We start from the raw sequence: 54,825 nt of genomic DNA on the forward strand, positions 1-54,825 counted from the left end.
CACGCCACCGCAGGAAGAGCGGTCGGACCGAACTGATACATGGTCCGCCTACACGTAACACGAGTTTCACACCAAACCCTGGGTGAAGCAATCGCGTTACCGGCTATCGCTATCGGCGATCCCACGGTCCAGAAGCGCTATCCGGCTCTACGGGCAGTCTCGAATCCGAGCCACCCCGAGCGGCCACGGCAGACACCACTGTCGACGTCATCATTTCGAGGGGTTCGACGAAACGACCGTCAGCCAATGGGATCAGTTCCGGGCCGGAGACACTCTCCCGCACATAACTGTCGCAACTGTTAACCCGACCGACGATAGGGTCGGCCCGAGACGGTTCGGCCGATGAGCGAGCGAGGACGAACGTGGCGAGGGGCCGCTCGAGCGCCGCCGGCGGAGGGACCGTGATCGAGGATCTGCGGACCGAAGCGGTTCTCGAAGGGTCCGACGGGAGCTACTACACCGGCTGGGAGGTCGCCCGCCGACTCCGATCGGGCGACTGGAGTCCCTGTCTTCGGCAGGACGACCCCGACCGACGGCTGGTCGAAACGGAGTCGGGCGAGCTACTGCTGCTCGCTCCGATCGACCCCGCGGCGCTGCCGGCTCGAGCGGCGGTTCGGCTCGAGGGCGAGGCCGCGCGCGTAGTTCGAACGCGACCGCGGTGTCGTCGGCTCCGAAGCCGACAGTACGGGTTCCCTGACGGTCAATAGTCCGAATGGAACCGTTTTAGGGTGAGCCATCGTAGTCCGTAGGGGTCGCCAAACGCGCGCCGAGATCGATTTCAGCGAACATGAACGACGAGGACGCGAGCGACGAGAGACCGGCCCTGACGCGGCGCCAGCTGCTGGTCGGGCTGGCCGGGTCGACCGCCTCGGTCGCCACCGTCGGAACGGTCGGCTACGCGAGGCGGGAGCCGACCGACCGACTCGAGGTTCGACTCTGGTTCTCCGAGCGGGCTGCGGGATACGACGGGATCGCCGACCGCGTTCGCGACTACCTCGAGGCGTTGCTGTCCGACGAGTACTGGGACCTCGAGCTGTCGGTCGGCGGAACGGTCGCGGTCTCGACGGAGGACGGCGCCCGCGTGACCAGCGGCGGCGAGTGGCCCGCGACGCTGGCGACGGGGGCGGTCGGGATCGGCGACGTCGACCCGGTTTCGGACGTCAACCTGCTCGTTACGGACGGCCAGATGACGACCGCACCGACCGGGTTCGCGCTGCCCCACGTCGCGTCCGTCGGCGGCGCCCGCTACCTCGCGACGCTACCGCCGATCACGGAACTTGGGACGGTTCGGGACGGCGAGGCGGTCCACCGGACCGTTCCCAACGAGCGCCCGACTCGGACGATCCAGATCCTGTTGCACGAACTCGGGCACGCACTCGGGCTCGAGCACGATCACGGGGTCGCCTTCCGAAGCGAGGAGACCGTCGTCGCGACGCCGATGCTCAGCAGCTACGCCTGGGATCCCGACTACGAACAGGACCGATCGCGCTGTGGAACGGTCTACCCGTCGACGGCGGGACGCGACCGCGCACTGAGTTTGACGTTCTCGGCGTGTTCGCGCCGGGAACTCGAGTCCTACAGCGGCGGCTTGACGTTGTGATCGGCCGAAAACGCGTCGAGGAGTCTACTCCTCGTCGGTCTCGTTCTCGCCGCGGGCGAAACTCCCCTGCTCGCCGGTCGACTCGTCGATCTCCGGGGATGGCCCTTCGATAAGCGACTCGAAGTCGTCGGTCTCGTCGTACTGGTCGCGGTAGACCAGCGCCGCCCGCCCGAGCGAGGTGATCTCGTAGAGCCCGGAGCGCTCGGCCGGACCGATCTTCTCGACGAGCCCGTAATCCTCGAGCACCGGCAGTCGGGTGTTGATGTTCTTGCGGCTCTTGCCGGTGTGGGCCGCCAGGTTGGTCGCGACGTTGCGTCCCTTGTCCTCGAGCTCCTCGAGGATCAGGAAGTCAGTTGGTTGTCGTAGTTTCACTCTCGGTCACGCTCGCACCTGCCACTATATTTCCAGTGGTGACTAATTCTTTCGACTCCGACCGGTCGACCCGATTCGAATGACATATTGAACGTCCCAGCGCTCCTGGAGCTACAAAAGCGGCCTCTCGGCCGTCGGCTCATCCACTGTCAGCAGTCCGAGTCGTGGGAGTGGCGGAGTCGTCCCGAACGTGTTCGACACCCGTCGTCGCGAACCACTCGAGCAGCGAGGCGACCCCCCCGGGCGAGCGGACGCGTCCCGACGCGGCCGTCGGGGCGTCGTCGCCGACGCGGACGCCGACGCCCCGGGGTTCGACGGTTCGGAACGCGGACTCGTCCGTGACGTCGTCGCCGATGTAGATCGGAACCGTCCCGTCCGAGCGGTCGGCGACGAGCATTCCGACGGCGTTTCCCTTCCCCCAGTCGATCGAGGGGCCGATCTCGAGGATCGCCTTCCCGGTCGAGAGTTCGAGCCCCTCACCCCCGAACCGGGAAACGGTCTCGCGGGTGAGTCGCTCGACCTGTGGTCTCGCGGGTTCGGGCACCGACCGGTAGTGGACCGTAGCGGTCAGGCGCTTGTTCTCGACGCGGGCGTTCGGAACCGGATCGAGGGCGATCTCGAGGGCCTCGCAGACCGCGTCGACGCGCGCGGCGCGCTTTCGGGCGATCGGGTGGACCGCGACCGAATCGCCCCGTTCGAGTTCGAGGCCGTGGTTGCCCGCGTAGATCCGCGGACCGTCGACGCGCTCGCGGACGTCGGCGAGCCCGCGCCCGCTGACGATCGCGGTCGTTACATCCGGCTGGTCGGTGAGCGTCTCGAGGACGTCGCTGACGGCTCGCGTCGGGGTTGCCTCGTCGGGGTCGTCGACGATCGGCGCCAGCGTGCCGTCGAAGTCCAGACACAACAGAAGCTCCGTCGCCGCCTCGAGTCGCGTTCGGATCCGGGGCCGTACCTCGTCGATCGGATTCGGCTTCGTTTGCTGTCGTTGCATACTATATTTGTGGGGTCCGCGCGCCGGGACCGTCGTCGTCCGACTCGTTCGGGTCGTGAAGACGGCGGATCGACGCGAACTGGCTGTCCATCCACGCCTCGAGGTCGGCCTCGAACACGTCGGTCCGCAGCGACCGCATCCGGCGTCGTCGCTCGCTGGCCGGCATCGCCAGCGCGGTCTCGAGCTGGGCGGCGAACGCGTCGGTGTCGGTCGGATCGATCGTCACCGCGTCGTCGCCGAGCCGTTCGTGAGCGCCGGTTCGCTCGCTCAACAACAGGACGCCGTCGCCGTGGGGTTCGCCCGGCGCCGTTTCGCTCGCGGGGCCCTCGCCGACGCAGGAGGCGACGTACTCCTGGGCGACGAGGTTCATCCCGTCCAGCAGCGGGCTGATGACCATGACGTCGGCCCGCCGGTAGAGCCCGCAGAGGTTCTCCTGGGGGACGTACTCCTCGGTGTAGACGATCGGCTGCCAGTCGTCGGTGCCGAACCGGCTGTTGATCCTGGTGACCTCGCTGCGGACCAGGTCGCCGAGCCGTTCGTAGGCCGGAATGCCGGTCCGGGAGGGCGTCGCCTTCTGGAGGAACGTAAACGTCCCGCGCCGATCGGGGTTGCGCTCGAAGAACCGCTCGAGGGCGGCGAGACGTTCGGGGATCCCCTTCGAGTAGTCGAGGCGGTCGACGCCGAGTCCGAGCGTGACCTCGGGAGAGACGCCGAACTCCTCGAGCAGTGCGTCCGTCTCCTCGACCGCCCGGGCACTCTCGTCGTGGCTCTCGGCGTCGATCCCCATCGCTGCAGTCGCCAGCCGCGTCGTCCCCTCGTCGTAGTCGACAAGCCACTCCTCGTGGTCGACGACCGCGCCGTCGAGGTACTGCTCGACGCACTCGAGGAACAGCCGCGCGTACCGATCGACGTGGAAGCCCAGCAGGTCGTTGCCGAGCAGCCCCTCGAGCAGCTCCTCGCGGACGGGACACTCCGCGAACGTCTCCGGCGTCGGCCACGGGATGTGCCAGAAGTGTGCGATCGTCGCGGCCTTCGGGATCCGCTCGCGGATCAACCGCGGCGCGAGCCCGAAGTGGTAGTCCTGGATCCAGACGATCGACTCGGCCGTCGCGTGCTCGGCGACGGCGTCGGCGAACCGCTCGTTGACCGTTCGGTACCACTCGAAGTCGTTCGTCCAGCCGTCTCGCTCCCTGATCAGGTCGGGAAACTCGTGACAGAGCGGCCAGAGGACCTGGTTGCTGAAGCCGTAGTAGTAGGAGTCGACGGCCTCCTCCGAGAGGCCGATCCGATGAAGGGTGTAGGCGTCCTCCCCGGGCGGCACGGAGACGCAGTCGTTCGCGTCGGTGACCGCGAAGTCGGCCTCGCCGTCGCCCCAGGCGATCCAGGTGCCGTTGGCCTCCCGGACGACCGGGTCCAGCCCGGCGGTCAGTCCGCCGGCGGGCTCGTCGACGACGATCGACCGGTCCTCGCCGTCCGATTCGGCCTCGGACTCGTACTCGTGGCGGTACGGCTGGCGGTTCGAGACGACGATCAGCGATCCCGGACAGCCCGGACCGTCGTCACCGTCGTCCGTCTCGTCGGGGCGGCTCCCCCCGTCCGCTCGTCGCCCGTCGGTCCGTCCGTCGGGCAGCCGGTGCTCCGTATTTCGCATTCGCTGAAGGGAAACAGGACCCTAGCGGGTCGGTTCGCGGCTTGCACCAGCCTGGACCTCTAATACCCCCTGGTATCGTTTCGACCGGGAGACCGGTCGCTACGCCGTCCGTTCGACGTCCCCGCGACCCGAACGCTCTTTTCGGGACGGGAGAAACGCTCGTCACATGCACCCGCCGTTCGACGCCCGCATCGAGGCCTGTCGGCGCCGACTCGAGACCGTCGGCGCGGAGCTGCTCGTCTGCTTTCCGAGCCCGAACCTGACCTACCTGTCCGGGTTCGTCGAATCACCGTCCGAACGCCACTTCCTGCTGTTCGTCCCACAGAGCGGGTCGCCCGCGATCGTCGCGCCCGCGATGTACGGGGCACAGCTCGACTCGCTCGGGCTACCCGACGTTCGGCTCTGGGACGACGAGACGGATCCACTGATCGTCGTCGAGGACGTCCTCGAGGGGATGGCGCTCGAGAAGGAAGACGGGACTACGGGGTCGACCGTCTTGCTCGACGACCGCATGTGGACGACGTTCAACCACGACCTACGCTCACTGCTCCCCGACGCCGAGTTCGGCCTCGCGAGCGCGGCCCTCGAGGAGCTTCGCATCCGCAAGGACGAGACCGAACTCGCGGCGCTTCGCCGAGCGGGCGCGATCGCCGACCGCGTCTCCCTCGAGCTCCGCTCCCGGGGCGAGGAACTCGTCGGGACGACCGAGGCCGAACTCGCGAGCGAGATCGACTCGCTGCTGTCGGCGGAAGGCGGGGGCGAGCCCGCCTTCGAGACGATCGTCGCCGCGGGGCCGAACGGCGCCCGTCCCCACCACCACCCCGGGGATCGCGAGATCGACCGGGGTGAGCCGATCGTGCTCGACTTCGGCGCGTTCGTCGAGAGCGAGCTCGAGGCGGGAACCGCGCGCTACCCCGGTGACCAGACCCGGACGATCGTCGTCGGCGAGCCCCCCGCCGAGTACGAGCGGGTCCACGAGGTCGTCCGCGAGGCCCAGGGGGCAGCCGTCGAGGCCGTCGAACCCGGCGTCGAGGCCGGCGAAATCGACCGCATCGCTCGCTCGGTGATCGAGGACGCGAGCTACGGCGACGCCTTCGTCCACCGCACCGGCCACGGCGTCGGCCTCGAGGTCCACGAGCCGCCCTACATCACCGCGGGCAACGACCGCGAACTCGAGCCCGGGATGGTCTTTTCCGTCGAGCCGGGGATCTACCTCGAGGGCGAGTTCGGGGTGCGGATCGAGGACCTCGTGGTCGTCACCGACGAGGGCTGCGAACGGCTGAACGACTCCCCTCGAGGGTGGGAGAGCGGCGAAAACGTCGGTCGGTAGCAGTAGATCGTAGCACGGTCTTCATAGTGGGTGAAGCTCGGCCGTCGTCACAACAGACGGGCAATAAGGGAAGCGGATAGAGATCGCGTTACCCGATGACGATCTTACGCTTCGAGTTCAAATCTGAACGCCCACGAGCCATGATCGCCATATTTGTAGGTTGTGCGATAGATTCCGGGCTCTGGACACCTCTCATCCAGCTCGTAGTCGGACCCCGCAATACCATACCGTTGCTCGATGGATTCACCGGGTTCGAGATCCGTCGTTATCAGCACATCGTCTCGGCCGATTCCTCGTTCCACGCGGGCACATCCGCCTCCTTCCAATAATTGCGTCTCGATCTCGCCTTCCAATCCGATCACAAGTCCGCCACCAGCTACAGATCGTCCCGGGAAAGCGAAATCGTTCCCTGCCTGCTCCCATGCAGCTGTTTCCTCACTACCGTTCTCAACAGAGATGTCGAGTGTTGGAAACGAATCGTCAGATAGCGTGTCTTCAATTACCTCTATATCGAACGAAAGGATATCCAGATCGTCGTTCGTGGAGACGAGGACGAGAGTTAACTCGGTCTGGCCGAGTGCAGTGCAACCGGTAATCGCCGGGGAGAGGCCAAGACCAGCACTGGCGAGGAGCTGACGACGATTCATGTATGGATAACGACAAGAATTGTACAAATAACTTTCCACGCTCAAACAGTGATTCGAGTTTCTCTGTACCGCGCGTTCGTCTCAGGTGCAGTTTGTCCTCGAAGGAGTGGCTGCTCTATACGTGTCACGGGGAGCAACACACCGGTTTACGACGACTACCGGAAGAAGTAATTAATTTGTGTCTGCATTAGTGATTCTGAGCGTAAATCCCCACGTGAACTCGGTACCAGCATACTCATGAGCGTTTTTGAAGCGATACTCGCCAGTCGGAAAACATCCTTCGACGGTTGGATCGTCGACGACAATGAGCCGATCCGTCCCCGTTTCGTTGGGACCGAGTGTGTGACTTAGCGGGCCTTCGTCCGTCATTTCGACGTATTCGTCCGTGGCTTTCGGGTTTTCAATACAGTCCGGAGTATAGTCTTCTTCGGGGCTATCAGGAGCTGTAAGCGAGTAGAGGAGTATGCCCGCCTCGCTATCGGCTGAGCTCGATCCCTTGTAGTACGGACTCCAAATCTGCTTTTCAGTATCGCTCGTGTTCGTAGCGGAGACCTCGATAAACCCAGTTCCGTCGGCCGTCACAGTCTCTTCAACTACTTGCACATCGAACTCGACGGGTGCGTTGCTCGGGATGTCGTCGGCGTCCGGTATCGAGATCTGTCGTTCAAACCCGTCGGTCGAAACCGCTCTGTCGCCGTTCGGGTCGTCGTCTGATCCGTTCCCGTCGTCGGTGCTACCACTCTCGCTTACGCAACCAGCGAGCGTAATTGAGAGTGCAACACCAAGACTGAGAAGCCCTTGGCGGCGGTTCATGTCAGATGATCGTCCACAGGTGCATAAAATCCTTCTCTAAGCTCAAGCGTCGATTTTACCTTCTCGCCTGTTCGGTACGCCTCCCTCTCCGACGATTCGGCCGATTCGGATTCACGATCCGGACTGAATACAGAACCCACTAAGACTGGAGGAACGATCGCAGCTCCTCGCGATAGGCCTCTGGGCGGTCCTCGGGAACCCAGTGGTTCGCCTCCTCGAGCCCGACGCAGTCGGCGCCGTCGATATCGCTCTCGAGACGCTCGGCGTACTCGATCGGCTGGAACTCGTCCTCGGCGCCCCAGAGCATGAGCGTGCGGGCAGTCACCGCGGACGGATCGATCTCGGTCGTGTGGCTCGTGTTCGTCCCGATCGCGTTTCGGGACAGCGAGACCATCCCCTCCTCGGAGGCCCACTGGTCGACCATCCCCTCGACGAAAGCGTCGTCGGCGTCGTCGCCGTACAGCGTCCCGCGAAACACCGACTCGAGCGTGTCGGTCAGGTCGTCGACACCCATTCCCTCGATCGTCGACGGAAGGCCGAGATCGACGATCGTCTCGATCGGCCAGGAGTCGTAGCAGACGGCGTTCGAGAGTACGAGCTCGTCGACCGCGTCGGGTTCGTGAACGGCGTAGCGCAGGCCGACCCCGCCCCCGAGGTCGTGACCGACGAAGGAAAGCGAGTCGAGGCCGAGCTGCTCGAGCAGGTCGGCGACCGCCCGCTCCTGGGCCCGGATCGAACGGTCGAACCGGTCGTCCATCGTCGACTCGCCGTAGCCGACCATGTCGGGGACGATCACGCGGTAGTCGTCGGTGAACTCCGGCGCGACCCGCTGCCAGAGGTACGACGACGTCGGGATCCCGTGGAGGAACACCAGGGGCTGGCCGTCGCCCTCGTCGGCGTACGCCATCTCGAGGTCGTGGCCGTCGACGGTCACCGTCGTCGACTCGAGTCGGTCGGTCCACTCGTCGTGATCCATGCGCGTCGCTCCGTCGGACGGACCGATAGTGATTCGGCCCGAACGCGACGCCGCGATCCGAGCCGACCGAGAAACGCTTAGGGGTGTCGGGGCCACACACTCGAGCGTGAGCGAAAATCGCGTCGTTCAGGGACGAATGGTCACGGCGAAGAAACTCGCGGAGCTGATCGAGGACGACTCCGTCATGGACGCCGAGGCGATCGAGGAGGCCGACAGGGAGTGTCCCGACTGCGGCGGGGACGTCCTCGAGGTCGGCTACATGCCGTCGGTCACGGAGTTCGTCACGGGACAAAAATGCCAGGACTGCGACTGGAGCGAGACGGATCGGGACTGAATCGGCTGCTTTTCAACGGACCGGGCTACCGAACGTAGCTACCCGGGTCTGTCGCGGTTGAGTCCGGCGAGCGACGGCGAACGCTGGACGGCGCAACGCCCGCTCGAGGAGGTTTCGAAAGGAACGGATCGGCGATTACGGTCCGCCCGGAGCGTTCAGAACGTTCGAGCGATGATCGGTCGTCTACGCCCTAGTGCGTCGTCTTTTTCTTCTCTTTCTCGTCCTTGTCCTTCTCGTCCTTGCCGTTCTTCTTCTCGTCTTTCTTGTCCTTGTCGTCCTTCTTCCCCTTCTTTTCGTCTTTCTCCTCGCCGTCGCCCTCGCCGACCGCGCGCGCCTCGGTCAGCTGGACGTTCTGGTTCGCCTGGTAGTTCAGCTGTTCGGCCGTCGCCTCGCCGCAGTGGGTAGCGTAGGCGATCGCGCTGAACTGCTCGTTGACGTTCACCTGCTCGACGAACTGGTACTGGTCGATCTCGGCGGCGGCCGCCTCGAGGTCGATGTCGCTGTCGCCGTTCTCGTAGGCCAGCGCCCAGGAGCCGTCGTCGTTAGCGGCGGCGCCGTTGAGCACCGTACACGCGCTGCAGCGTCCGTCGCTGACGTTCAGCCCCTCCGCGGTGGCCACCTGCGCGTTGAAGTTGCCCTGGTAGCTCACCTGTCGGGCGGTCGCGTCGCTGTCTTTCTTGGCGAGCGCGATGGCAGCGTTTTGCAGGTTGATGTTCTCCTGGCCGACGCGCTGGACCTGCGTGATATCCGCCGACGCCCCCTGTCCGTTCGACTGGTGCTTGCCGTCGTCCGTTCGCTCCACGGCGCCGTCCGGAAGCTCGCCCTCCATCTCGGCGCAGTCGAGGATATCGTCGGCCGACCGGAAGCCGAAGCTGATCGCCGTCGCGTCGGCGGTCTGCTCGTTGACGTTGAGCTGGGAGCTCAGCTGGTAGGCCTCCGCGGTACTACACTCGCCGACGGCGATCGCGATGGCGACGCCCTGCTCGCTGACGTTGAGCTGGGAGACGTCCTGGGCCTGCTCGACCGACGCTTCGGCCTCCTGTCGGTCCCCTTCGCCGATGTTCGCCGCGACGGCCTCGGCGTGCTGGTAGTTCTCGTTCGCCTGCCAGCTGCGCTGGTAGGACCGGGCGCAGCTGCCCTTCTCGGCGAGGGCCATCGAGGCGCTCTGACTGTTGTAGTTGAACTGGTCGACCGTCTGGGTCTGTTCGATCGTCGCCCGGGCCGACTGTTCGTTCCGGTAGGAGTCCTCCCTGGCGACCCAGCCCGAGAACGTCCGACAGCCGGTCTCCTCTGCGAAGACGATGTACACCCGGCTGGGGTCGTAGAACGTCTCGTCTCTCGTCTCGTGTGCGACGTCTATCGACTCCGCACTCGCGTCCTGGACGTTGACGTTGTCCTGCTCGGTCTCTTGGACGGCCGTCGCGTCACCGCCGTCGATAGCGATGCTGATGGCGTTGCCCTGCTGGAGCACGTTGAGCTGGGAGACCTCCTGGTACTGGATGACGTTCGGGAGGGACTCCCCTGAGTCGCCGTTGATCTCGTCGCGGTGCTTGTCGACCCAGCTGTCGAGATCCTTCTCGGAGGAGTCGGCGCCGAAGACCAGGTACAGATCGTCGCCGTTGATCTCGTGACTCTTCGCTTCCTCCTCCTCTTCCTTCTCATCGTCCTTCTTTTCGTCGTCCTTCCCTGCATCCGCACGCGTACGGGTACTCGCCACCGAAAGTGTTCCGACGCCGAGTCCGCCCGCCGCGAGTCCTTTGAGATACCCTCGTCGCTTCATCGTGCCGCGGTTCGTGTTCTTTTCTGCCATAGCGCGGTTGGACCGACGAGCATATCACACTCTGTAATTGACCGGCTTCCAGGAATAATTGGGCATCTAACGGGTGTTGCAGCATCGAAACCGAACGGGGGGCTGGACAGGTCGCGGATAATTATATGCGCGTATCGAGAGCCGGTTACGATCCGATCGGCGGACACCGCGTCGACGGGACGAGGGTGCTCGAGACGCCGCGTGACCCCTCGAGCGCCCTGAGCGCGGCCGATGGAGGCTCGATCGGAAACGGGAGGCGGTACGGCCGGAATCCCCAGTCGAAAGGAATAATAGCCGGTGCTAGCTGTCAACAGACATGGGATACTCCGCAGTGGTGCTCGCGGCAGGGGAGGGGAGACGACTTCGGCCCCTGACGACACACCGGCCGAAGCCGATGCTTCCGGCGGCGACGAAACCGATCCTCGAGCACGTTTTCGACGCGCTGATCGACGCCGGCGTCACCGACATCACGGTCGTCGTCGGCTACCGCCGGACCCGGGTACAGTCCGAGTTCGGCCCGAGCTACCGTGACGTGCCCCTGACGTACGTCGCTCAGGACAAACAGCTCGGCAGCGGCCACGCGCTGCTCGCGGCCGAGCCGGCGATCGAGGGCGAGGCACTCGTCGTCAACGGCGATCAGCTGATCGACAGCCGAATCATCGAGGACGTCATCGCGGCCCACGACCAGGAGTCGGCGACGGCGACGCTGGGGCTGGTCCGACGGGCCGACGTCACCCGGTACGGCGGCGTGCTCCTCGAGGACGGTGTCGTTACGGAGATCGTCGAGAACCCGCGTGACGACCGGGGCTATCAGCTCAATGCCGGTGTCTACGCCTTCGAGCCGTCGATCTTCGAGGCGATTCGCCGGAGCGAGCCTCGCGCTGGCGAGCAGTCGCTGGTCGACGGAATCACGACGCTGCTCGAGGCCGGCGACGAGGTCCGAGGGGTCGTCTCGGAGGGAACCTGGATCGACGCCACCTACCCGTGGGATCTGTTGCGGATCGCCGACGACCTGCTCGAGGAGGGTGAGGAACGGCAAATCGCCGCGAGCGCGTCGGTCCACGAGGACGCGACGGTGCTCGAGCCGGTCGTGATCGACGACGACTGCGTCGTCGGCCCCGGCGCGGTCGTCGGACCGAACGTCTGTCTCGGCGAGAACGTCACCATCGGATCGAACGCGACGGTCGAACGGTCGGTACTCGACGCCGACACTCGCGTCGACAACGGCGCCACGCTGCGAGACTGCGTAACCGGACGGGGCGTCGGGATCGGTCCGAACTCGACGGTCGTCGGCGGCCCGGGTGACGTCGAGATCGGCGACCGCGTCCACCGGGAGACGATCCTCGGCGCGGTGCTGGCCGATCACGTCCGCGACGTCGGCGGGGTGACCTACGAGCCCGGAACGGTCGTCGGCCACGGCGCGGTCTGCCACGGGGGGTCGACCGTCGGCGGAACGATCGCCGCCGACGCGGAGGTGTGGAGCTGATGTGCGGAATCATCGGCTACGTCGGCGCCGACCGCTCGAACGCGGCCGACGTTCTGCTCCACGGCCTCTCCCAGCTCGAGTACCGGGGGTACGACTCGGCGGGGATCGCGCTCGCTGACGGCAGACTCGACGTCCACAAGCGCCAGGGCGAGCTCTCGGCGCTCGAGAACGCGCTCGCGGGTGCCGAGCTCGGCAACCAGACCACGGGGATCGGCCACACCCGCTGGAGCACCCACGGACGGCCGTCGGACCGCAACGCTCACCCCCACACGGACGCCGAGAACCGGGTCGCAGTCGTCCACAACGGGATCATCGAGAACTACCAGGGGCTGCGCGACGAGCTCTCGGCCGAGGGCGTCGAGTTCCGCAGCGAGACCGACACGGAGGTCATCCCCCACCTGATCGCCGGCTACCTCGAGGACGGGCTCGACCACGAGGCCGCGTTCCGCGCGGCGATCGGTCGACTCGAGGGAAGCTACGCCGTGGCGGCCGTCTTCGCCGGCTCGGAGACGGTGTACGCAGCGCGCCACGAGTCGCCGCTGGTGCTCGGCCTCGCTGACGACGGTACCTACCTCGCCAGCGACGTCCCCGCGTTCATCGAGTTCACCGATCGAGTGATCTACCTCGAGGACGGCGAGTTCGCCCGGCTCGAGGGCGACGAGATCTCGGTCACCGACAGCGAGGGCCGGGTCGTCGAGACCTCGATCGAGACGATCGAGTGGGACCCCGAGGACGCCGGCAAGAGCGGCTACGACCACTACATGCGAAAGGAGATCAACGAGCAGCCGTCGTCGCTCCGGGAGTGTTTCCGGGGTCGGCTCGACGAGCTCAGCGGCCGGGTCACTCTCGAGGAGTTCGAGGGGTTCGAGCTGAACCCGCCCGTAACGTTCGTCGCCTGTGGCACCTCCTACCACGCGGCGCTATTCGGCGCGCAGCTGTTCCGGGAGTGGGGCGTTCCGGCCCACGCCTACCTGGCCAGCGAGTTCGAGGCCGAGTCGATGCCGATCGACACCGACTCGGTCGTCGTCGGCGTCACCCAGAGCGGCGAGACCGCGGATACCCTGCGCGCGCTCCGAGAGGCGAACGCCGCCGGCGCGACGACGGTCGCCGTGACGAACGTCGTCGGCAGCTCGGCCGCCCGCGAGACCGATCGCGTGCTGTACATCCGCGCCGGACCGGAGATCAGCGTCGCCGCGACGAAGACCTTCGCTTCCCAGCAGGCCGCACTGACGATGCTCGCGGCCTCACTGAGCGACCACCGCTCCCGGGAGCTCGTCCGCGAGCTGCGGTCGGTTCCCGACCGAATCCAGTCCGTCCTCGACGAGGACGCCGCCCGCGAGGTCGCCTCGACGTACGCCGACGCGAGCGCCTACTTCTTTATTGGGCGGGGGTATCACTACCCCGTCGCCCTCGAGGGCGCGCTGAAGATGAAGGAGATCACGTACAAACACGCCGAGGGGTTCGCGGCCGGCGAGCTCAAACACGGGCCGCTCGCGCTCGTCACGGAGCAGACGCCGGTGTTCGCCATCGTCACCGGCGACGGCCGCCGCGCCGAGAAGACCATCGGGAACGTCAAGGAAGTCGAGGCCCGGGGGACGCCGGTCGTCGCCGTCACCGACGGCCGATCGGAGGTCGGCCGTTACGCCGACCACGTCCTCGAGGTGCCGCCGGCTGGCGAGATCACGAGCTCGATGGTCGCGAACGTCCAGCTCCAGCGAGTCGCCTACTGGACGGCCCACGAGCTGGGTCGGTCGATCGACAAACCCCGGAACCTCGCCAAGAGCGTCACGGTCGAGTAACGGCGGTCGGCATCCTCCACAAAGCATATACTTTCGATCTATCGAGTAGCGGTAAGGAATCGAGATGGACGCTCGAGTACAGCGCGGCACCGCGGATCGGTTCGAGGTTCGACGACGATCCGGAACGCGGAGTCGGACCGAGAGCATTCCCGATCGCATCGGACCCGAATACCGTCCGAGGGAGACCGAATGACCGTTGTCGTCGAGTTCGTCGACGGCACCAGCAAGGAGTTCGAGACCGCCGAAGCGCTCGAGTCGGGGTGGCTCAAGTGTACGCGCCCGCGAAGCGAGCCGCGATCGGATCTACCGGGTGAGACGACGACGAAGTACTATCGGCTCGAAACGGTCGACGCCGTCGAGCGGGACTCGACGTGAGCGTCGAGACGGCCCGTTGGAGTCGAACACCGATCACGCCGACGGCCGGTCCCCGCCGGCCGGTGCCGGGACCGCTCGTGCCCTAACGGTCAGTCTCCGGCAATCGTATTCCCCGCAGTCACGTCGATCACCTACGTCGAAATAGTTCTGTCGGCCAATTGAATATCTTGAGAACGCGAGAGGAATCGACGTTCGGCTCGGCGAGCGGTCAGTTCGAGTCGTGCGTCGAACGACCGGGGAGAACCCGCTCGAGCAGCGTTCGGATCGCCGCGAGTCCGGGATAGCCGTCGCGTCGCCAGACGACGAGTGCGACGGCGGCGAGAGCGAACTCCGAGAGGAAGTAGGGGTCGCCCAGCGACTCGAGGAAGAGGGCGGTCACCGTCGGTGCGCCCGACTCGTAGCCCTCGACGGGAAGCACGGGCCACAGCAGGAAGCTCGGGTCGGTACCGCCCCACAGCGCCGGCAGAGCGTCGACCAGCGTGTGCGAGATCGCGCCGAGTCCGAACGCGAACCCGTACTCGGGGCGGCCGTACCGCCGCGCGAGGAGGTAGACGCCGACCGAGACCGGAACCAGAAACAGCAGGGAGTGCGCCAGCGTTCGGCCGGTCGGGATCACGCCCAGGTACCACGCCAGGGGTTTATCGATCAGATCGGGGAACTGGGTGCCGACCAGCAGGACGAGGAGGGCAAACTCGCCAGGCGGTCGATCGAATCGGGTCCGTGTCGCGAGCGCGTAACAGAGATAGCCGATAGCTGCGTGTCCGAGCGGCCACATACGGTTCGACCGACGGGGGCGCCACCTATAATGGGCCTGATTCGACTCAGGACTCGAGCACTGCCACCGTCGCCGATCGGCTCGCGTGCCAGCCCGTGATGAGCGCGACGAGGACCCCGACGACGACGGCGACCGCGAACCCGAGGGCGAACACCTCGAGGGGCGTCCGAACCAGCCGTTCGAAGCCGATGACGGTCGTCGAGAGGCGGTTCAGTCCCGTCGCGAGGACCGGCGTCGCGGCGACGCCGATCGCGCCGCCGAGGAGGCCGACGACCGCACCCTGGACGCCGATCGTCCCGGCCAGCAGCCGCCGCGAGAGGCCGATCGCCCGCAGCGCCGCCAGCGTCTCGCGTTGCTGGTAGGCGACCAGCACGAACAGGTTCGTCGTCAGCGCGACGCCGCCGACGATCGCCAGTCCGACGAGCGCGACCCCGCTTGCGACGACGAGGTGCCGGTCGCTCACCATCGCGGCGAACTGGTCGTCGGCGGTGCGGACGTCGTACGTCGGGTACTCCGCCCGAACGTCGTCGGCGAACGCCTCGCGGTCGGCGCCGTCCTCGAGGTTGACCGTGACGAACGAGGCCCGACTCGAGCCGGCGGTGCCGGTCATCGACTGGAGTTCCGGCAGGCGGAGGGTCGCGGCCTCGGTCCCCAGAAACTGCGAGTAGTACGAGCCGACGCCGACGACCGTGTAGGCGTCGACGGCCTGGCGTCCGGCGCCGACGTAGACGGTGTCGCCGACCCCGACGTCGAACCGGTCGGCAGTGGCGGGATCGAGCACGACGACGCTCGAGCGGATCTCCTCGTCTCCGTCGGCGGTCATCGCGCCGTCGAACCCGTCGCCGTCCTCGAACTCGAAGTGGCCGTGGGTGCCCTCGACGCCGACGGCGGCGATCGGCTCGACGGCGTCGGGGTCGGTGCCGAGGTAGACGTCGTGCATCGCGACCGTCGAGACGTCGCCGACGCCCTCGCGCTCGCGGAGGTCGGCCGCGACGGCCGAAGCGTCGACGACCTCGTTCTCGCCGCCGGCCGCGGGGCCGCCGGTGATCCAGATATCCCGGCCGGCGTCGTCGAACTGCTCCTGGCCGGTCTCGACGACGCCGACACCGAGGCTGGCGAGCAGCGTCACGGAGAGCACCGCGAGCACGACCCCGCCGACCGCGAGCGCGGTCCGACCCGGGGAGTGACGAAGCTGGGCGAGTCCGAGGCCGACGACGGCGCGAACCCGAGCGAGCGAGGCGCGGCTCACCGACCCACCTCCGCGAGGGCGTCGGTTCGGGCCGCGAGTGCGAGCGGGTACGGCAGGGCGACCAGCGTCGAGACGACGGCGACCGCTAACGCGTACGGAACTACCAGCGGGTGCAGGGTCGCAACCGCCTCGGGGGCAACCGTCGCGGTCGCGACCGCGTTCGTCACCCGAATGCCGACGACTCCGAGGGCCACGCCCAGCAGAGCGCCGGCAGTCGCGGTCGCGAGCGTCGTCGTCGCGACGACGGCCAGCCGGCTTCCGGTCGGGAACCCGACCGCGCCCAGCGTCGCGAGCGTCCGGCGATCGGCCTCGACTCGCATTCCCGCGGTGGTCGCCACCAGTAGCGAACAGACGCCGAGCGCGACGACCAGCGCGAGAACACTCGTCGCGAGCGCGAGGCCGTCACCGAACAGCGCTCGAACGTCAGTTGTCCCATCGTTCTCGAGCGCGGCGTCGGGGTACGCCTCGGTCGCCCCCTCCCGGATCGCGTCGTCCTCGCCCCAGATCAACACCTCGTCGGCCAGTCCGTTCCCCTCGGTACCCGACAGCGACTGGAGCACCGCGAACTCGACGAGTGCGACGGGCGGCTCGCCGTCGGGCCCCTCCTCGACGACGCTAACCGTCGCCGAGTGACGCTCGACGCCCTCGAGGAAGAGTCCCTCGCCCGGTTCGACGCCGAGCTCGGCGGCGGCAGCCCTCGAGAGGACGAGTTCGGTGTCGTCAGCGGCGGCCGGTTCGTCCTCGAGACCCGCCGTCGGGAGCTCCGCCACCGTCGACGGCTCGTCGCCGGGAACGACGCCGACGAGCAGGAGGTACGCCGAGTCGTCGGCCTCGGGGTGGTCGACTCGAATCGGCTCCCGGAGCACGGGCGAGGCGTGGGCGACGCCGTCACGGTCGGCGATCAGTTCGACCCGGTCGGGGCTCTCGCCCAGCCGCGGCGGTTCGACGCCGGTGACCGAGCCGTGAATATCGGCGTCGTCGGCCACGATCCGGGCGTCGGCGTCGTGCTCTACCTCCCCGTCGTCGGCCAGCGCGAGCGCGACGCCCGTGACGAGCACGAGGTTCGCGACCGTCAGCGCGACGACGAGGATCGTCGCGAGCGTGCGGCCCCGCGCAGTCGTCAGCTGCGTTCGAACGAGCGTCACCGCGACCGCGAGCAGCCCCCACCATCGGCTCGAGCGCCGCGAGCCCTCCCCGGAGTCGAGATCCCGTCCTGACATCGGTGGCGGTCGAGGGAGCCGTCATCGCGTCGCGCGATCCGAACGACCATCGGCTCCCGGTCACGCCGAGACAGTCCGACGAGTCCTATTGTTTGTCTCTCGTTACTTTCCGGCCGCTCGAACCGACGGTTCAGTTCGACTCGCGGAACGGCGGTGGGTTCGCTCCCTGATGGGGCTCTCGGTTCCTCCACTTCCGGTTCGTTCGAACCGACGGCCCCGGAACGCCCGATACACTTATCGTGTCAACCGTTGACAACCATGGCGATGGTCGGAAAGCTCATCGCCCTCCTGACGTTCGCCCTCCTGTTGCTCTTTCTGGCCGGCGCGCCCGCGATCGCCGAGTTCACGGCCGCTCAGCTGTGCGGTCCGCTCGAGTCGATCGAGTGTTGAGCGATCGGGGCGGCGACCGCGGCTAGGAGGCGAGAGCCGTCAGTCGGTCGGCGCCGACCGCGCGAGCGGGACGTCCTCGGTTTCGCCGAGGCTGCGCTCGAAAAACGCCCGGTTCTCGCGAATACGCCGGTCGCTCCACTCCCACCACTCGAGTTCGAGCAGCCGGGATCTAACCTCCGGTGGGAACCGCCAGCCGATCCGATCAGCCGGTACGCCCCCGACGATCGCGTAGGGCTCGACGTCTCTCGTGACGACCGCTCCCGCACCGACGACGGCGCCGTCCCCGATCGACACACCCGAGAGGACCGTCGCCCCCGTCCCGATCCAGACGTCGCTGCCGACAGAGATGGGACCGTCGGCCGTCGGCGGGAGTTCGCTGTCGAGGACCTCCTCGTAGAGGCGGATCTGCATCGACGGCTGGTCGATCCGGTGGTTCGTCTGCTGAAAGGTGCTCTCGCGGGCGATCGCACAGAAGTTGCCGATCTCGACCTCCCCGACGAGATCGCAGTCGGGCTCGAGGTTCGTCCGTCGCCCGATCCTGACGTCGCCGTCGAGGATACAGCCCCGGCTCAGCCTGGCGTACGGCCCGATATCGACCCGGCGACGGAGCAGACAGCCGACCGAGATCCGGGCCGAAGGAGCGATCTCGAGCTCGGCGGAGTCGAAGTACCGATTGAGAAGCCCGTGGGTTGCCGGCGGATAGCCGAGAACGGAGGCCGACCGTTCGACGATGGTATCGAGACTCATGCGCGTAGACACCGACCCAACGCGGTTCGGGATATAGTTTGTTCGAGTATTTCGTAGAGTCAGCGATCGAGACCGTTCGCAGCCCTCGACTACCGAGGGTAGGTAGCACCTGTCGACGTTCCGATTCGGAAACCGAGTCGGTGAAACCGGACAGACGGCGGCTACCACGGTTCGACGTCGATTCCGCCGTCCACAGGAGATTTCGGAACTCCGTTACCGGTGGATCGCCCGCCTCGAGTACGGATCGTCGACCGAACGACCGAAACGAATCGGTCGAACGGTCAGGTTACCGTTACTATCGTCACAGTAACACTGGTCGGACAGCTGGGAGGTCGGTCCATAACAAACCGTGGTTCGAGGTTGGTCTCGGGTGGACCAATGGACCGACGAACCTATCTCGTGACCGCGACGGGAGCAGTCGTGGCGCTTGCCGGCTGTTCGGAAATGGGCGGCCCGGGCGAGACCGACGACGAGGACCACGACGACGACGCGGCCAACGGCGACGACGATCACGACGAGCCGGAAACGGACGACGAGGAACCGGAGGAAGAGGACGAAGAGGAGGAGGACGGCGACCACAGCGATCTGGTCGGCACGTACGACGACTTCGAGGACCTCGAGCCCTGGCAGGCGTTCCAGGATATCGGCGAGATCGAGGCCGACACGGAGCAGTACTACGACGGCTCGCAGTCGGCGCGACTCCTGCCGGACTCCGAGGACGGCCAGGTGCGGGTGCGCCGCGAGACCGACGAGCCGATCGATATCCGGGACGTGGCACCGGGGCTGGCCATGACCGCCTCCGATAGCGGAATGGTGTTGATCCAGCTGCAAGACGAGAACGGCGACTACGTCGAGTACAGCCAGCAGGTGATGGGGGACATGCCGCTGGCGCGGCACAACTTCGGGCTCACCCGCGTTCGGGGCGATCCGAATCTGGAGGAGATCATCGTCCTCCAGATCATCCGCTGGTTCGGCGAGACCGAGGACGGCGAAGACGAGGACGAGGGCGCCGGCGAGGAGATGTGGGTCGACGACTTCCACTTCGTGCCAAAGCCCGACACCCCGACGGTGATGCTACAGTTCCACGGCGGCTACGAGACCCACTACGAGGAGGCCCTGCCACGGGTCGCCCAGTACGACTTCCCGGCGACGACGTTCGTGCCGACCGACCGACTTCGGGCCGACCCCGCCGTCGAGGGCGACCGACTGACCGAGAGCCAGGTCGAGGAGCTCGCGGCGAACGGGTGGACGATCGGTTGCCAGACCGCGAACGGAGCACAGGCGGGCTCGATCGACGAGGTCGGAGCCGAGGACGTTATCGTCGAACCCGCGGAGTGGCTCGAGGAGGAGGGGTACGACGACGACGGCCGGTTCTTCGCGTTCCCCGGCTCGCAGTACAACGAGGAGACGTACGAACTCGTCCAGGAGAACTACGACCTGGCGTTCGCGGGTCAGACCCAGTCCCAGGGGTACGCCGGCAACCCCCACCTCTGTTCGGTGGTCTCGAACCCGAGCGGCGACGAGGGTGCAAGCCTCGTCGAGTGGACCGCCGAGATGGGCGGGATCACCTCGATCGGGTTCTACCAGCTCGAGGAGAGCGAGGCGATCGAGGGGCTCGAGTCGACGCTGGCCGCGCTCGACGAGTACTCCGGCGAGGTCGACGTGATCACGCCCGGCCAGATGGCCGACGACTACGTCTACTGAGCGTCTCGGGCTCGGCCTCGAGAAGAGATCCGTCCTGTTCGTTCGTACTCGTCTCGATCGTGCGCGTTCACTCCGGAGTTCGGTGAGAGCCGAGAGCTGACGCCACCGCGACGCCGACCGCGATCGCGTACCCGCCGAGCTCGAGACTCCAGTGGACCCCCCGCGTCGTCGACAGCAGCCGAACGGCGACCATCGCGAGCGCCGCGAGACCGAACGCCGCGTGGCTGCCCTCGAGCCGGCTCGGACGGCGCTCGAGGATGTACCACGCACCGACGGCACCCAGTGCTGCGCCGACAGTCGCCGGCATGAACGCGCGGGCCGGCGTCGCGTACGAGGCGACGGCGAGCGCGCCCGCAAGCGCGAACAGGCGACCGGGATCGATCGCCGGGAGCCACAGCACGCCGACGGCGATGCCGATCCCGATCGCCGTGCCGGCGACGATGTCGCCGACGTAGTGGACGCCGAGGACGAGTCGGGAGAGCGCGACCAGGACGATCAGGACGCCGGCGACCGCGTAGCGCCGACGCGGTCTGACCCACTCGGCGGCGATCGCGACCGCACCGTAGACCGCCGCCGCCCCGAGTGCGTGCCCGCTCGGAAACGCGTAGCCGCCGTAGTCGTCCGCGGCGACGGCGAGCTGTTCGACGGGACGCTCGAGGACGAACAGTCCCTTCAGCCCGTTCGTAACTGCGAACGCGACGAGCGCGACCGCGAGCACGCGGGCGCCGCGCTCGCGGCTCGAGCCGATCCAGGCGAACCCGAGCGCGACGACGAGCACCGTCGCCGGATCGCCGAGGTGGGTCGCGACCTCGACGATCGGGCGCAGCGGGTCGGGGACGGCCGCCCGAATCGTCTCGTTGACCGAGGGATCGAACAGCGGCGTCTCGAGCATGCGACGGATCACGGACCGGTATCGACGGAAACGCGCTGCAAAATCCTATCGGCGATTTTCTGGTTACGACGCGGCTGCCGTCGGTCGACCCCAGCGTGAACCAAAGCGACGCGAACGTCGAGCTGTGGTTTTCCAGCGGGCGAGCATCGGCTGCGGGGCTACTCCCGTGGCATCCGCAGCGTCAGCAGCGTTCCGAGCGCGATGATCAGCGCCAGCAGGAGGTAGCCGGCGTCGAAGTACCCCCGCTCGGCGATCACGCCGAAGACGAGCGGTCCCGACGCACCCAGCACCGAGGCGCTCGAGCGGATTACACCCAGCCCTGTTCCCTGGATCTCCGGCGGGATAATCTCGGCGAGGTACGACTGCGTGATCGCGCCGGAGCCGAGCATCGTACTCGAGAGGACGGTGACGAAGACGAGTCCGACGAGTCCGTCGACGAACGGCAACAGCGCGAGGCCGACGATCGATCCCAGCAGGACAAGCGGAAGCGAGCCCCGAAGCCCGATGCGGTCGTAGGCCATTCCGGCGACCGGTTTGACGACGACGCCGACCGCGAAGAAGAGACCGAACAGCCCCCCGGCCATCGTCGAGGACAGCCCCTTCTGTTCGACGAGGTAGGTCGGGTAGAACGCCGAGAACGTCTGCCAGACGAAGATAAAAAGAAAGAGGATCACGCCCATGACCGCGAGGACGGGACTGCGGAGTTCCCGGACCACGTACCGTAGGCTCTCGCTCGAGCCGTCGTCACCCTCCTCGAGGTCGGGATCGGGCGCCGGCAGCGTCAGCCAGATGACGACCGCGGTGATACAGAGCAGCGGCAGGACGAAGCCCAGGCCGAGTCGCCAGGCGACCGCGACCGCCAGCACGCTCGCGATCGGCGGTAACACGGTCTGGCCGATGTCGCCGGCCGCCATCGTGACGCCGAGCGCTCGTCCGATCCGATCGGGGTAGAGATCCGACAGCGCGGTGATCCGGGCGATCGGGTACTGCGAGAGTCCCAGGCCGACCAGCGCCGTCGCTCCGAACAGGGTCGCGGCGGTCGGCGAGAGGAGGACGACGGTTACCCCGACGACGACCATCGAGACGCTCGCGGTCAGCACGGAGCGCTCGCCGTGACGATCGGCGAGCATTCCACCGGGAACCTGCCCGACAGCGTAGCCGAGCCAGATCAGCGTGACGAGCAGGCCGGCCGTCGAGAGCGTGAGATCGAACTCGGCGCTGAAGTAGGGCAACAGGACGGGGTAGATCATCCGAGTGCCGTTCAGCAACCCCCAGCCGAGCGCGATGGCCAGCAGCGTCTTTCCGGTGCCGCCGGCCCACAACCCGACCAGTTCGCGTCGAATCGAATCCAGGCGACTCATTCGGCGTGTGCGTGGCAAGGCCGGTCCCGTTGAAACCGTTTTACTTCGAGGCGGCGGTTGCTGATTCCGGATTTCGCTTCCCGTAGCCGGAGCGACGAAGGCGGATCGATCGGCCCGCTCGAGCCGATGCTCCCCGTGTGCGAAGTGAAACGTTCCCACGGCCGACTCCGGACACCCCCCGTGTGCGAGATGAATTTTCCGTGTCGAGCGCCGGCTCGATCGGCCGAAACCGACTCGAGTGTCGACCGAAACCTCCGACACCCCGTGTGCGAAATGAATTGGCGGGAACGATGAGCCGACTCACGCCGGTATCGGCGTTTCGGCTCGCCCTCCCCGTGTGCGAGATGAAATCTGCTTCGGTGTCGTCGTCTGCTTCGGTGTCATAGGCTGGCGCCTCGAGTTCCAACGACGAGAGGCTCGAACTCAGGCTTCGTCGAAGAACTCGTCGATCTGTGCGTTGACGACGGACTGGATCAGCTCGTCCGCTTCGTCGATCTCCTCGAGGCGGAAGTCAGTCTGTAACGTCTCGGCGACGACGGCCGGATCGTCGACGAACGTGTACTCCTTGTGGACGCCGCTGCCGTAGCCGCGGCCGCGTTTCTCCGAGGTGATGAAGTTGTACGTCTCGGCCTCGGTCATGTATCGGAGGTAGGAGTCGCGGGACTTCTTGTCGGCGTCGAGTCGCTCGGTCAGGTACTGGTAGACCCGATAGGCGACGGTGCTGGGAATCGCGTTCAGGCTCCGCTCGGCGTGGACGGGCACGATCGCGGTGGCGTACAGGGAGAGTTTCTTCTGGGTCGAGAGTCCCTGCATCTGGGTCAGGGTTCGATCGCGCTCGGCCTCCCGCTGGGCGTCGCGAACGTGGTCCTCGAGGACCGTCTCCTCGCCCCGGCGGTTCGCGATCTCGCCGGCCTTCCGAAAGAGATCGATCGCCTTCCGCGCGTCGCCGTGATCCTGGGCGGCGAAGGCGGCGCTCAGCGGGATGATCCCGGCCTCGAGCACCCCGTCCTGGTAGGCGTCCCGTCTGCGATCGAGGATCGCCTGGAGCTGGTTGGCGTCGTAATCCGAGAAGACGACGTCCTGGGGATTGAACGAGCTCTCGGCGCGGCCGTCGAGATCCTCCATGAACCGGGGATCGTTGGTGAGCGCGGCGACCGAGACGTGGCCGTCGATCCGACCGAGCTGTGAGGCCCGCGAGAGCTGGTACAGCAGCTTCGAGTAGGCGGGTTCGTCGTTCGGATCGCGCTGGCGGCCGACCAGGAGGTCGACCTCGTCGAGGATGATGATGACGGAGTCGAACTCCTCGCTCAACAGCTGATACAGCCGGTTCAGTTTTCGGTCCGTCGACACCCCGCTCTCGGGGACGCCGACCTCGACGCCGGCCGTCGTCGCGGTGTTCTCGACGAGGCGGTACACCGCCCGATCGTGGGACTTGATCGTCTGGCAGTTGATCTGGATGACGCCGAAGCGATCGCCCTGAGCCTCCGCGAGCTCGACGACCTGCTCGCAGACGGCGTTGATGATCAGGGACTTCCCGGTCCCCGAGGGGCCGTACAGCAACATGTTCGGCGGTCGGTTTCCCTGGAGCGCAGGCCGGAGATAGGTGATGATGTCCTCGAGCTGTTGATCCCGGCCGACGATGCGGTCCTCGTCGATGACGGCGTCGGGGTCGAGCAGACCCCTCTCCCTGAACACCGACTGCTGGACGCCGTCCTGCAGCCGCCCCTTGATCGATTCCGAGAGGGAGTGGCGATCGTCGCCGTCGGTCATACCCTGTCACTCGCACCGACATCATAAATACGTGACGAGTACCGCGTGCGAGAGCAACAGCCCCACGATCGTGATTGGGAGCGACTCTACGGCACGAATACGTCTCGAGGCTGGAAACCGTGGGCGAGATCAAATACCCGAATCGAACGGGAAGCCTCGCGACCGATCGGGAGCACGGCTACGATGCGGACGCGGCGATGCGTTCGACCCTGTCGGTGCGGTCCCAGCCGTGGACGCAACTGCTCTACGGATGCAACAGATGGCACGTGCGGCTACGGCCAGCGGTACGTGCGATCGCAGCCGACGGTGTGTGTGATTGCGGCCAGCGGTGCGTACGGTCGCGGTCGCCGGTACGTACGATCGGAGTCGGTCCGCTGCAACCGCGGTCAGTGCACACCCCGTGTGCGAGATGAAATCTTCCGGGAAACGAGTGCGCAGACTCGAGGGAGGCCCCGCGTGCCGAATGAATTTGCTGTGACTCCTCCCATACTTCGTTCCGCTCGTCTCCTACCGAACCCGAGTACGGATTCCTTGCACCGAGAGGTCGCGAACGATAGTCGTCGCTGAACGCCAGAGCGTACCCGACCGTGCGACGGAGATCAGTAAAGGACCCGGATAAGACGGCCAGTCGGACGGTGAGGATAGCGCGGGCGACAGACGGAGCGGACGATCGGATGGTGTGGACAGCCGGGCGGACGAGGCGAGAGGAGATTGTTCCGCCAACCCCCTCCCCCCGTGTGCGAAATGAATTGGGATCGCGAACGGGGAGGGGGAGGGAGGGGAGGAAGGGCTGGTAACCGGGCGGTAGCATAGAACGGAGAAACGGCGAACCGAGCGGACGAGCGGGGAGATTGCGGTGGTCGCCGGCGGCCCCTCGAGCGTGGCGATCGCCTCCCAGACGGCGTACTTCAGCTTGCAAACTGGATGACGCACTTCGGCTCGCGAAGGGTTCTAGTACCGGTAGTTTTATGTTGTTTCTATAGCAACAAAATCCGTACTGGGTCCCGATCGGTCCGAGAAGGTAACTACGCTTCGAGGCCGATCGGAAGAGCCCACGGACTCGTCGAATTTATCCGTTCTCGCACGGCGATCCCGTCCACACTGCTCCCGACAGGTATCGATCACACCGTCTTCCCTCCCCCACCCCCGGTTTCGCACCGGATTTCATTTCGCACACGGGGGGAGGGACGGGGGAAAGGGACCGCTCACTCCTCACGCACCCCCACTCCTCACTGCTTTCGCTCCTCACGTACTGACGGCTCCCGGCTAACGGATCGAAGAAACCCACGTAACGAGCGATCGACTCGCTCAGTCCGAACTGATGACGATCCTGTCGTCGATGTTCTCGACGCGCTCGAGGGGCAGCCGGAATCGGCCGTCGGCGTCGAGTTCGATCCGCCCGGGAACGTGGTCCTGCGGTTCGACGACCAGTTCCTCGATCGTTCCGGGCTCCGCGCCCATCGTGATGTTCTCGAGCGTCCCGAAATCGGTGCCGTCGATACCGACGATCGTCTTCCCCTGAAGCTGTCGTGCCAAACGGGTTGCCATACTCGTCGTTTCGCGGACTCCTACTAAACACCGTGGGATCGATCACAGTTTCCGAGAGCGGCCGCGTTTCGGAGATCGACGAACTGACCGCTTTCGGAGTATCGAAAGGAAGGAAGGCCCCCGACATCGGTCGGGGGGCACCACTGAACCACGATTGCGAACCAGCAACGGAATGTCGTCCAACGCGGGAGACACCTGGGATGCGCTGCTGGTCACGATATCTTACACTCGAGTACAAAAGTACCTCTCGGTTCGCGTCGACGGAGGCCCATCGTTGTGAACGGACCCACGAACCGCCTCTGTCTCGGAATCTGTACGTCTCGCTGTCGCGACGAACCGATCGAACCGATTCGGTCGGTTTCCCGTATATAACTGTTGGGGGCCGTGTGGCGACTCGCCAACCTCGCCTTAGTTTACAGGTGGATGGCGCCCGTTGACTCGAGTATGACAGTAAACCACACCCGACGACGACTGCTCGGCGGGCTGTCCGCCGCGGGGGCGGCGGCGCTGGCCGGCTGTACCGGTTCGACGCCGTTCGTCGGCCGACGCCTCGAGGACGAGGAGACGATCGCTCCCGACGACGCCGAATCGATCGCGATCACCGGCTCGGTCGGCGATCTGACGGTCACCGGCGCCGACCGCGAGACGATCGGGCTGAATCTCGAGAAGCAGGCCAGCTCCGTTCGGACTGACCTCGAGGCGCTCCGCCTCGACTCCGCTCGGAGCGAGCAACTCCTCGAGCTCCGGGCCGAGTACGACGGCGAGACGGGTTGGTTCGAGAGCGAGCCCGCGATGGATATCGACGTCGCCCTCCCCGACGAGCTGTCGGTCGATCGCCTGGTCACGGGAACTGGTCGAGTCGCCGTTACCGACGTCGGCGGAGATCTGGAGGCTCGGTCGAGTACCGGTAGCGTTGAGATCAGAAACGTCGACGGAACGGTCGTCGCCGAAACGAGCACGGGGAGCATCGACGTCGCGGACGTCGACGCCGTCGGGAACCTGACTGCGAGCACCGGGAGTATCGAGGCGGCGGTCCCGGCGATCGACGGGGACACTACGTTCTCCGCGAGCACGGGCAGCGTCGAGATCGCGCTCTCGCCGACTATCGACGCCGACCTCGAGGCCCGAACCAGCACCGGCAGCCTCGAGATCGACGACGAGGGGCTGGGACTCGAGGAGTACCGTCGCGACAACGACCGCGTCAGCGCCGTTCTCGGCGAGGGCGGCCCGCGGCTCCGGATCGAGACGAGCACGGGAAGTGTCGAGATATCGACGCTCGAGGAGTAGGGAACGACGTGGGGATTGCGCCGTTACAGTGGTTCAAGGAGAAAGCCACCGACTTCAGTCGTGGGAGGAAGTCAGGGCGACGTAACAGTTCTCGTATGTATCGACACGAAATCGTACATATCAACGCTCAATACCCCGGAAAACGGGAAGAAATGTATTTATAATTATTTATCGTATACTATCTAATGGCCTACATCGAAACCACAGACGGTGTCCCACTGTATTACAGGGAACGCGGCGACGGAGAGACGATCGTCCTCGTGCACGGCTGGACGTGTGACTCGGAGTACTGGTGGCGGAAAAACGTCGACGCGCTCGCCGAGGAGTACCACGTTCTGACGTACGATCTCCGAGGACACGGGCTCTCGGGGAAGACCGACGATGGACACACGCTCTCGGAGTACGCTGCAGATCTCGAGTTCCTCATGGAGTCACTCGACGTCTCGGCTGCCGTCCTCGTCGGGTGGTCGATGGGCGCCGCGATCACGCTGACCTACCTCGAGGAAATCGGCGACGAGCGGGTCCGGGCGATCGCCATGATCGATCAGACGCCGAAGTTCTACTCCGACGACGACTGGAGTTCGCCCTCATGGGTGAGTTCTCGGAGGAGGGGCTCGCCGAAATCGTCGGCGGACTCGAGGCGAGTCGCGCCGAAGCGGCGAAGCCGATCATCCAGGCGTTCTTCGCCGACCCCCGCTCGGAAGAGCGACTCAACGAGATGTACGCCCGAACGACGCTGACGCCGACTTCGGTCGCGACCGCCATGCTCGAGGACATGGTTCCTCGAGACTTCCGGGGCCACCTCCCGACGATAGACGTTCCGACACTGCTACTCTACGGCGAACAGAGTAAGATCTTCCCGGGACCGCTCGGCGAGTGGATGCACGAACGGATCCCGGACTCCGAGCTCGTGACGTTCGACGGGAGTGGACACAACCCCTTCTGGGAGGAACCCGAGACGTTCAACACGGAACTGCTGGAGTTCGTGAGCCGACTCGCGGAGAGAGAAGAGCCGGCGACCAGTCACTAGCGTCGATCCCGCTTTCGGCCTCGAGGAGCTCGTCGGCGTCGAACCCGTCCTCGAGCGTGAACCCGTCCTCGAGCGTCGAGATCTCGACACTTCCCTCTGCCTCTCACGTCTCGCCACGGCCCTCGAGCAGCGACGCGGCGACGACGGCCGAGACGCGACCGAGGAGGTTCGCGAGGTACAGCGTCCCGAGGCCGACGAGGAGCCCGCCGGTCGCGGCGCCCAGCGCTCGCGGAAGCGTCCCGATCGTGACCGGATCGCCGACGCCGGCGTACACCACGAGGTCGGTTCCGTAGACGAAGGGCGTGACCAGCAGGCTCGTCGCGAGCGAGACGCCGACGACGAGCGCGACGAAGCCGACGATCCCGAGCAGGATCTTCCAGCCGAGGTACACCGCGCCGAGCCAGGTTTCGCGCCCGAGCACGAGCCGTTTCAGGAACGCGCCGACCCCGTCGTCGGTCGGCGGAAGGGACGGGGTGACGTCGACGGCGAGCAGTCCTCGAGTGAGGGCGCCGTCGAGCCAGGCGAGCGCGACGATCGACAGCAGCGTGGCGACCAGCGCGATCGGCCCGAGCAGCGTGAGGTTCAGGCCGACGGTCATCGAGAAGCCGACGGTGATCGCGACCAGGTAGGCGATCCCGAGCGGGAACGCGAGCAGGACGTAGGCGAGCGATCGGTACGTCCAGGGGTCGATCGGTGCGGCGTGAAACGGTCGTTCGCTACCGTTCCGCGACGAGTCGGTCGGTGCGAGGTCGCCGGAACTGGCAGCGAGTTGGTTCGGTGGCATACGAACGGATCGACGGCTCCTACGGCGGTAAAACGGAGTCTCGGGCTGTCGGCTCGACCACCGTGCGAAACAATTTTGTACTAGGTCCCCTCGAGCGAGTAGAGGATCGCCACCAGCCCGGCGATGGTCACCCAGAGCACCCCGAGCAGGCTGGCGGCGTCCGACAGCGAAAGCAGCGGCGCGAGCCCGTAGCTGACCGCGACCGGACCGACGGCGATCAGTGCGATCCCGATCGAGAGGTAGAACATCGCGGGGCTGTCGTTGCGACGGTATCCCCGGTAGGCGTAGCCGGCGACGACGAGCCCGACGACCGCGGTCGCCAGCGCCGTCGCGAACAGCACCGTCGCGGGCTCAACGGCGACCATGGATCACCCCCAGGATGACCACCAGCCCGACCAGCTGACAGGCGGTGACGATCGTCTCCTGCCAGACGACCGCCACGCTCCCGACGTTCGACAGCGCGAGGCGCAACAGCAACGGGACGGTCGTCAGCAAGACGAGTCCGACGCCGAGCAGGAGCATCGCTCGTCCGCCGCCGGCGCGGTAGCCGCGGTAGAGCCGCAGCGCCAAGTACACCGACAGCAGCGTCGCGAGTACGAGCGAGAGAAACACCAGCGCGATTACGGTCGGCGAGCCTCCGACCGTCGACAGCGGAACGCTCTCGAGTATCGACGCGGGGGTCATTCCGACCGTCGACTCGAGGGGAGACGGTACCGCCATCCACGCTGTCGAACTCGAGTCGAATCCCACGAGGATCGATCGAGAGTTTCGGGGGATCATTTGAACCCCTCGTAGAGCCTGGTGAAGCGGTCGGCGGCCGATTCCTCCCGTTCGATCTCGACGTCGTACCCCTCCTCGGCGAGGCGGATCCGAACTTCCCGAAGCCGGGCCGCGTACACCTTGTGGTGGTGGCCGTCCGGATCGAGCTGCTGGTGGGCCTCGAGCAGGTCGGCCTCCGTGAGTCGCTCGACCCGGCGGTAGATCGTCGAGGGATCGGCGTCGCAGGCGTCGCTCAGGGCCCGGACCGACTGGGGCTCGGCGCGGGTGCGGACGAGGATCGTCTTGGCGTAGTCGTCGCCGAGGATCTCGACGACGTCCACCTCGCCGTCGTCGGCCATCGGCAGGTGGTACTCGGGCCAGAACAAAAGGTTGTCTCCCGACTCCGGGACGGAGGATCGGGAGTCGCTCGAGCGCTCGCGGATCGTGACCGATCCGTTCGGACCTCAGCGCTCGCGAGTCGGGAGCGGTCCGTTCGGATCGGCTTCTACCGGCGACCGAGACCCGACCGAGCCGAACGTTTATTTTCCCACACCGGGGAGTCATCCTCGAGATGGCGTCCCCGACGGCCGAGCGACTCGACCTCGGCGCCGACCGACTCCGGGGCGGACTCCGGTGGTTCGTCTCGGTTCCCGTCCGGCGGGAGACGTACCGCCGTCTGGGCTACCTGCTGCTGGCCTTTCCGCTCGGACTCGCGTACTTCGTCTTCCTCGTCGTCGGCCTCTCGGTCGGCGTCAGCCTCTCGATACTGGTCGTCGGGCTCCCGATCCTGGCGGTCGTACTGGGGGCGACGCTGCTTGCGGCCCAGTTCGAACGCTGGCTCGTCACGCGCTTGCTCCCGGTCGAGATCGACGGCAGCCGTCGACTCGAGGGAGACCGGCGCCGGGATCGAGCGCTCGACCTGCTCACCGACCTCCGGACGTGGACGCCGTTCGTCTACCTTCCGTCGGTGTTCGTCCTGGGTCTCGTCTCGTTCGTCGTCCTCACGACCGGGCTGTCGACGGCCCTGGCGATGCTCCTCGTACCGCTGTACTACGACCAGCCGGGGCTGTACGTGGGGGTCGTGACCGATCGAGCGCCCGAGTTCCACCAGACCGTCTATCTGGCGTGGAATCAGCTGCTGGTCGGATTCGAGGCGGTCCTCACGGTCGGCTACTGGGAGATCACAACGCTTCCGCAGGCGCTCGTCGTCGCCGGCGGCGGCTTTCTGCTCGGCTTGCTCACCCTCCACGCGCTCAACGGACTGGCGTGGCTGTTCGGCCGATACGCCACACTGCTGCTCGAGGGAGGGTACGACGTGACCGCGTTGATCGACTCCTCCTGACTGCACCGACCGCGTCCGTTCGAATCGGATCTCGCCCGCTCGAGGGATCGCAGCGTGGGTCGGCTCTCGAAGCGAGTACTCCTCCTGACGCCGCTCTCCCACGGTAGTCAAAACGCTTTCAATAGGTGCCTCAGCTGAGGTAGCTGAGCTACAATAGGTGGATGCCGTACTAACCGGTACTACCGGAGTACACTGACCCCGCGAGGCGGAGGTGAGTTCCCGCCCGAGACTCGGATCGGTCGCCGACCGACGGTTCGACGAACCGAGTCGTTCGCGAACGCGACCGGGCCGTAATACCGGTTCCGTCCGCGACGGTCGGAGCCCCGTTGCTGTGCAAGCCTCAAACTCATCGGTCGGCTCGTTGATGGTTCGGTATGGCATCACTCGAGACGACACAGGAGCGGACCCGTTCCGAAATCGCCGCGTACCTCCGACAGTTCGCCGACGAACTCGATCCGCAAACCCGACCCGACGCCGCCGGCCGTGGCGAAAACACCACCGAGACGGTTGGAACCGGATCGACGGAAACGACCGGGACGGAAACCGGTATCGGAGACGAAACGAACCGCCGTGACGACGCTACGACCGGTGACCGCGACCGCGCCGAAAGCGTCGGGGACAAGGTTACGGTGATTACCGGCAACGAGAGCGCGACGATCAACCCACCACAGACGTGTGCGTTCGACGTCGCAGTCGACACCGACTCAGATCTGCTCGACACCGGTGCCGAACGGAGTACGACGTTCACGATCCGCTGGGACGCCGACCACGTCGAAGCCGACGACGAACTGCGCGTCGAGTAGTCACCGAAACGCCGGTAGCCGCTCTTCTCGCGACGATCGACTCCGCCCGAGAGGCAACGCGGTCTCGAGCGACAGCCGGCGGACGCCGTAGCGTTCGTAGGACCGGTGAACGCCGTCAGCAGACGCCGTGTCGCTCGTAGAATCGACGAACGCGGTCGTCGGTCAGCAGCGGCCCGTGGACCTGCATCGCCTTGAGCCCGGAGTGATCGTTCGCCTCGATGATCTTGAACGGGCCCTCGTCGTCGGTAAGCACGAGATCCCAGCCGACGTAGGGGAGCATCGGATGGCTCGAGGCCAGCTCGAGGATTCGCTCCCGGATCGTCTCCCAGGCCGGGATCTCGGCGCCCTGGATCCGCGTTCCGGTTTCGGGATGGTGGCCGTACCACTCGAGGCGGTCGCTCTCGGCGGGAAGCTGTGCGCCCGGGCCCAGCTCGCCGGTGTCGACGTCGATCTCGGCGCTGAGACCGCCCTGCGAGAAGTTGTCCATCGAGCCGGAGCGGTCGGTTCCGATCCGCTGGACCGCGGCCGCGATGAACGCCTCCTCGGCCTCGTCGTCGTACATCGTGAGTACGCGGATCGTGTTCGGCGTCTCGGGGTAGAGGGCGGCCGCGTACGGACCCTGCTCGACGTGCTCGCAGACGAGGTAGTTCTCGAGATCGTCGATCCGGGCGACGAGGGCGTCGCGGTCGTAGCGCTCGCCGTTGATCTCGTAGCCGTTCTCGGTCCGCGAACAGAGCAAGACGTTCTCGCCGCCGCCGCCACGGACCCATTTGAGAACCAGTTTCCCGTCCGTCTCGAGCCGGTCGGCGACCCACGCACCGGCCTCGCGGCGAGTGGCAGTCCTCGAGTCGAGCGCCGGCTCGAGTGCTGTCGTTCCGTCGCCGGCGACCGCCGCGGGTGCCGGCTCGCGGGAGTCGTCGAACTCGTGGAAGATGCCGTCGCGGACGAGGCCGTAGACGACCATTCGGTGGTCGCCGTAGGCCCGCATCAGCCAGTCGAAAAACAGCTTGTTCGAGAGCGCGACCGACCACGTACCGTTGAGGTTCTTCGCCCGAACGAACCGCTGGTAGTCGCTGACGAACGATTCCGGATCGTAGCGATCGAAGTCGTAGATCGGGCCGGCCCTGCTCAGAAAGCCGCGTCGCCAGAGTGCGAGTCGGTGCGGGAGCGACTGCGAGTACGATGGGGTGTCCCGTTCGGTGTCGACGAGGTTCTGGACCCCCTTCGCCGTGAAGTAGTAGTCGCGGACGTTCATATCGTCCCGTGTCGATCGCTCGCTGTGAACGTTGCGTTTCACACCGTCGAGGACGAGCGGCCGGCGGGAGCAACGTTTTTTCCCGCGGTGTCCGGAGAAGGGATATGAACCGCCGTCGAGTCCTGGCAACCGCCGGCACCGCGCTCTCGCTGTCGCTCCCGCTCGCGGGCTGTTCGGCCGACGACGCCGATGACGGCGACCCCGGACGTATCGACCCCCGCGGTCACGCACGCGGGAGCGAATCTCCGATGTACACGTTCGGCCACGCGAGCGACGACGGTCGGTGGGGCGTCCTCGGGAGCTTCCCGACGGCCGAAAGCGACGTCGCCAGTACGCTGCTCGATCTCTCGGAACTCGAGTCGCCGACGGTGGCACACGAACTCGAGAGCGCGAACCCAGAAACGCGGTCGAACGACGTCAAGTTCGATGCGCTTCGAGAAGGAATCTACTACCGGTCACAGGAGGCCGACGGCGCGGACGGACGGGAAGGACTCGAGGTGATCGACTTCGGCTGGGCCGAGGGAACCCCGTCGGAACCCGAGCGGATCGCCCGCCTCGAGACGCCGAACACGGGCGTCCACAAGCTGACGACCCACCCCGAAGAACCCGTGCTCTACCTCGTCGACCTCGATCCGACCGTCGAGACCGGCGTTGTAACGGTCGACGTCGGCGACCCCGCGGCACCGGAGCTCGTCGACGCAGTCGGCCCCGCAGGCGGGTGTCACGACCTCGAGTACGATCCAGTCCGGGAGGTCCTGCACGCGGCGTACATCATGGGGCCCGGCGAGGGGTACGTCGTCTACGACGTCGACGACCCGCTGCGGCCGACGGTGCGGAGCCACTTCGAGTACGCCGATCGACCCGACTACGAGACGGTCGGCGAGCCGGGGTTCGAGCTGTGTCACCAGGCCCATCCCGATCCCGAACGCGACCTCGTGATCGTCGGCGACGAGGTCGAAACCGGCATCCCCGGTGGAAAACACGTCCTCGATATCGGGTGGGACGAGGGCTCGCTCGAGGATCCGGAGCCGATCGGGTTCACGCACGCGCCGGACGCACGGGAGATGGATTCCTCGGAAGCGTTCTGGTGGACGACCCACTTTCACGACCTCGTCCACGCCGACGACGAGGCGCTGCTCGTCGACGGCGGCTACCGCCAGGGCGCGTGGGTCGCGAACCTGACGGATCCGACGAACCCGGTGCCGACTGAGCGACTCGCGACCGTCGGCGAACTCGACGAGGTCGAGGCGCTCGAGGAGACGGTCGCCCCGTCGACGCCCCCGTTCGCCTGGAGCGCCGTCTACAACGACGAGCGCGAGTTCGTCTTCGTCAGCGACAGCGTCAGTGGCGCCCACGTCCTCGAGCTGTCGGCCGAGCCGGCCCGAGGATCCGACGGCGGCGGCCCCGGGGACCACTACGATCTCGAGGCGGTTCGGTCGGACGATGCGGAGGCGATCGACGGCGCTCACGATCGGTGACGCGCTCGATGGGAGGAGCGTTCGGTTCCACTCGATCGAATTTCCCAATCGTCGGGAACGCGCTCCACCTTTGAACATAAGTCGAAGATTACACCGAAGCGAAGACGATGACCAACCACACACGCCGAACGGTACTGAAGGCTGCGGGAGCATCGACGATCGCCATCGCGCTCGCCGGCTGTGCTGGCGACGACGATAACGGCGAGGACGGAGACGGCGAGGAGAACGGCGACGACAACGGGGAGGACGCCGCCGACGGCTACGAAATCGAGGCCGGCACCGAGATCGTCCTCGACGGCTACGCCTCCCACTGGGAGGGCGTCGAGCCCGGCGAGATCGACGGCGAAGAGAATCCGACGCTCGTCCTCGAGGAGGGTGAGGAGTACACGATGGAGTGGATCAACGCCGATGGCGTCACCCACGACCTCCAGATCTGGGACGAGGGCGACGAGCTCGTGGACGATCTGGCGACCGACAGCATCGACGCCGAAGACGAGAGCGACTCGCTCGAGTTCACGGCCGAGCCCGAGATGGTCACGTACGTCTGCGAGTACCACGAGGCGAACCAGGTCGGCGACCTGGTCGTCGAGTAACGACGACGCCTCTTTTCCGGCTTCGATCCTCGTCCGATCCCCCCTCGAGGGGTCTCGTTTCGAGTCCGTGACGGGTCTCCCTGTCGCTCGATTTCGTGAGGGTACTGCGGGCGAGGGGGACGGTCCAGATCCCGTCGTCGGCTCCGATCGATTCGATCGGCCGAAAACCCGCGGCTCGCGGTTCGACGAACGATCTCACTAGTTGTATTCGCTCGAGACACACCCTCGAGACGGCGGCTCACTAGTTGGCCGTCGGCCGCTCTTTCGCCTGGTATCGGGACTCTTCAGTTGCAATCGTACAACGATCTCACACGCTAAAGACGGGTCGAGAACCGAACGCTGGTACGATGCGTAGAACGACACGACGCCGAGTGCTGGCCGTCACGGGAGCAACGACCGCGGGGCTTGCGGGTCTGGCCACCGCCGACGATCACGGCGACGACGAGAACCACGACCACGACGGTGAAACGGACGACCACGAACATCACGACGACGATCACGAACATCACGACGACGATCACGAACATCACAACGACGATCACGAATATCACGACGACGGGGAGTTCAACGACGCCGACGTCGCGTTCATGCAGGGAATGATCCCACACCACGAGCAGGCGATCGAGATGGCCGAGCTCGTTCCCGATCGGACCGATAGCCGGCGGCTGTGCGATCTCGCCCCGGAGATCATCGAGGTGCAAGAGGCGGAGATCGAACAGCTCCAGGAGTGGCTCGAGGAGGCCGGTGCCGACGCTGGCGGCGACCACGACCACGACGAGATGGAGGGGATGCTCTCCGACGAGGAGCTAACCGAACTCCGCGAGGCCGAGGGCCAAGAGTTCGACTGTCTGTTCGCCGAACAGATGATTTTCCACCACGAGGGTGCGATCGAGATGGCCGAGGACGTCCTCGAGGGCGGACGGGCGGAGCGCGTGGCCGATCTGGCCGAGGAGATCATCGCGGTCCAACGCGAGGAAATCGAGATGATGGAGTGCTGGCGGGACGACTGGGGCTGTTAAGCCAGCTCCGTCCGCCGAGCGGACGTCGAGCCGATCTCGAACGGCCGAATTTCGGGACTCGTTTTCAGTCCTCGAGGTCGACTCTGCCCTGGAGGTAACGTTCGCCGAGTTCGGTCAGCCGATACTTCCCCCGTTCGACGCGTTCTACGAGGCCCGCCTCCTCGAGTCTCGTCAGTCGACGGTTCACCTCCTCGCGGCTATAGTCGATGTTGTACGCGATGATCGTGGGGGTGAGCACCAGCTCCGAGGAGTGGAACAGCCCGAGAACGGCGTCGTCGATCGGCACCATCCACTCGGCCGGCTTCCGGATCTGGGTCGGGTCGGTCAGGAGCAGGGACGCCCACTCCTCCCGTCGGAGGTCGTTCTGGACGGGACTGTACAGCCCGAACAACACCAGAAGCGCGGCGACGCCATGGATCCAGTGGACGGCCGACGGGGCCAGTAGCTCCGTGAGCGGACCACCGATGGTAAACAGGAACAGCCCGGCGACGGTGAGCAGCACGAACGAGTCGTACTCGACCGCGTCGAACTCGGTGTAGAGCAACACCAGCAGTCCCAGCCCGGCCACCACGCCCATCAGGAGGACGTATCCCGTAAAGAGGTCGAGTTCGCTCATCAGTGTCACTCGAGGGTCGCCCCTCGCTGTATCGCTCGGTGTCTGTACACGACGAGCCAGATCGAGACCGCGAGCAGGGTGTAGACGCTTCCGCGAAGGATGCGAAGCGCCGTCGATTCCGTCCCGACGACGAGCAACACGGTGTGATAGATCGTCGTTCCCGACATCACGATCGCGACCATCGCCACGGCCGTTCCGAACGGCGATTCGCGGAACACCTCCCACGACAGCAGCGCGAGCAGGCCCGCACCGGTTCCGGTGACGATCGCGAACGGAACGCTCACTGTGTGCATTGTTTTGGTTCCGTGTTAGCGGTGGGGGTCGATAAGTGTGGTTTCGGAGCGAGAACCGGTCCCGTGATCGATCGTGGGCCCGATCGGCCGTTCGATGGTTGCACTCCTCCCGACGAGTGGGACTCTCGCCGCTGATTCCGTTCGCCGAAGTTGCCGCTTTCGGTGCCGCTGACCCGTTATTCGAGTCACCCGGACCTGCAGGCACAACGCACTTCCGTAATCCGATGATGTGCTTTGCTACCACGAAAACCACACGTACTATGATCCACAACTCGCCGCACCGATGCGTTCAGTACAGCCTCACCTCTCTCACCACCGATGTCGATTGAAATCGATATCGAGTCCGCCAGCTTCGACGAAAAGCTCGAGAAATCCCTCGAGGTACTCGACGAGGCCTGGGACAGGTTCGACGATCCGACGTTCACCTGCAGCTTCGGGAAGGACTCGAACGCCGTCCTCGACCTCCTCGCGCGATCGGACGCCGACCTCGAGAGCGACGTTGCCCTCTCCTTTCTCGACCACGGCAACCACTTCGAGTCGACCTGGGAGATGAAAGCCACCCTCGAGGACCGCTACGGCGTCGAGTTCGAAACGTACGAACCCGACTCGAGCTACGAGGAACTCGTCGCCGAACACGGTCCGCGCGTGAACCAGCGCAAGCCGGAGCTCTGCTGTCAGACGCTCAAGTCGGCGCCGATGGAGCGGATGGTCGACGGCTACGACGGCTGGATCACCGGTTACCGGATGGACGAGGGGCTCGACGACGGCGAGGGCGAGGGGAGCTACGAGTGGCGAAAGCACCTCGACTTCTTCGAGGAGAAAGAAGCGGTAACTCGGATCAACCCGATCGTCCACTGGACGACCGAGGACGTCTGGGAGTACCACGAGCGGCGTGATATCCCGTACAACGAACTCTACGACGAGGGGTTCGAGTGTCTCGGCTGCAAGCAGTGTACGCTGGACGGCGACCCGCTGTTCGCCTACGACAGCATTCGCCGGGTCGGCGACGGAACGGAACCCGAGGAGGCCGGCGACTGACGATGACGGTCGACAGACAGTCTCCGGACGAGATCGTGGATCACCTGCTCAGGAGAACTGACGACGACGAACTCGTCCTCTACCTGGACGAGGAGACCGAACTGCCCGTCTCGATCAGGCGCCCGCTCCACCTCCCCAGCTCCGTCCAGGGTGGCGTCGAGGGCGGGAGCATCCGCTACTCGGTGCTGGCGGACGACCAAGCGGTCGAGGAGCTAGAGCTGCCGGCTCGAGAGGGCGTTATCGCCGCCGAGGAGCTCGAGCCCGACTCCTGGACGCGCTCCCGCCTCGAGTTCCACGACCAGCACGCCGAGGACGAGTTCGGCGACCTCGAGCGCTCCGACGAGGTCGTCGCGGTCGCCGACGCACCGTAACCTCCCCCTAATTCTTGACCGCGGTCACGACCAGCGAGAGTGCGATGAGTGCGAGCAGGCCGACCGCGATAGAGCTGTTGAACAGGAACGCGGTGGCGCTCTCTCCGGTCAGCAGCCAGCCGGTGACGAATCCGGACTCGGCGATGTCGCCGAGGATCACCCCCAGGACGAGACTGACCAGCGGGTAGTCGTAGACGACGAACAGCACGCCGAGCAGCCCGAACAGGAGCACGATGTAGAGGTCGACGGGCGCGTTCCGGACCGCGAAACCGCCGACGACCGCCAGCACCGCAACCGACGGAATGATATAGCGGATAGGAATGTATGCCAGCTTCCCGAAGTACTGCGAGCCGGCGAGCCCGTAGATCAGAATCAGGACGTTACCGACGAACAGCGAGAGGATCATCGCGTACACGATGTCGCCCGAGGCGTCGAACAGGCCGGGACCGGGGTTGAGTCCGTGGAGCGCGATCGCACCCAGTAGCGCCGCCGTCGCGCCGCTGCCGGGGATGCCGAGGGTGAGCGTCGGGATCAGGGCGCTACCCTGGGTCGCGTTGTTACTCGAGTCCGCCGCGATGACGCCCTCGATGATCCCGCTGCCGAATCGGTCGGCGAGTTCGTCGTTGGCCCAGCGCTTGGCCTCGTTGTAGGAGACGAAGTTCGCCACGTCGGCGCCGGCGCCGGGCAGCGAGCCGATGAACGTCCCGATGAGCGCGCCGCGGACGAACCCGACCGGCCGCGAGACGACCGCTCGAGCCGCGTCGTACACCTCGGAAGCCCCGCGCTGGACGGTGTTATCGCCGGTGACGACGGTCCCGCGGTAGGCCAGCCAGAACACCTCCGCAAGCACGAACAGCCCGATGAGGACGACGACGAAGTCGACGCCCTCGAGCAGCGCCGTCTGCCCGAACGTGGCGCGGGGCTGTGCGAGCTGCGGGTCGTTCCCGATCGTCCCGATCAGCAGCCCGAACGCCCCGGCGAGCAGGGCCTTCGAGAGCGACGACCCCTTCGCCGCGGGGATGATCGTCAGGGCGAACACCGCAAGCAGGAACATCTCCGGGTTGCCGAAGTTGAGCGCGAAATCGGAGATCGGCGGGGCGAACACGAGCAGGAACGTCGCCGCGATCAGGCCCGCGAGCCCCGAGACGATCGCCGAAACCGCGAGCGCGTAGATCGCCCGGCCCTGTTTGGTGAGTTCGTACCCGTCCCAGCAGGTGACGATCGACCCCGGCGCGCCGGGGGTGTTGATGAGGATCGCCGGGATCGAGCCGCCGTAGACGGCCCCGCCGTAGGCCGAGACCAGAAAGATCAGCGCGACGGTCGGCTCGAACGGGATCGTCACCGGGGTGAAGAGAATGATCGTCATCGTCGCGGAGAACCCGGGGATCGCCCCGAAGACGATGCCGACCGCCGTCCCCAGCAGGATTGCGAACAGCACGTACGGGCTCGAGAGAATGCCGAGCGCGCCGTCGATCGCTGCGGGAAAGAGGAGTCCGAGCATGGTCACAGGGGGATCATCAGCCACTGGACGAACACGAGCCAGACGCCGATCGCGAAGCCGAGCGAGTACCCAGCGAGCGCGAGCGGGTTCCGCTCGCCGAACAGGTACAGCGTGGCCGCGAGGAAGGCGACCGTCGCGGCGAGAAAGCCGATCGGCTCGAGCGCGACGATGTAGCCGGCAGTCAGCACGATCAGCACCGCTGCGCTTCGAACGGTGAAGACGGCCTCCTCGTCGGCCTCGGGGTCGCTGTCGGGGTCGAACGCGGCCGCCGCGCTCTCGACGCCGCCGTCACCGCCACCGCGGGGATCGTCGCCGCCGCCGACGGAGACGGCCTGGACCGCCACGGTCACGACCGCGAGCGCGATAGTCGTGTACAACAGCGGTCCCGCGTACAGCATCGAGAGCTCCGGGAGGGCGCGCGTATCCCAGTAGTAAAACAGGCAGAACGCCAGGACGAGCCCCGGAAACAGGAGCTCGCCCGTGTCGATCTCGAGCGTTCGCGAGCCGGTACTCATCGTCACCGTCGGCGGCGTAATTCTCGTCATCGTCGTTATCGATCGTAGATGAAGTTCTCGACCACGTCGGCGTACGTTTCCATGAACTGTGAGGTCTCTTCGACTTCCGCTTCGGTCTCGTCGGGGCCGCGGTACTCGAGGATCTCGTCGAGCCCGCCCTGGTTTTCGGCCTCGGCGAGGAACGTCTCGTCCTCGAGAGCCGCGGCGTAGGTATCGGCGAGGCGCTCGAAGCGCTCGGGGTCGTTTTCCCGGAGCCCGCCGGGAACCACCACGAGTTTCCACTGCCCGAGCCCCTCCTCGACGAGCGGGACGTCCTCGAGTCCGAGATCGGCGAACGATGGCGTATCGGGCCAGAGCTCCTGTGGCTCGGCGGTGTGCGAGCCCAGGGCAAGCACGTCGCCGACGTGGTCGGGGTTGAACGCCCACGGCTGGTTGACGCCCGCGTCGACGTCGCCCGCGAGGACGGCCTGGCGGACCTCCGATCCGCCCTCCATGTTGACGACCGTCAGGTCGAGATCGTAGGTGTCCTCGACCAGCAGCGCCGACAGCGCCGTGTTCCCGATGGCGGAGGTGATTCCGACGGTCGCGCCGTCCTCGCGGGCGTAGTCGACGAACTCGGCGAGGTCGTCGTACGGCCGATCGAGCGGGGCGAACCACATCGTCGGGTCCCAGTGGTGCGTGCCGAGGTAGTCGAACGACTCCATCCGGTAGGGCGCGTTCTGGAACAGCCACGTCGCCTGCATCTGTGGCATGTTCCACATCGCGACCGTCGTACCGTCCGGATCGGCGTTGTATAGCTCCTCGCCGCCGACCTGGGTCGAGCCGCCGGGGTAGTTCTCGACGACGAACTCGATACCGAGCCGATCGGACCACGCCGGCGTCGTGATTCGCATCGCCCGGTCGGTTCCCCCGCCCTGGGCCCAGGGAACGACCGCCGTAACTCTCGCGTCGTCGAACCGTTCGGTGACGCCGAACGCTTCGGCGCCGTACGCCGCCGTTACCGAGAGTCCCGTAACGCCGGCCGCGAGAAACTCCCGTCTACCGAGGTCTGTGAGTGTCATTGGTTGCTATGTTCGTCCCCCGAAACCGTTGCACCGACCCGACCGAGGACACGTTTCGGATCGGCTCTCCTCCGGTGGCCGTCGACCGACCGTCACGTTCGACGACGCCGACGACCGCGACGGATCGGCGCCGGCCGCCGGTACGGTCGCTCACTGCTCTAAATGTTACTTCGTGTATATGTACAGTAATCCGCTTTCGGGGTTGGGGGTTCTGCCTGCGTGTGCAGCGAAAGATCATGAAGGATTCTCGGTGACGGATCTCGCGGAGAGTCCGATCGGTGCCTCGAGAATCGTTTCGAGCGTTCACGATCCGTCGACCGGTGAACCCGACGGAGTATCGTGACCCGTGATACCTTCCAACAAGGGTTTGGCGATCGGCGGCCATACCGTTTCGCATGGGATCCGGTTCACCGGCGACGACGCCGAACGCGCGCTCACTTCCGCCCGAGACCCTCGAAGCGCGGGTCGACGACCTCTGGGAGCGCTACGCCGACTGCGACCTCTGTGCGTACGACTGCGGGGTCGACCGCACTGCCGGCCGCGTCGGCACCTGCCAGGTCGACGACACCGCGTACGTCTCGACGTACTTCCCACATTTCGGCGAGGAGGACTGCCTGCGCGGTCACAACGGGAGCGGAACGATCTTCCTCGCGAACTGTAACATGAAGTGCGTCTTCTGCCAGAACTTCGAGACCAGCCACGAGGCGCGCGGCGAGCCGGCGACGCCCGCGGAGATCGCCGAGATGGCCCTCGAGCTCGAGGCGAGGGGCTGTCACAACGTCAACTTCGTCTCCCCGACCCACCACTCCCCGCACCTGGTCGAGGCCGTCCGGATCGCCACCGAGGCCGGACTGGATCTGCCGATCGTCTGGAACTGCGGGGGGTACGAGCGACCGGAGATCCTCGAGCGACTCGAGGGGATCGTCGATATCTACATGCCCGACGTGAAGTGGGGCGAGGACGCCGCTGCGGCGACGTACTCGAAGGCGCCGAACTACTGGTCGAACGTCACCGACTCGCTGCGTGAGATGCACCGACAGGTCGGCGATCTCCGGCTCGACGACACCGGGCTCGCGACGGGCGGGCTCCTCGTGCGCCACCTCGTCATGCCCAACCACGTCGAGAGCGCACAACGGGTGCTCGAGTTTCTCGCCGACGAGATTTCGACGAAGACGTTCGTCGACGTGATGGCGCAGTACCAACCCTACTACAAGGCGGCCGAAGCGGAGTTCTACGAGGAGATCAATCGTCCGATCACCGCCGACGAGTACGCTGCGGTGGTCGACCACGCCCGCGACGTCGGCCTCGAACGACTCTATCTCGACCGTTCGATGCTGGCCGAGCGCTAATCGATCAGCTCTTCGGCCCGCTCGACGTCCTCGGGCGCGTTGATATTGATCCGTTCGCCCGGCAACTCGACGGCGTCGACGTGTCGACCCGCCCGCGCCAACAGGCCGACGGCCTCGCTGAGTTCGTACTCGCCGCGGTCTGACGGCTGCGCGAGCGCGAGCGCGTGGAATATTTCGGGTGGCAGGACGTAACAGCCGGTCGTCACCAGCCGGGACGGCGGGTCGTCGGGCTTCTCGACGATCTCCCTGACCTGGCCGTCCTCGACGTCGACGACGCCGGTTTCACGGGCCGTCTCGCGGTCGACCTTCTCGAGGAGCAATGCACCCTCCGCGTCGGTGGATTCGACGCGCTCGAGGGCTGGTCCGATCCCGCCGTTGAAGACGTTGTCGCCGTTGAGGACGACGAACGGGCCGTCGACGTGTGGCTCCGCCAGCGAGACCGCGTGACCGAGCCCTCGTTGCTCGCGTTGGTGGAGGTAGCTGATCGGGATACCGGCGTAGGCGTCGCCGTAGCGGTCGACGATCGCCTCCTTGCGGTAGCCGACGACGACGAGGAGTTCGTCGACGCCGGCCTCGAGCAGCGTCTCGAAGACGTGGGTGAGGATCGGTCGCCCGTCGACCTCGACGAGCCCCTTCGGTTTCTCGTCGGTCAGCGGACGCAGCCTCGTCCCTTCCCCGGCCGCGGGAACGACTCCCTTCATGCGAACTCGTATCGCACTCGCGGGGCTAAAGCCGTGGGCTTTCGTCCAGCAGATTAGTAAGAAAAGAAGAAAGTATTTATTTCAATAGTTTTCAGTTTGAATTGCAGCCGGCGGAGTCACCGACGCCGCACCCCATGCATCTCGGTCGGCTGCAACTCCCCCACCGTTTTACTGCGCAGTCGGCTCCGCAAGGGCTCGAGACGCCGAGCGAACGGCCTGTGCCTCGAGCCACGCCTCGGCGTCGAGGGCGGCCATGCTCCCGGTACCCGCCGAGGTCACCGCCTGGCGGTAGTCGGGATCCATCACGTCTCCCGCGCCGAAGACGCCCTCGAGCGCGGTCTCGGTCGTCATCCCCTCGCGGGTCTCCAGGTGGCCGGAGTCGTCGAGTTCGATCGCGGTGTCCTCGAGGAAGTCGGTGTTTGGAACGTGGCCGACGCCGTAGAAGATCCCGCCGACGTCGACGGTCTCTCGCTTGACCTCGGTCGTGGCCTCCGGCGCCGCGCTCCCCTCGAGCTTCTCCATCGGGTGACCGTCGGGATGGGAAACGAGCGTCGCGCCGGTGACGCCGTCATCCCGGGAGCCGTGGATCTCGAGGAGCTCCGCGTTCCAGCGGAAGGCGATCTTCTCGTGATCGCGAGCCCGCTGAGCCATCACCTCGGAAGCGCGCAGCTCGTCGCGTCGGTGGACGACCGTCACCGAGTCGGCGAACTTCGCGAGGAACAGCGCCTCCTCCATCGCCGAGTCGCCCCCGCCGATCACGAGGACGTCGTCGCCGCGGTGGAAGGCGCCGTCGCAGGTCGCACACGTCGAGACGCCGTACCCCATCAGCTCGTCCTCGCCGTCGGCGCCGACCCAGCGGGCGCTGGCGCCGGTCGCGACGATCAGCGCTCGCGTTCGGACGAGGTCGCCGTTCGCGAGCTCGAGTTCGAACGGGCGGTCCTCGAGCTCTGCGTCCTCGACGGTGCCGTGGCGAAAGTCGGCGCCGAACCGTTCGGCCTGTTCCTTCCCGCGCTGGATCAGCTCCATCCCGCCGACGCCCTCGGGAAAGCCGAGGTAGTTCTCGACGTCGGTGGTCAGGGTGAGCTGGCCGCCCGGTTCGGGTCCCTCGAGGACGAGGGGGTCGAGATCGGCCCGCGCGGCGTAGACGGCGGCCGAGAGACCGGCGACGCCGGAGCCGACGATTACGACGTCGCGAACGGTTGCGTTCGAGTCCCCGCTCATTCGGTGTAGCGCTCGATCAGGCTGCGGAGGCGGTCGGCCGGCAGGGCGCCGGTGTGCTGTTCGACCTGCTCGCCGTCGGCGAACATCAGCAGCGTGGGGACGCCGCGGACGCCGTAAGCGGCGGCGAGTTGCTGGTTGCTGTCGACGTCGACTTTCGCGATCGTCGCGTCCGTTTCGGCAGCCAGCCCGTCGAGGACGGGCTCGAGCATCTGACAGGGGCCACACCAGTCGGCGTAGAAGTCCACGAGTACGACGTCGCGGTCGCTCACGATCGTCTCGAGGTCGTCCTCGCCGTCGACGTAGAGCGGTTCGTTCGTCGGCCGGTCCGCCGAGGGACTGGTTGCATCGGTTGTCATCACGTTCACGTACGGGCCGGAGACGCTTAAAGGTTTTGCAGGTCGTGTACAATACAGTACACCGCGGTCGCAGTTGAACACCTCCTGCTTCGAGGTTTTGACCACGTTCTGGCCACTATACAGCGAAATGTGCTATGGTTCGGGACCGTGTCCCGGTCGATAGCTCCTTCGAAATTGCACGTACTATGCAAAGAATTACGGGCGTCGAACTCGTCTCACGAACTATGAGTGAACGATCCGAGACGGTTCGCGTCTGGCTGGTCGAGCGAACCTATTCCGACGACGAACAGAATCTTATTATCCTGGTGTACGCGACGCCCGACGGCGAGCGGTACTTCCGGAAGGAGCGGGCGCTCACGAGTTCGACCGACGACCGACCGACGACGGCCGCGGTGACCGTCGCCCCGTCGAACCTCGGCGCCGTCGACGATCCGGAGCTCCGGGAGCAGTACGCGACGGAAGCGAGCCGGATGGCCGAGGTCCACGAGCCGGACGACGCGATCTAGCGGTCTTCGCTCCTGCCGATCAGTCGTGTGGATGGAACCGCTTGACCGCGCGGTCGACCGCCTCCGTCCGCCCAAGGAAGGTGACCCGGTCGCCGTCGCGCAGCACGTGGTCGCCAGTCGGCACCTCGGTCTGCCCGTCGCCGTGGGTCACCAGCCCGACGAGACAGCCGTCGGGGATCTCGGCGTTGAGCTCGGCGATCGTCTTCCCGACGAGATCCGTCGCCGTCACCTCGATCTCCTGGACGTCACCCGTTCGGCCGAGTTCGTTCATCCACGCCGACAGCGACGGACGCTCGAGGACGTTCTCGAGCGACCACGCGGTCGCCATCGAGAGGTCGATCGCGCGGACGCCCAGCGATTCGAACGCCTCGACGTTGCCGGGCTGGTTGACCCGCGAGGCGACCGTCTCGACGTCGAAGCTGGTCCGTGCGAGCTGGCAGGCCAGCAGGTTTGCGTCGTCGTCAGGCGTCGTTGCGATAACGTTTTTCGCCTCGTCGATCCCCGCCCGCTCGAGGACGTCGGCGTCGGTGCCGTCGCCCTCGAGGGCGCGCAGTCCCCGTTCGCGGATCCGTTCGACCGCGTCCGGGTCCTCGTCGACGACGAGGACGTTCTCTCCGTCCCGTTCGAGCCGTTCTGCGAGGGAGAGGCCGACTCGTCCCCCGCCGATGATTATCGTACGCATTGGTGAGACTCCGAGGTAGGTCGCGATCTGTCGTGCGAGGCCGGCCTGGAGGACGACCGTCGCGAAGATGATCAAGAAGACGGTACCAGCCAGCAGCTGGGCCTCCTGTGGCTGCCCGAGCGTCTGGAGTTCGACCGCAAACAGCGTCGCGACGCTCGCGGGGATGATCCCGCGGGGACCGACGGCGCTGAGAAAGAGCCGCTCGTCCCGCGTGAACCGCTCGCCGGTCGTCGCCAGATAGATCACCGCCGGCCGGAGCACGAGCGTGATCGCGACGACGACGGCGATCCCGGCGACCCCGAGGGTCGCGATGTCGCCGAAGTCGATCAGTGCCGCCAGCGCGACGAAGATAAACGAGAGGACGACGACCGAGAGATCGTCCAGGAAGTCGACGACGTCCTCGTGGTGGGGGAGGTCGACGTTGCCGAGCGCGAAGCCGGCCATCGCCGCGGCGGCGATCCCGGTCTCGCTCGCGAGCAGCTCCGCGCCGCCGTAGGCGACGACGATTCCCGCGAGGACGACCAGTCGAGCGTGCAGCGGCGCGGTCCCGGGCGAGAGGTTGCCCCGGCTGAGAAACAGCCAGACGGCGCCGGCGACGGCGGCGCCGACGGCCAGTCCGATCGCCAGCCGACCCCCGAACTCGCCGAGGAGCCGCAGTGGACCGCCGTCGCTGGCGATCAACACCTCGAAGACGACGACGACCAGGATCGCGGCGGTGACGTCGTTGAGCACGCCCTCGCCCTCGAGGACGGCCGCGACGTGATCCCGGACGGTGACGACCTGGAGGATGGGGCCGATCACCGTCGGCCCGGTCGCGATCAGCAGGGCGCCGACCAGCAGGCCGACCTCGAGGCTCGTGTCGAGGAAGACGACGACGGCGGCCGCGGTTCCCAGCCAGGTGATCGCCGCGCCGACTGTCGTGAGCCGCAGTAGGGCCGTCGGGCTCTCCCTGAGCTTCTCGAGGCGGAGGTGGTAGCCCCCCTCGAAGAGGATGATCGCGACGCTGACGCCGACCATCACGGGGAGTCCCTCGCCGAAGGTCGCCTGCGAGACGAGGCCGAGCCCCTCCGGACCGATCGCGACGCCCGCGAGGATCAGAAACAGGACGCTCGGGATCCGAAGCCGATCCGCGAACACGCGGGAGGCGACCCCGAGCGCCAACACGACGGCGACGACGCCGATCAGCGTCACGGGTGGGTACCCGGACGTGGGTCGATCGGAACGGCGCGACGATCGGTCGCTCGCGCGAAGGCCATCGTTATCCCTTACTATCGGTCGCCGACTGTGTATCCGTTTCGGCTCCCTCGGCCGATACGAGCACCTGATAGAGGATGATCGAGGCGACGGCGAACGACGAGCCGACGAGCAGGACGACGCTGAGCACGTCGAGCGCGCCCGTTCCCAGCCAGTTGGCGAGCTCACTGAGTCCGATCCCGGCGCTGGCCAGCACCATCATGATCCCGAAGTAGACGATCACGTCGTCTTCCTCGACGATCGCGGTCGCCGCCGAACCGATGCGTGCGCCCAGCGCGCTGCCGACCAGCAGCAGGGAGACGACCGCGAGGTCGACGCCCCCGGACATCCCGTAGGTGAAGGTGCCGAACGCGCCCGAGAACAGTCCGGCGAACAGGCTCGTCCCGACGGCCGCGGTCAGGGGCGTCCCGATCAGATAGTAGATCGCGGGCATCCGGATGAACCCGCCGCCGACGCCGATCAGCCCCGAGATGAGACCGACGCCGCCGCCGGAGCCGAGGATCGTCCACAGCGAGGCCCGCCCGCCGGAGGTCAGCGAGAGCATCGGCGGCACCTCGTAGGACTGGATTTTCCGGGCGACCGGGGGGATCTCCTCGTCGCTGACTTCGTCGTCATCGTCCTCGGCGTCCTCGAGCCTGTAGGCCCGTCGCAGAAACAGGAGTCCGATCCCCGCCAGCAGGACGACGTACGCGACGCCGGTGACGAGTCCGGCGATCCCCAGGGCCTCGAGACCGAAGACGAGTCGACTCCCGAGTTCGATCCCGATCGAGAGGACGACGAAGAGGAGGGCTCCGAGCCTGTAGTCGACCTGTCCGACGTCGTAGTGTTTCAACACGGCGATGACGGACGTGCCGAAGTAAAACGCCAGGCCGCTACCGATCGCGACGGGCGCGGGGTAGCCCAGTATCAGCAGCGTCGGGGTGATCAGGAACGACCCGCCCATCCCGAAGAAGCCAAACAGCACGCCGACCGCGAAGCCGAAGCTCACGAACAGCGCCAGCAGGGCCGGGGAGAGGCCGAGTAGCTCCATCGGTTACGCGCTCGCGCTCGTAACTCGATCGATCAGCGGCGATGCAACTCGCTCGAGGATTCCGTAGCCGACGTAGAGGGCGACCGCTTGCAGGAAGACGACGCCGACGAGCGCCGTCGCCTGTGCGAGCGGCGGGAGACCGGCGAACTCGATCATTCGTTTCGACCTCCGTTCGCTATGGGTTGTGTGCGCGTCATGGATTTCTACTCACTACTCACTACCCGGGACGAGTGTATAACGCTTTTGGGATTGTAGAACAATATTACTGCAGAGAATCGCACGGATATCCAACGAGAATATTCCGGTACGTTACGGGAATATAGGGGTTCGGAGCGGATGGTTCGACGTCGCTTGAGCGGCGCAACCGAACGCGCTCTCGCGGAAGTCGGTACCCGGTAGTTTCGATTCGTCGCGTTCGTCCTCCTCGATTCGGTTCGTTCGTCATTCGTCGTTTTGACGAACGGTTGGTATTGGATTACCCAAACAATATTATAGCGCCGGCCCCGTACCACTGATATGAAAGCGGTACTCGCAACGGATCTCTCGGCGGCCAGCGAGGCGACGATCCGGAACGAAACCTGTCTCGACTGTCTCGGACGGATCGGTATCGAGGAGTTTCACCTCGTGACGGTCGTCCCGTCGAACGTCCACGCGGGAATGCCCGGTATCGACTTCGAGAAACGTCGAACGAAAGCGATCCGACGGTACAGTCGGGTGATCGAGGACGCCGGGTTCGACGTCGAAACCCACGTCGTTCGCGGCACGCCTCACCGACGGATCATCGGTATCGCCAACACCATCGGCGCGGGTCTCACGGTCGTCGGCTCTCGCGGGAAGAGCCCACTCGAGAACCGCGTCGTCGGGTCGACCGCGCGCAACCTCGCCCGGACGACCGAGACGCCGCTGCTGGTCAACCGGATCGAGCGCGGCGTCGACGACCCCGAGGTCGTCCGACAGCACCTCTTCCAGCGGATGCTGTACGCGACCGACTTCTCCGAGAACGCCGACCGCGCGTTCGAGACGTTCTCCTACCTGCGACACGCCACGCAGGAGGCGACGCTCGTCCACGTCGCTACCCCGAAGGATCCCGATCTCCCCGAGGGGGGCGACCCCGAGCCGCGACTGGGGGAGCTGGCAGCAGAGCTCGAGGACTGGGGGATCGACACCGAGACCGTCGTCAGGCAGGGCGACCCCGCCGAGGAGATCCTCGCTACGGAGGCCGCGGTGAACCCGACGACGGTGCTGGTCGGCTCGCGGGGACACAGCCGCCTCCGTCGACTGCTGCTGGGCAGCGTCTCCGAGGAGCTCGTCGCTCGAGCGACCGGGAACGTGATGCTCGTTCCGCCGGCGTAAGCGGGGACTTCGTCCGCTCGACGGGGTCCGAGCGAGATCCCTTCGGAGGAGCGTGCTTGCAATAGAAGGGTGTGAGGTCCTGTAACGGTCGATCCATGTCGGAACCTTGAACTTGCCGTTGACGCAAAACGGGGTAGGACACGCGTTGCGATCCGCCGACGGGCGGTCCCCTCCGACACCATGCTCGAACTCACGCTCCTGGCCGTCCTCGTCGTCTCCGCTCTCCTGTTGGTCCACTCGTATCTCCTCTATCTCCCCGCGCTGGCGCTGCTGTCTCGACTCACTTCGAACCCGGCGTCATCGACTCCGAACACCCTCCCCTCGGTCGCACTCGTCGTCGCCGCGTACAACGAGGAGGAGATCATCGCCGAGAAGATCGAGAACAGCCTGGAACTCGACTACCCCGAGGACCGACTCTCGATCGTCGTCTTCTCGGACGCCTCCTCGGATCGAACCGACGAGATCGTTCGCTCCTACGCCGACGAGGGGGTCGACCTCGTCCGCATCGAGGGGCGGGTCGGCAAGACCGGGTGCCAGAACCGGGTCGCCGACGCCGTCGACGAGGAGATCATCGTCTTCTCGGACGCGAACAGTATGTACGAACCCGAGGCGATCCGCAAGCTGGTGGCGTCGTTCGGACCCGACGTAGGGTGTGTCGTCGGCGAGCTCAAGTACCGCGACTCGAGCGACGTCGATGGCGAGTCGATCTACTGGCGCTACGAGTCGCTGATCAAACGCCTCGAGTCGGCGGTCGGCTCGTCGGTGACCGGAAACGGCGCTATTTATGCGGTCCGCAACTCCTCGTACGTCCCCCTTCGACGGGGTGCGATCAGCGACTTCGCGGAGCCGCTGGCGATCGTCGCGAACGGCGAGCGGGTCGCGTACACCCCCGACGCGGTCGCCTGGGAGAACACCGAGGAGACGGTCGACGACGAACTCGACCGTCGGAGCCGGATCGTCACACGATCGTGGCACACCGTCGCGAACAACGCCGAGCTGCTCAACCCCGTTCGGTACCCGGTGTTTTCGTTCCAGCTCCTCTCTCACAAGGTGCTCCGGTGGCTCTCGCCGATCCTTCTCGCCGTCGCCCTCCTCTCGAACCTCGCGCTCGTCCTCGTCTCGGCGAGCCCCATCTACCTGGCGCTGTTCGGGGCCCAGCTGGCGTTCTACGCGCTCGCGCTCGTCGGCGCCGCCCTCGACCGAACCTCGCTCTCGCCGCCGACGCTCGTCCACGTCCCCCATTTCTTCCTCGTCGCGAACTACGGCATGCTCGTCGGCCTGTGGAACTTCCTCCGGCGGGAGAACATCGTCACCTGGAACACGACCGCTCGAGACTCGACCCAGAACGAGGAGACCGAACCATGACCCACGTCGTCCACCTCTCGTCCGTCCACTACCCGTTCGATCCGCGCATCTTCCACAAGCAACTACAGACCCTGTCGGCCGCGGGCTACCGGACGACCCTGCTCGTCCACCACGACGAGTCGATCGTCCGCGAGAACGTCGACGTACGCTCGGTCGGCGACGTCGAGACGCGACTCGAGCGCTGGCGCAACCTGCCGACGCTGTTCCGGGCGGCGCGGGCCGAGGACGCCGACGTCTACCACGTCCACGATCCGGAGCTGTTGCCGATCGGGCTGGCGCTCTCGCTGACCACGGACGCGAAGGTCGTCTACGACGTCCACGAGGACTACGCGGATGCGATTCGCGTTCGCGAGTGGATTCCCGACGCGGTCAAGCCCATCCTGCAGCGGGCGTTCCCGGCCGTCCAGGCGGCGCTGACCCGACCGCTGGATCTCGTCGTCACGGCCGACGACTCGACTCGAGAGAAGCTCGCCTCGCGGACGAGTACGCCCGTCGAGACGATTCGGAACCTGCCGAAAGTCGCGGGGATCGAGACCGACCGGGCCGATCTCGAGCGCTCCCACGAGCACGTGCTGGCCTACGTCGGTGGGCTCGACCGCGAGCGGGGACTGCTGGACATGCTGACGGTCACCGCCCGGCTACGGGAGGCGGGTCTCGACGTCGGGCTCTGGCTGCTCGGGTCGTTCCAGAACGAGGAGATCGAGCGCGAGGCCCGACGGTACATGGACGAGACGGGGATCTCGGAGCACGTCCGGCTGTTCGGCTACGTCGACTACGACGAGATCTTCTCCTCTCTCTCGGCGGCCGATATCGGCCTGTTGCTCGTCGACGAGGAGCGCTTCGAGCGCAACGTCCCGACGAAGTTCTTCGAGTACCTCTACTGTGGCCTCCCCGTCGTGCTGACCGAAGTGCCGTCGCTCGAGCCCTACGCCGATTCGGACTACTGCGTCTCCGTTCCCGAAGGCGACCTCGAGCGGGCGACGACGGAGATCGAACGCCTGCTCGAGGACGCCGATACCCGGCGGGCGATGAGCGACGCGGGGCGCGAGGCGGTCGTCTCGGAGTACAGCTGGGAGGTCGAACGGGACCGGCTGCTCGCCGCGTACGCACAGCTGGTGGGGACTCCAGGAACCGACGACGTCGTCGGACCGACCGACGAAACCGCACGGAGCGACGATACATGACTACCGTTTCAGTTATCACGCCGACGTACAACCGGGCGGAGACCCTTCCGCGAGCGATCGAGAGCGTCCTCGCACAGAGCTACGGGGGGTTCGAACACGTGATCGTCGACGACGGCTCGACCGACGACACCGCGGCCGTCGTCGAGCGCTACGACGACGACCGCATCGAGTATATCCGACTCGAGGGGAACAACGGGGCGAACGTCGCCCGAAACGAGGGGATTCGGGCGGCCTCCGGAGAGTACGTCGCCTTCCTCGACTCCGACGACGAGTACTACCCGCGCAAGCTCGAGAGCTGCGTCGCCGCCCTCGAGTCGCTGCCCGAGACCTACGGCGGCGTCTTCCACGGCTACGACATCTATCGGGGTGAGGAGTACCTCGGCCCGGAAGCCACCCGCGAGGGCCGCGTGACGCGGTCGGCTCTCGGCGAGGCGAACGTCCCCGGCAGCTTCATCACGACGACGTTTCGCGCGTCCGTCTTCGACGCCGTCGGCGACCTCGACGAGGCGATGGCCTCCTCACAGGACTACGAGTTCTACCTGCGGGTCGGCCGGGAGTACGACCTCTACGGACTGGGCACGATCCTGGCGAAACACTACCGTCGGGCGGACTCGATCTCACTCGACGTCGCGGCGAGACGCGAGGGGAAGGCCCAGCTCGTCGAGCGCCACGGCGACGTGTTGACCGACCGCCGACACGCCCACCACCACTACCTGCTCGGGCTGACCCACGCGAGACGCGGCGAGATGGCGACGGCGCGACGGGAGCTCGCCAGGGCGATCCGGCTCCACCCGACGAACCCGTTCCCCTACGTCCACCTCGCGACCTGCGTGACGCCGCGAACGTTCGCCGCCGGGATGGACGTGAAACGACTGGTGAAGCGCCTCATCGGCCGATGACGGGCCACCCACCCGTTTCGAATTGGCAAGGCACATCAACGGAACTCAAATACTATCTATAGATGCGTCTCCACGATGATGATCTCGATGCTGCCGTCGCCGTCTGCTACGTCGCGTTCGTCTTCTCCGGCGTGTACAAAAGCGCCTGGTACCTCGAGTGGTCGCCGATCGATCTGACGGTGTTGCTCGGCGGGGCAACCGTCGGGCTCTCCGCGCTGCTGATCGCCGTCGGGCGGCTCGAGCTCACGCTCCCGTCGGTCGTCATCCCCGCGCTGTTCGGCCTCTTCTCCGGCTACGCCGTCCTCTCCGGGCTCTGGACTCCGAGCACCGAGTACTACCTCTCCAAGTCGTTGCGGCTGGTCGGGGTGACCGGCCTGGCGCTCGGCGCGGGTTCGGTGGTCGTCGCGACGTCGTTCCGGCGGCTCCGGTACGCCGGGTTCGCCACGGCGGGGGTCGGCTTCGTCACCGCCCTCGAGATGCTGTATCGGTACCTGTTAGCCGGCGGCGGCGAGCTCTCCCCGTTCGGGACGAACTACCTGATTACGGGGCGGGCGATCGGGCTGGGGCTGTTGCTCGCGGTCGGCTACCTCGTCCTCTCGCGAGAGGATCGAACGCTCACGGTCGCGGCGCTTTTCGGCGCCGTCGCGATGAGCTACGCCCTGCTCGTGAGCGGGGCTCGCGGACCGACAGTCGCCGTCGCCGGGTCGATCGGGCTGCTCGTTCTTGCGGGAATCGTCCTCGGAACGCTGCCGAACGGTCGGATCGCGCTGGCAGGGTACGGCGTCGCGGGGGTCGTTTCGCTGATCGGATTCGTCACCGTCGCCCGACAACTGCGGGGCATCCAGCGACTCCTCACGCTGGCCGACGGCCCGGGGCGCTCGCTCGGTCTTCGCTTCGGCTACTGGACGAACACGTTCGACGCCCTACACCCAGTCATGCTCCTCTTCGGCGAGGGATTGGGTGCCTGGCCGGTACTGATCGATCCGGGCTACGACACCCGCTACTACCCACACAATATCGTACTCGAGGTGCTGTTCGAACTCGGCATCGTCGGACTCGTGCTCCTCGGTGCGCTGTTCGGCTACGCGCTGTTGAACGCCGCCCGGGACTGGATCGACCACGGGGAGGCGACTCACGTCGTTCTCGGAGTCCTCTTCGCTTACATGCTCGTGAACGCGATGGTAACCGGTGACCTGAACGATAACCGGTTCCTGTTCGCGATCGTCGGCGTGATGGCCTACGCCGTCGGGAGTCGCCGAATCAGCTCCCTTCGACTGGGATCGACTCCCTGAGAGCGCAGCGGCACGCTCGAGGACGAGACGAGACGTGGCTCGAGTTCG

Annotated in this window: 57 protein-coding genes; 26 read left to right on the top strand and 31 right to left on the bottom strand. The window is 66.2% G+C overall.

All coding sequences use genetic code 11. From position 1 onward, the window contains the following. Nucleotides 1–362 precede the first annotated feature (362 nt). Both QA609_RS06845 and QA609_RS06850 read left to right on the top strand, forming a co-directional pair. Nucleotides 363–707, top strand: a complete 345-nt coding sequence (locus tag QA609_RS06845) for a hypothetical protein (protein WP_278301846.1) — start codon at nt 363–365, stop codon at nt 705–707. Between the two features lie 80 nt (nt 708–787). Then, complete coding sequence (locus tag QA609_RS06850) at nt 788–1,600, top strand: hypothetical protein (protein ID WP_278301847.1); 813 nt, start codon at nt 788–790, stop codon at nt 1,598–1,600. Nucleotides 1,601–1,624: 24 nt separating this feature from the next. On the opposite strand, the gene QA609_RS06855 is transcribed toward QA609_RS06850, so the two are convergent. The 3 genes from QA609_RS06855 to QA609_RS06865 form a co-directional block, all read right to left on the bottom strand. Next, on the bottom strand, nt 1,625–1,972 hold the full coding sequence (locus QA609_RS06855) for a winged helix-turn-helix domain-containing protein (protein WP_278301848.1): 348 nt from the start codon (nt 1,970–1,972) through the stop codon (nt 1,625–1,627). A gap of 139 nt (nt 1,973–2,111) precedes the next feature. Continuing rightward, the gene (gene otsB, locus QA609_RS06860) at nt 2,112–2,963 is read right to left on the bottom strand and encodes a trehalose-phosphatase (protein ID WP_278301849.1); all 852 of its coding nucleotides are present in this window, start codon (nt 2,961–2,963) and stop codon (nt 2,112–2,114) included. 1 nt (nt 2,964) lies between these two features. Then, a complete protein-coding gene (locus QA609_RS06865) occupies nt 2,965–4,614 on the bottom strand; it encodes a trehalose-6-phosphate synthase (protein ID WP_278301850.1) in 1,650 nt (549 codons plus the stop codon). Between the two features lie 166 nt (nt 4,615–4,780). Between QA609_RS06865 and QA609_RS06870 the strand changes: the two genes are divergently transcribed. Beyond that, complete coding sequence (locus QA609_RS06870) at nt 4,781–5,944, top strand: Xaa-Pro peptidase family protein (protein ID WP_278301851.1); 1,164 nt, start codon at nt 4,781–4,783, stop codon at nt 5,942–5,944. Between the two features lie 104 nt (nt 5,945–6,048). Here the strand turns inward: QA609_RS06870 and QA609_RS06875 are convergent, their stop codons facing one another. From QA609_RS06875 to QA609_RS06885, 3 genes are all read right to left on the bottom strand, one after another. After that, entirely contained in the window at nt 6,049–6,591 is a 543-nt protein-coding gene (locus QA609_RS06875; RefSeq protein ID WP_278301852.1) for a hypothetical protein, read from the bottom strand. Nucleotides 6,592–6,762: 171 nt separating this feature from the next. Continuing rightward, complete coding sequence (locus tag QA609_RS06880; RefSeq protein ID WP_278301853.1) at nt 6,763–7,404, bottom strand: hypothetical protein; 642 nt, start codon at nt 7,402–7,404, stop codon at nt 6,763–6,765. A 139-nt stretch (nt 7,405–7,543) separates the two neighbouring features. Next, complete coding sequence (locus QA609_RS06885; RefSeq protein WP_278301854.1) at nt 7,544–8,380, bottom strand: alpha/beta hydrolase; 837 nt, start codon at nt 8,378–8,380, stop codon at nt 7,544–7,546. A 106-nt stretch (nt 8,381–8,486) separates the two neighbouring features. Between QA609_RS06885 and QA609_RS06890 the strand changes: the two genes are divergently transcribed. Then, entirely contained in the window at nt 8,487–8,714 is a 228-nt protein-coding gene (locus QA609_RS06890; protein WP_005558915.1) for a DUF5795 family protein, read from the top strand. A 190-nt stretch (nt 8,715–8,904) separates the two neighbouring features. Here the strand turns inward: QA609_RS06890 and QA609_RS06895 are convergent, their stop codons facing one another. Further along, nucleotides 8,905–10,524, bottom strand: a complete 1,620-nt coding sequence (locus QA609_RS06895) for a hypothetical protein (RefSeq protein ID WP_278301855.1) — start codon at nt 10,522–10,524, stop codon at nt 8,905–8,907. 316 nt (nt 10,525–10,840) lie between these two features. Between QA609_RS06895 and QA609_RS06900 the strand changes: the two genes are divergently transcribed. From QA609_RS06900 to QA609_RS06910, 3 genes are all read left to right on the top strand, one after another. Then, nucleotides 10,841–12,010, top strand: a complete 1,170-nt coding sequence (locus QA609_RS06900; protein ID WP_278301856.1) for a sugar phosphate nucleotidyltransferase — start codon at nt 10,841–10,843, stop codon at nt 12,008–12,010. Continuing rightward, entirely contained in the window at nt 12,010–13,809 is a 1,800-nt protein-coding gene (gene glmS / locus QA609_RS06905; RefSeq protein ID WP_278301857.1) for a glutamine--fructose-6-phosphate transaminase (isomerizing), read from the top strand. The genes QA609_RS06900 and glmS overlap by 1 nt, the downstream gene beginning before the upstream one ends. 189 nt (nt 13,810–13,998) lie before the next feature. Continuing rightward, the gene (locus tag QA609_RS06910) at nt 13,999–14,184 is read left to right on the top strand and encodes a hypothetical protein (RefSeq protein ID WP_278301858.1); all 186 of its coding nucleotides are present in this window, start codon (nt 13,999–14,001) and stop codon (nt 14,182–14,184) included. Between the two features lie 208 nt (nt 14,185–14,392). Here QA609_RS06910 and QA609_RS06915 read toward each other — a convergent pair whose 3' ends face one another. From QA609_RS06915 to QA609_RS06925, 3 genes are read right to left on the bottom strand one after another with little or no spacing between them, the layout of a single operon-like run. Further along, nucleotides 14,393–14,959, bottom strand: a complete 567-nt coding sequence (locus QA609_RS06915) for a metal-dependent hydrolase (protein WP_278301859.1) — start codon at nt 14,957–14,959, stop codon at nt 14,393–14,395. Between the two features lie 46 nt (nt 14,960–15,005). Further along, complete coding sequence (locus QA609_RS06920) at nt 15,006–16,208, bottom strand: ABC transporter permease (protein WP_278301860.1); 1,203 nt, start codon at nt 16,206–16,208, stop codon at nt 15,006–15,008. Continuing rightward, a complete protein-coding gene (locus tag QA609_RS06925; RefSeq protein ID WP_278301861.1) occupies nt 16,205–17,428 on the bottom strand; it encodes an FtsX-like permease family protein in 1,224 nt (407 codons plus the stop codon). Before QA609_RS06925 ends, QA609_RS06920 begins: the two co-directional genes overlap by 4 nt. Before the next feature lie 264 nt (nt 17,429–17,692). Between QA609_RS06925 and QA609_RS06930 the strand changes: the two genes are divergently transcribed. Next, nucleotides 17,693–17,818, top strand: a complete 126-nt coding sequence (locus QA609_RS06930; RefSeq protein ID WP_278301862.1) for a hypothetical protein — start codon at nt 17,693–17,695, stop codon at nt 17,816–17,818. A 39-nt stretch (nt 17,819–17,857) separates the two neighbouring features. Here the strand turns inward: QA609_RS06930 and QA609_RS06935 are convergent, their stop codons facing one another. Beyond that, entirely contained in the window at nt 17,858–18,565 is a 708-nt protein-coding gene (locus tag QA609_RS06935; protein ID WP_278301863.1) for a DapH/DapD/GlmU-related protein, read from the bottom strand. Nucleotides 18,566–18,943: 378 nt separating this feature from the next. Here QA609_RS06935 and QA609_RS06940 point away from each other — a divergent pair, with 378 nt between their 5' ends. Then, nucleotides 18,944–20,269, top strand: a complete 1,326-nt coding sequence (locus QA609_RS06940; protein WP_278301864.1) for a polysaccharide deacetylase family protein — start codon at nt 18,944–18,946, stop codon at nt 20,267–20,269. A 67-nt stretch (nt 20,270–20,336) separates the two neighbouring features. On the opposite strand, the gene QA609_RS06945 is transcribed toward QA609_RS06940, so the two are convergent. The 4 genes from QA609_RS06945 to QA609_RS06960 all read right to left on the bottom strand — a co-directional run bounded on the left by QA609_RS06945 (nt 20,337) and on the right by QA609_RS06960 (nt 25,840). Then, nucleotides 20,337–21,173 carry a phosphatase PAP2 family protein gene (locus QA609_RS06945; protein ID WP_278301865.1) on the bottom strand — a complete coding sequence of 279 codons (837 nt, stop codon included), beginning with the start codon at nt 21,171–21,173 and terminating at the stop codon, nt 20,337–20,339. Between the two features lie 146 nt (nt 21,174–21,319). Further along, nucleotides 21,320–22,522 (bottom strand): MFS transporter, encoded by a 1,203-nt coding sequence (locus QA609_RS06950; protein WP_278301866.1) that lies wholly within the window; start codon nt 22,520–22,522, stop codon nt 21,320–21,322. A 423-nt stretch (nt 22,523–22,945) separates the two neighbouring features. After that, on the bottom strand, nt 22,946–24,292 hold the full coding sequence (locus QA609_RS06955; RefSeq protein ID WP_278301867.1) for an orc1/cdc6 family replication initiation protein: 1,347 nt from the start codon (nt 24,290–24,292) through the stop codon (nt 22,946–22,948). A 1,308-nt stretch (nt 24,293–25,600) separates the two neighbouring features. Then, on the bottom strand, nt 25,601–25,840 hold the full coding sequence (locus tag QA609_RS06960) for a PRC-barrel domain-containing protein (protein ID WP_278301868.1): 240 nt from the start codon (nt 25,838–25,840) through the stop codon (nt 25,601–25,603). Between the two features lie 444 nt (nt 25,841–26,284). On the opposite strand from QA609_RS06960, the gene QA609_RS06965 reads away from it, so the two are divergent. From QA609_RS06965 to QA609_RS06975, 3 genes are all read left to right on the top strand, one after another. After that, on the top strand, nt 26,285–27,127 hold the full coding sequence (locus QA609_RS06965) for a DUF4097 family beta strand repeat-containing protein (RefSeq protein WP_278301869.1): 843 nt from the start codon (nt 26,285–26,287) through the stop codon (nt 27,125–27,127). A 185-nt stretch (nt 27,128–27,312) separates the two neighbouring features. After that, nucleotides 27,313–27,867 (top strand): alpha/beta hydrolase, encoded by a 555-nt coding sequence (locus tag QA609_RS06970; RefSeq protein WP_278301870.1) that lies wholly within the window; start codon nt 27,313–27,315, stop codon nt 27,865–27,867. Beyond that, nucleotides 27,846–28,157 (top strand): alpha/beta hydrolase, encoded by a 312-nt coding sequence (locus QA609_RS06975; protein ID WP_278301871.1) that lies wholly within the window; start codon nt 27,846–27,848, stop codon nt 28,155–28,157. The genes QA609_RS06970 and QA609_RS06975 overlap by 22 nt, the downstream gene beginning before the upstream one ends. A 103-nt stretch (nt 28,158–28,260) precedes the next feature. Here the strand turns inward: QA609_RS06975 and QA609_RS06980 are convergent, their stop codons facing one another. From QA609_RS06980 to QA609_RS06995, 4 genes are all read right to left on the bottom strand, one after another. Then, nucleotides 28,261–28,941 carry a sensor domain-containing protein gene (locus tag QA609_RS06980; protein ID WP_278301872.1) on the bottom strand — a complete coding sequence of 227 codons (681 nt, stop codon included), beginning with the start codon at nt 28,939–28,941 and terminating at the stop codon, nt 28,261–28,263. 80 nt (nt 28,942–29,021) lie between these two features. Beyond that, nucleotides 29,022–29,306: a hypothetical protein gene (locus QA609_RS06985; protein ID WP_278301873.1), complete on the bottom strand. Its 285-nt coding sequence runs from the start codon at nt 29,304–29,306 to the stop codon at nt 29,022–29,024. Continuing rightward, a complete protein-coding gene (locus tag QA609_RS06990; RefSeq protein WP_278301874.1) occupies nt 29,293–29,661 on the bottom strand; it encodes a hypothetical protein in 369 nt (122 codons plus the stop codon). The genes QA609_RS06985 and QA609_RS06990 overlap by 14 nt, the downstream gene beginning before the upstream one ends. Before the next feature lie 56 nt (nt 29,662–29,717). Next, nucleotides 29,718–30,059, bottom strand: coding sequence for an ArsR family transcriptional regulator (locus QA609_RS06995; RefSeq protein WP_278301876.1), 342 nt, complete (start codon nt 30,057–30,059; stop codon nt 29,718–29,720). Between the two features lie 212 nt (nt 30,060–30,271). On the opposite strand from QA609_RS06995, the gene QA609_RS07000 reads away from it, so the two are divergent. Continuing rightward, nucleotides 30,272–31,042 (top strand): sensor domain-containing protein, encoded by a 771-nt coding sequence (locus QA609_RS07000; RefSeq protein ID WP_278301877.1) that lies wholly within the window; start codon nt 30,272–30,274, stop codon nt 31,040–31,042. A gap of 374 nt (nt 31,043–31,416) precedes the next feature. Continuing rightward, nucleotides 31,417–31,845, top strand: a complete 429-nt coding sequence (locus QA609_RS07005) for a hypothetical protein (protein ID WP_278301878.1) — start codon at nt 31,417–31,419, stop codon at nt 31,843–31,845. Between the two features lie 115 nt (nt 31,846–31,960). On the opposite strand, the gene QA609_RS07010 is transcribed toward QA609_RS07005, so the two are convergent. Beyond that, nucleotides 31,961–33,100 carry a sugar-transfer associated ATP-grasp domain-containing protein gene (locus QA609_RS07010; protein ID WP_278301880.1) on the bottom strand — a complete coding sequence of 380 codons (1,140 nt, stop codon included), beginning with the start codon at nt 33,098–33,100 and terminating at the stop codon, nt 31,961–31,963. 104 nt (nt 33,101–33,204) lie between these two features. Here QA609_RS07010 and QA609_RS07015 point away from each other — a divergent pair, with 104 nt between their 5' ends. The 3 genes from QA609_RS07015 to QA609_RS07025 all read left to right on the top strand — a co-directional run bounded on the left by QA609_RS07015 (nt 33,205) and on the right by QA609_RS07025 (nt 36,190). Then, a complete protein-coding gene (locus QA609_RS07015; RefSeq protein WP_278301881.1) occupies nt 33,205–34,578 on the top strand; it encodes a regulatory P domain-containing protein in 1,374 nt (457 codons plus the stop codon). A gap of 107 nt (nt 34,579–34,685) precedes the next feature. Further along, nucleotides 34,686–35,171 (top strand): twin-arginine translocation signal domain-containing protein, encoded by a 486-nt coding sequence (locus tag QA609_RS07020; RefSeq protein WP_278301882.1) that lies wholly within the window; start codon nt 34,686–34,688, stop codon nt 35,169–35,171. A 347-nt stretch (nt 35,172–35,518) separates the two neighbouring features. After that, nucleotides 35,519–36,190, top strand: coding sequence for a DUF305 domain-containing protein (locus tag QA609_RS07025; protein ID WP_278301883.1), 672 nt, complete (start codon nt 35,519–35,521; stop codon nt 36,188–36,190). 64 nt (nt 36,191–36,254) lie between these two features. Here QA609_RS07025 and QA609_RS07030 read toward each other — a convergent pair whose 3' ends face one another. Together QA609_RS07030 and QA609_RS07035 are read right to left on the bottom strand one after the other, a co-directional pair. Further along, nucleotides 36,255–36,806 (bottom strand): winged-helix domain-containing protein, encoded by a 552-nt coding sequence (locus tag QA609_RS07030; protein ID WP_278301884.1) that lies wholly within the window; start codon nt 36,804–36,806, stop codon nt 36,255–36,257. Between the two features lie 5 nt (nt 36,807–36,811). Next, nucleotides 36,812–37,099: a hypothetical protein gene (locus QA609_RS07035; protein ID WP_278301885.1), complete on the bottom strand. Its 288-nt coding sequence runs from the start codon at nt 37,097–37,099 to the stop codon at nt 36,812–36,814. A gap of 318 nt (nt 37,100–37,417) precedes the next feature. Between QA609_RS07035 and QA609_RS07040 the strand changes: the two genes are divergently transcribed. After that, nucleotides 37,418–38,137, top strand: coding sequence for a phosphoadenosine phosphosulfate reductase family protein (locus tag QA609_RS07040; RefSeq protein WP_278301886.1), 720 nt, complete (start codon nt 37,418–37,420; stop codon nt 38,135–38,137). A 2-nt stretch (nt 38,138–38,139) separates the two neighbouring features. After that, a complete protein-coding gene (locus QA609_RS07045) occupies nt 38,140–38,508 on the top strand; it encodes a hypothetical protein (RefSeq protein WP_278301887.1) in 369 nt (122 codons plus the stop codon). A 7-nt stretch (nt 38,509–38,515) separates the two neighbouring features. On the opposite strand, the gene QA609_RS07050 is transcribed toward QA609_RS07045, so the two are convergent. From QA609_RS07050 to QA609_RS07060, 3 genes are read right to left on the bottom strand one after another with little or no spacing between them, the layout of a single operon-like run. Beyond that, nucleotides 38,516–40,033 (bottom strand): tripartite tricarboxylate transporter permease, encoded by a 1,518-nt coding sequence (locus tag QA609_RS07050; protein WP_278301888.1) that lies wholly within the window; start codon nt 40,031–40,033, stop codon nt 38,516–38,518. Further along, a complete protein-coding gene (locus QA609_RS07055) occupies nt 40,012–40,554 on the bottom strand; it encodes a tripartite tricarboxylate transporter TctB family protein (protein ID WP_278301889.1) in 543 nt (180 codons plus the stop codon). Before QA609_RS07055 ends, QA609_RS07050 begins: the two co-directional genes overlap by 22 nt. Before the next feature lie 5 nt (nt 40,555–40,559). Then, nucleotides 40,560–41,585 carry a tripartite tricarboxylate transporter substrate binding protein gene (locus QA609_RS07060; RefSeq protein ID WP_278301890.1) on the bottom strand — a complete coding sequence of 342 codons (1,026 nt, stop codon included), beginning with the start codon at nt 41,583–41,585 and terminating at the stop codon, nt 40,560–40,562. A 395-nt stretch (nt 41,586–41,980) separates the two neighbouring features. On the opposite strand from QA609_RS07060, the gene QA609_RS07065 reads away from it, so the two are divergent. Then, entirely contained in the window at nt 41,981–42,934 is a 954-nt protein-coding gene (locus QA609_RS07065; RefSeq protein ID WP_278301891.1) for a radical SAM protein, read from the top strand. Here the strand turns inward: QA609_RS07065 and QA609_RS07070 are convergent. From QA609_RS07070 to trxA, 3 genes are all read right to left on the bottom strand, one after another. After that, a complete protein-coding gene (locus tag QA609_RS07070) occupies nt 42,931–43,635 on the bottom strand; it encodes a sugar phosphate nucleotidyltransferase (protein WP_278301892.1) in 705 nt (234 codons plus the stop codon). The two genes, QA609_RS07065 and QA609_RS07070, sit on opposite strands and share 4 nt — an antisense overlap. 168 nt (nt 43,636–43,803) lie before the next feature. After that, nucleotides 43,804–44,856, bottom strand: a complete 1,053-nt coding sequence (locus QA609_RS07075) for an FAD-dependent oxidoreductase (RefSeq protein WP_278301893.1) — start codon at nt 44,854–44,856, stop codon at nt 43,804–43,806. Continuing rightward, a complete protein-coding gene (trxA, locus tag QA609_RS07080) occupies nt 44,853–45,212 on the bottom strand; it encodes a thioredoxin (RefSeq protein ID WP_278301894.1) in 360 nt (119 codons plus the stop codon). The genes QA609_RS07075 and trxA overlap by 4 nt, the downstream gene beginning before the upstream one ends. Nucleotides 45,213–45,436: 224 nt before the next feature. Between trxA and QA609_RS07085 the strand changes: the two genes are divergently transcribed. Then, nucleotides 45,437–45,718 carry a hypothetical protein gene (locus QA609_RS07085; RefSeq protein ID WP_278301895.1) on the top strand — a complete coding sequence of 94 codons (282 nt, stop codon included), beginning with the start codon at nt 45,437–45,439 and terminating at the stop codon, nt 45,716–45,718. A 19-nt stretch (nt 45,719–45,737) separates the two neighbouring features. Here QA609_RS07085 and QA609_RS07090 read toward each other — a convergent pair whose 3' ends face one another. The 3 genes from QA609_RS07090 to QA609_RS07100 form a co-directional block, all read right to left on the bottom strand. Beyond that, complete coding sequence (locus tag QA609_RS07090; RefSeq protein ID WP_278301896.1) at nt 45,738–47,591, bottom strand: cation:proton antiporter; 1,854 nt, start codon at nt 47,589–47,591, stop codon at nt 45,738–45,740. Between the two features lie 67 nt (nt 47,592–47,658). Beyond that, nucleotides 47,659–48,684, bottom strand: a complete 1,026-nt coding sequence (locus QA609_RS07095) for a sulfite exporter TauE/SafE family protein (protein ID WP_278301897.1) — start codon at nt 48,682–48,684, stop codon at nt 47,659–47,661. Between the two features lie 3 nt (nt 48,685–48,687). Beyond that, nucleotides 48,688–48,840: a hypothetical protein gene (locus tag QA609_RS07100; protein ID WP_278301898.1), complete on the bottom strand. Its 153-nt coding sequence runs from the start codon at nt 48,838–48,840 to the stop codon at nt 48,688–48,690. A gap of 360 nt (nt 48,841–49,200) precedes the next feature. Between QA609_RS07100 and QA609_RS07105 the strand changes: the two genes are divergently transcribed. The 5 genes from QA609_RS07105 to QA609_RS07125 all read left to right on the top strand — a co-directional run bounded on the left by QA609_RS07105 (nt 49,201) and on the right by QA609_RS07125 (nt 54,777). Further along, nucleotides 49,201–50,037, top strand: a complete 837-nt coding sequence (locus QA609_RS07105) for a universal stress protein (RefSeq protein WP_278301899.1) — start codon at nt 49,201–49,203, stop codon at nt 50,035–50,037. A 180-nt stretch (nt 50,038–50,217) separates the two neighbouring features. Further along, nucleotides 50,218–51,402 carry a glycosyltransferase gene (locus tag QA609_RS07110; RefSeq protein ID WP_278301900.1) on the top strand — a complete coding sequence of 395 codons (1,185 nt, stop codon included), beginning with the start codon at nt 50,218–50,220 and terminating at the stop codon, nt 51,400–51,402. Then, nucleotides 51,399–52,586 carry a glycosyltransferase gene (locus QA609_RS07115; RefSeq protein WP_278301901.1) on the top strand — a complete coding sequence of 396 codons (1,188 nt, stop codon included), beginning with the start codon at nt 51,399–51,401 and terminating at the stop codon, nt 52,584–52,586. The genes QA609_RS07110 and QA609_RS07115 overlap by 4 nt, the downstream gene beginning before the upstream one ends. Continuing rightward, nucleotides 52,583–53,485 (top strand): glycosyltransferase family 2 protein, encoded by a 903-nt coding sequence (locus QA609_RS07120; protein ID WP_278301902.1) that lies wholly within the window; start codon nt 52,583–52,585, stop codon nt 53,483–53,485. Before QA609_RS07115 ends, QA609_RS07120 begins: the two co-directional genes overlap by 4 nt. Nucleotides 53,486–53,547: 62 nt before the next feature. Further along, entirely contained in the window at nt 53,548–54,777 is a 1,230-nt protein-coding gene (locus QA609_RS07125; protein ID WP_278301903.1) for an O-antigen ligase family protein, read from the top strand. Nucleotides 54,778–54,825: the final 48 nt, after the last annotated feature.

Origin of the sequence: Natronococcus sp. A-GB7, from assembly GCF_029688865.1 — an archaeon.
Taxonomy (GTDB): Archaea; Halobacteriota; Halobacteria; order Halobacteriales; family Natrialbaceae; genus Natronococcus.

Bases quoted from the DNA above. Each gene is read 5' to 3' on its own strand.
- QA609_RS06850 (WP_278301847.1), top strand. From the start codon at position 788: ATGAACGACGAGGACGCGAGCGACGAGAGACCGGCCCTGACGCGGCGC.
- otsB (WP_278301849.1), bottom strand. From the start codon at position 2,963: ATGCAACGACAGCAAACGAAGCCGAATCCGATCGACGAGGTACGGCCC.
- QA609_RS06865 (WP_278301850.1), bottom strand. From the start codon at position 4,614: ATGCGAAATACGGAGCACCGGCTGCCCGACGGACGGACCGACGGGCGA.
- QA609_RS06870 (WP_278301851.1), top strand. From the start codon at position 4,781: ATGCACCCGCCGTTCGACGCCCGCATCGAGGCCTGTCGGCGCCGACTC.
- QA609_RS06875 (WP_278301852.1), bottom strand. From the start codon at position 6,591: ATGAATCGTCGTCAGCTCCTCGCCAGTGCTGGTCTTGGCCTCTCCCCG.
- QA609_RS06880 (WP_278301853.1), bottom strand. From the start codon at position 7,404: ATGAACCGCCGCCAAGGGCTTCTCAGTCTTGGTGTTGCACTCTCAATT.
- QA609_RS06885 (WP_278301854.1), bottom strand. From the start codon at position 8,380: ATGGATCACGACGAGTGGACCGACCGACTCGAGTCGACGACGGTGACC.
- QA609_RS06895 (WP_278301855.1), bottom strand. From the start codon at position 10,524: ATGGCAGAAAAGAACACGAACCGCGGCACGATGAAGCGACGAGGGTAT.
- QA609_RS06900 (WP_278301856.1), top strand. From the start codon at position 10,841: ATGGGATACTCCGCAGTGGTGCTCGCGGCAGGGGAGGGGAGACGACTT.
- glmS (WP_278301857.1), top strand. From the start codon at position 12,010: ATGTGCGGAATCATCGGCTACGTCGGCGCCGACCGCTCGAACGCGGCC.
- QA609_RS06910 (WP_278301858.1), top strand. From the start codon at position 13,999: ATGACCGTTGTCGTCGAGTTCGTCGACGGCACCAGCAAGGAGTTCGAG.
- QA609_RS06915 (WP_278301859.1), bottom strand. From the start codon at position 14,959: ATGTGGCCGCTCGGACACGCAGCTATCGGCTATCTCTGTTACGCGCTC.
- QA609_RS06925 (WP_278301861.1), bottom strand. From the start codon at position 17,428: ATGTCAGGACGGGATCTCGACTCCGGGGAGGGCTCGCGGCGCTCGAGC.
- QA609_RS06930 (WP_278301862.1), top strand. From the start codon at position 17,693: ATGGTCGGAAAGCTCATCGCCCTCCTGACGTTCGCCCTCCTGTTGCTC.
- QA609_RS06935 (WP_278301863.1), bottom strand. From the start codon at position 18,565: ATGAGTCTCGATACCATCGTCGAACGGTCGGCCTCCGTTCTCGGCTAT.
- QA609_RS06940 (WP_278301864.1), top strand. From the start codon at position 18,944: ATGGACCGACGAACCTATCTCGTGACCGCGACGGGAGCAGTCGTGGCG.
- QA609_RS06950 (WP_278301866.1), bottom strand. From the start codon at position 22,522: ATGAGTCGCCTGGATTCGATTCGACGCGAACTGGTCGGGTTGTGGGCC.
- QA609_RS06955 (WP_278301867.1), bottom strand. From the start codon at position 24,292: ATGACCGACGGCGACGATCGCCACTCCCTCTCGGAATCGATCAAGGGG.
- QA609_RS06960 (WP_278301868.1), bottom strand. From the start codon at position 25,840: ATGGCAACCCGTTTGGCACGACAGCTTCAGGGGAAGACGATCGTCGGT.
- QA609_RS06965 (WP_278301869.1), top strand. From the start codon at position 26,285: ATGACAGTAAACCACACCCGACGACGACTGCTCGGCGGGCTGTCCGCC.
- QA609_RS06970 (WP_278301870.1), top strand. From the start codon at position 27,313: ATGGCCTACATCGAAACCACAGACGGTGTCCCACTGTATTACAGGGAA.
- QA609_RS06975 (WP_278301871.1), top strand. From the start codon at position 27,846: ATGTACGCCCGAACGACGCTGACGCCGACTTCGGTCGCGACCGCCATG.
- QA609_RS06980 (WP_278301872.1), bottom strand. From the start codon at position 28,941: ATGCCACCGAACCAACTCGCTGCCAGTTCCGGCGACCTCGCACCGACC.
- QA609_RS06985 (WP_278301873.1), bottom strand. From the start codon at position 29,306: ATGGTCGCCGTTGAGCCCGCGACGGTGCTGTTCGCGACGGCGCTGGCG.
- QA609_RS06990 (WP_278301874.1), bottom strand. From the start codon at position 29,661: ATGGCGGTACCGTCTCCCCTCGAGTCGACGGTCGGAATGACCCCCGCG.
- QA609_RS06995 (WP_278301876.1), bottom strand. From the start codon at position 30,059: ATGGCCGACGACGGCGAGGTGGACGTCGTCGAGATCCTCGGCGACGAC.
- QA609_RS07000 (WP_278301877.1), top strand. From the start codon at position 30,272: ATGGCGTCCCCGACGGCCGAGCGACTCGACCTCGGCGCCGACCGACTC.
- QA609_RS07005 (WP_278301878.1), top strand. From the start codon at position 31,417: ATGGCATCACTCGAGACGACACAGGAGCGGACCCGTTCCGAAATCGCC.
- QA609_RS07010 (WP_278301880.1), bottom strand. From the start codon at position 33,100: ATGAACGTCCGCGACTACTACTTCACGGCGAAGGGGGTCCAGAACCTC.
- QA609_RS07015 (WP_278301881.1), top strand. From the start codon at position 33,205: ATGAACCGCCGTCGAGTCCTGGCAACCGCCGGCACCGCGCTCTCGCTG.
- QA609_RS07020 (WP_278301882.1), top strand. From the start codon at position 34,686: ATGACCAACCACACACGCCGAACGGTACTGAAGGCTGCGGGAGCATCG.
- QA609_RS07025 (WP_278301883.1), top strand. From the start codon at position 35,519: ATGCGTAGAACGACACGACGCCGAGTGCTGGCCGTCACGGGAGCAACG.
- QA609_RS07030 (WP_278301884.1), bottom strand. From the start codon at position 36,806: ATGAGCGAACTCGACCTCTTTACGGGATACGTCCTCCTGATGGGCGTG.
- QA609_RS07035 (WP_278301885.1), bottom strand. From the start codon at position 37,099: ATGCACACAGTGAGCGTTCCGTTCGCGATCGTCACCGGAACCGGTGCG.
- QA609_RS07040 (WP_278301886.1), top strand. From the start codon at position 37,418: ATGTCGATTGAAATCGATATCGAGTCCGCCAGCTTCGACGAAAAGCTC.
- QA609_RS07045 (WP_278301887.1), top strand. From the start codon at position 38,140: ATGACGGTCGACAGACAGTCTCCGGACGAGATCGTGGATCACCTGCTC.
- QA609_RS07055 (WP_278301889.1), bottom strand. From the start codon at position 40,554: ATGACGAGAATTACGCCGCCGACGGTGACGATGAGTACCGGCTCGCGA.
- QA609_RS07060 (WP_278301890.1), bottom strand. From the start codon at position 41,585: ATGACACTCACAGACCTCGGTAGACGGGAGTTTCTCGCGGCCGGCGTT.
- QA609_RS07065 (WP_278301891.1), top strand. From the start codon at position 41,981: ATGGGATCCGGTTCACCGGCGACGACGCCGAACGCGCGCTCACTTCCG.
- QA609_RS07070 (WP_278301892.1), bottom strand. From the start codon at position 43,635: ATGAAGGGAGTCGTTCCCGCGGCCGGGGAAGGGACGAGGCTGCGTCCG.
- QA609_RS07075 (WP_278301893.1), bottom strand. From the start codon at position 44,856: ATGAGCGGGGACTCGAACGCAACCGTTCGCGACGTCGTAATCGTCGGC.
- trxA (WP_278301894.1), bottom strand. From the start codon at position 45,212: ATGACAACCGATGCAACCAGTCCCTCGGCGGACCGGCCGACGAACGAA.
- QA609_RS07085 (WP_278301895.1), top strand. From the start codon at position 45,437: ATGAGTGAACGATCCGAGACGGTTCGCGTCTGGCTGGTCGAGCGAACC.
- QA609_RS07095 (WP_278301897.1), bottom strand. From the start codon at position 48,684: ATGGAGCTACTCGGCCTCTCCCCGGCCCTGCTGGCGCTGTTCGTGAGC.
- QA609_RS07100 (WP_278301898.1), bottom strand. From the start codon at position 48,840: ATGATCGAGTTCGCCGGTCTCCCGCCGCTCGCACAGGCGACGGCGCTC.
- QA609_RS07105 (WP_278301899.1), top strand. From the start codon at position 49,201: ATGAAAGCGGTACTCGCAACGGATCTCTCGGCGGCCAGCGAGGCGACG.
- QA609_RS07110 (WP_278301900.1), top strand. From the start codon at position 50,218: ATGCTCGAACTCACGCTCCTGGCCGTCCTCGTCGTCTCCGCTCTCCTG.
- QA609_RS07115 (WP_278301901.1), top strand. From the start codon at position 51,399: ATGACCCACGTCGTCCACCTCTCGTCCGTCCACTACCCGTTCGATCCG.
- QA609_RS07120 (WP_278301902.1), top strand. From the start codon at position 52,583: ATGACTACCGTTTCAGTTATCACGCCGACGTACAACCGGGCGGAGACC.
- QA609_RS07125 (WP_278301903.1), top strand. From the start codon at position 53,548: ATGCGTCTCCACGATGATGATCTCGATGCTGCCGTCGCCGTCTGCTAC.